The sequence below is a fragment of the Weissella kandleri genome (genome assembly GCF_045504165.1).
Classification (GTDB): Bacteria; Bacillota; Bacilli; order Lactobacillales; family Lactobacillaceae; genus Weissella; species Weissella kandleri_A.
Map to the genome: position 1 here is coordinate 1 of NZ_JBJJNY010000006.1, position 57,671 is coordinate 57,671.

A 57,671-nucleotide genomic window follows, 5' to 3' on the forward strand; every position below is an offset into this window, starting at 1 on the left:
AGCGGTAGTAATAACTGTGATAAGGCAAGAATTGAAGTGCAAGTTGAAGCTGCTTATTCAAGTGGCTGAGATGTCTAGTAGTAGTTACTACGATGCCTGTAAGCGAGCATACAAGGAGTATCCACGCGATCTGATTGATGTCATTACGTCAATTCGTGATGAAAATCCAGACTATGGCTATCGTCGTGTTACTCAGGAGCTTCATAATCGCGGTTTTAATACCAACCATAAGGTTGTATTGAAGATTATGAAGATGAACGGACTGCTCTGCACTGCATTCAACCGTTTAACACGGAAGTACAATTCTTACGTTGGCACTGTGGGTCACATATCACCGAATCGTGTTAACCGTCGGTTCACAACGGACCGACCATATCAGAAGGTTCTTACAGACGTAACAGAAGTTCGTTGGGGCTCAGGCACGATGGCAGAACGTGCCTATTTCACTGCCTATATTGATGCATATAGTGGTGAGATTCTCACTTGGAATATCGATCTTCATCCAACTGTCGAGTTCGTCACTAAGCCATTAGATGAGCTTCTACAAAATAGGCCAGAGTTGAATTATCGAATGACAATTCACTCTGACCAAGGTTTCCAGTATCAAAATTATGAGTATGTATCACGGTTAAAGACAAACCGTGTGTTCCAAAGCATGAATCGCAAAGCGACATGCCTAGATAACGCAATGGCTGAGAGTATCTTCCACATCTTGAAAGTAGGAACGGTACATAACAACNTGTGTTCCAAAGCACGAGTCGCAAAGCGACATGCCTAGATAACGCAATGGCTGAGAGTATCTTCCACATCTTGAAAGTAGAAACGGTACATAACAACCACTATCAAAGTTATAACGAATTAAAATCCGCTATAACTAACTATGTCTATTACTACAACAACAAGCGGATAAAAACAAAACTGGCCGGAAAAAATCCGGTTCAATACCGAAATCTTTCCGATCAGTTATCCGCTTAAACTTCACTCCAATTTTTGGGGTTCAGTTCATGAGTCGTTTGATAGAATTTCTTTTTTCGTTTATATTCATAGCTTTTCTCCTAATAAAATATTATTTACTATGAACATGATAAGTTATAGATTCTGATGATGTGTAGCAATCAATATGTTATATGCCCATGTAGCAGGACTTACGTCATAATTTAAGATATTCGGATGATAATAATTATTATTGAATTCATACTATTGTTGTTGGAGTTCAAAAGTTGTTTTTTGGCAAAAATAAAAAACGACACCACTGCATTGTTTTTCTAATTGACATATCGTAACCGTGAGCAAGTCAAATGAACGCTTTATATAATGTGTATAATAAAAACCATGATGAATATTGCACGGCTTTAGGGACATGCACACTAGCCTGCTGGATTGTTTTGAAAATGTAGCCGAGACTAGGAACCCAAGCTATAGAATTACAGTGAACATTTATGCGGAAGTTACACCAAAAGCGAAGAATGAAATTGCTGAATGGTTTAGTAAAATGTTGGAAAGTTGACCACTCAGTCGGCTACAAAAATCGCTCAAATAACCACAAAAAAGTTTAACGCTTATTATGGATTGGTGCGTATGTGAATGTTGATATAACGGAGCTTTTGAGAGTTTGTTGAGGTTCATTAATATTTTACTGACTAAATCAGGAGAATGGTGTACACTGGTAAAAGCAAATAAATAACATTCCTATCAAGAGTTCAGGGAGGGACTAGACCCGAAGATCTGACGCCAGCGTACCCAAAAGGGCGATGTGGTAACTTCTAGTAGATAGGCGTAATGATCGAATGACATGCGCTTATCGTATGTCATTTTTTTGTATATCGATAAAATACAATACAATGGGGGATTTAAAACATGGAAAAACGTTTATTTACGTCAGAATCAGTTTCAGAAGGGCATCCAGATAAAGTGTCAGATCAGATTTCAGATGCGATTTTGGACGCGATTTTAAAGCAAGATTCAATGGCCCGGACGGCGATTGAAACTTCAGTAACGACGGGATTTGTGAATATTTTTGGTGAAGTTTCAACAAGTGCCTATGTAAATATGAATCAGATTGTCCGTCAAACTTTGAAGCGAATCGGCTATGATGACCCTGAAGCCGGTTTTTTAGCAGATGATGTGCATGTGGCATTGACAATTGATGAACAGTCACCAGATATTGCGCAAGGAGTCGACCAAGCTTTGGAACAGCGTGAAGATGGTGGCGTGGATCCTTACGATCAAATCGGGGCAGGTGATCAAGGATTGATGTTTGGTTATGCGACGAATGAAACGGACCAGTACTTACCACTATCAGTTGTTTTGTCGCATGCCCTAGTGCGGAAGCAGGCGGCGGTGCGGCGTTCAGGTCAGTTAGATTATTTATTACCTGATGCCAAGGCCCAAGTGACGGTGGAATTGGACGAAAATGACCGGGCGCAACGTATTGATGCGGTGGTGCTCTCAACGCAACATCGTGGACGGGTTGAATTGGATCAATTACGCCGCGAAGTTAAAGCACAAATTATTGACCCTATCTTACCGACTGATATGGTGGATGAGAATACACGCTATTATATTAATCCAACGGGTCGCTTTGTAATTGGTGGTCCCAAAGGTGATGCGGGGATGACCGGTCGTAAGATTATTGTCGACACGTATGGTGGATATGCACGACATGGTGGCGGGGCCTTTTCAGGTAAGGACGCGACGAAGGTGGATCGTTCCGCAGCATATGCTACGCGTTACATCGCTAAGAATATTGTGGCTGCACAATTAGCTGATCGTGTGGAGATTCAAGTTGCGTATGCGATTGGGGTGGCAGCACCAGTTTCAATCGACGTGAATACGTTTGGTACGGGAAAAGTGAGTGATGAAGAGTTGGTAAAGGCGATTCGCGATCTCTTTGAATTGCGCCCCGCCGGAATCATCGCTGATTTAGATTTACGTAAGCCGCGTTACGAAGCTACGGCTGCTTATGGCCACTTTGGTCGTCCAGAGCTGGATTTGCCATGGGAGCGGCTAGACAAAGTGGAAGCTTTACAACGTTACTTTAATCTTTAAAAAGTTGTGAAATAACTTAGGCGTCTATTAGCGGCTAAGTTATTTTATTTTGGCTAAAAATCTCTCTAACATATTAATACCTTTTAATGTCATTTATTGTTCAAAAATTGCGCGACGCATAGATAGGATATGGTAGAATTATTTTCAATCATTGTTTAAGGGGTGTGGGAGATGTTATATGGCTTGGGGTTAATTGCAGGAGTGGTGTTAGCCATTCAAAATCCATTTAATGTGAATTTAGGTAATCGCGTTCATTCCGCCTTCTTGTCGGGATTTGTCACCTATGTGATTGCATCATTGTATTTTGTGTTGATTTTAAATGTCTTAGGGGCTCATCCGTTGATCGTCTTAGGTACAGCGTGGCAACAAGGGCGAATTTGGATGGCGGCTGGCTTGTTGAGTGCCGGGTATGTTGGATCGATTATTTTGATTTTTCCTAAAATTGGGGCGGTCAATGCTGTTATTTTTCCCATTATGGGTCAAATTATTTCGGGTGTGTTAATTGATAGTGTTGGTCTTTTAAACGTTAACCCGATGCCCTTTACTTTGATTAAATTTCTCGGAGTTGTGATGATGTTACTGGGGGTGATTTGTAGTGCGTATGTTAAAAATACTGGCGCTCAATCCAAGAAGCCTAATTGGTTGTATTTAATTTGGGGCTTTGTGGCTGGGATCTTATTGACGCTGATGGGGATTTTTAATGGGAATCTGGGCACCATTTTGACCCAAGACCCAAAGCTAGGCTTAACGTCCATGACTGGCTCATTAGGAGCCAGCTTCATTGCATTTTCGATTGGTGCTTTAGCCTTTTTGTGTATGGCCATATTAAAAAAAGAAATCTACTGGTCCAGTCTTAAAACGGGATTTAAGTCGCCTCTAGCTTGGTCTTCAGCGGTGATGGGGGCGTTTTACGTCTTTTGTTTAACCTTATTAAATCCGGCGGTGGGACCTGGGCTAACGATTAGCTTAAATACCGTGGGACTGATTATTGGGACCACTGGAATTGAACATTTTGGTTGGTTTAAAGTGCAACAACATACTGTGACGTGGCTTAAAGCTCTGGGGATCATCTTCTTGATAGTTGGTGTTATTTTAATAAAAGTCATCGGTTAATTGAATTTATGAGATTTATGAAAAGATGCGCTGATGCATCTTTTTTTAAGTGTTAATCATTATGGAAGTTTTAAGAAAATGTTTCGTTAATCAAAATAATTGAAAAAAATAAAAGGGTGTATTAGTATGTGGAAAGAATAGTTTAAATATTAAGGATGTGAAGCAAGTGCGAAAAAGAATTTTAGCTTTTGATATCACCCGGGCGATGACAATTTTTTTGGTGATTGTCGGACATTCAATGAATGGTTGGGATCATCCCCTTTTAAGTAATTTAATTTTTGCGATAAATTTACCGGTGTTCTTCTTTATTTCAGGGTACTTTTATCGGTATAAATCAATATCGCAAACAATCAAAACGGGCTTTAATAATTTAATATTGCCTTATTTTGTGGTCGCTACGTTAATTGTGGGATTAAACTTTTTGAAAGAATCACTCCATCATCAGGCTTGGAATTGGGGCTTGTTAGTCCCTTATTTTTATGGGAATGGAGCCTCAGTTACAACTCCTGGCAATTATGACATTGTGCCGCATATGGGGGCCATTTGGTTTTTGTTAATGATGTTTTTGGCTAACATCATTTTTCAATTATTAATGCGGTTGAAATCACCAGTCAGTCAAGTTATTGGCGTTTTGATTGCGGTGCTTTTAGGGATTTGGGTGGCCAATCGCTTTGCCTTGCCTTGGACCCTACAAAGTGCGCTAGAAGTTCAAATTTATTATTTGGCTGGGTACTGGACTCATCGAATGAATTTAATTGAAACGCATCATTGGCAACGCCCGATTATCGGTTTGTCGGTCATTTTATTGGGCTTGACAACAGTCTTTGGTGGTAAATATACGTTAGTGACCGGTCAAACGGCACATCAAGGATTGAGTATTTTGGCTGGGATTGGTAGCTCATTTTTATTAATTTACTTAGCACAAGCATTGGAAAAGTTGCTTGCTCCAAAGAGTTTAGCGTACTTAGCACAACTGGGGGCAATTTCTATGTTGGTGCTTTGCATTCATGATTTAGATATTATCTTTTTGGATCAGTACCTTGTAAATCATTTCTTAAGTCCTTTACAAGGATGGCTGCAAAGTGGCGCTTACCTAAGCTTAATGATTATACGGGTATGTTATACTTCGGTTCTTGCTTTGATTATTGTTAAAATTCCGTGGGTGCAGCGGATTTTTATTGAACGCGACTATCCACTGGCTTTAACGTAGCTGGATTGTTAATAACTGAAACTAATGATAAGGTTTGGCAGAATTATTTCTGACAAACTTTTTTATTTGGCCATATTGGGATGATTGACCGGTTATTCGGTAAAGTCCACCACTTACTGAAAAATGATTTACGATAATGAGCGATTATGGTGTAATAAATAAGCGAAAGGATAGGGCGATGAAAGTAAAGATTGAAATTAACCCAGAGCTAAAGGACAGTGAAATCATCATAACCGCTCCCGAAGCGACGGCTGAAGTTCAACGGTTGCGACAAATCATTGAGCAACAGAACCAAGGATTAAAAACACTCCCCGCTTATCAGAGGGATACCGAGTATTATGTTGATGTTTCGGATATTTTATTTTTCGAAACCAGTGAGCGCCAAGTTTATGCGCATACCGTTGACCAAATATATATGGTACATCAACGTTTGTATGAACTCGAAGGTGTATTGCCAGGTAATTTTTTACGCATTTCGAAAGCTGGGATAGTGAACATGCAACAAATTTTGGCTTTAACGAAATCGTTGTCGAATTGTTTGGTACAATTTCAAAACACCCATAAAGAAATTTATGCGTCACGACGATATTATAAAACACTACAAGAACAGTTACAGATTTGGAGGTAAGCAGGATGCGAAACAGAGGGCCACGCGGAAATGCGTTTTGGGGTAGTATTTTTATTTTGGCGGCGGTTGTTTTAGTTACAAAGGAATTAGGGTGGTTAGATGGGTTAGGAACCGGTTGGGTGGTTAATCCCTGGAGCATGATTGCTACAATAATGTTAGGGGCGTTGATTATTGCTAGTTTAGCGCATCGATCGTTGATTGGGACGATATTTCCAATTGCCTTTTTGGTAATTTTGTATAGTCGGCCTTTAGGGATTGAGTCCTTGGTACCTTGGACGATTTTAGGAGCAGCCTTATTATTGACGATTGGTTTTTCCATTTTAAGGCCCCATTATGGACACCCTTGGCACTATCACCATCATCATGATCAATATATGGAAGAAGAGACGTTTGTATATAATGAGACGGATCAGACGGATGAAATCATTAATATCTCAACCCAAATGGGGAACACCGTACGTTATTTACAAGCACAAAATATCAAAGTTGTGAATGTATATAATAATATGAGCACGACAAAAATTTATTTTGACCATGCGCAGCTAGCGGAGACGGCGACATTGAACTTAGATAACACGATGGGAACAGTCGAATTATATCTGCCCGCAGAATGGAAAATTGATAATGAACTTAATCTGGTCTTATCAACGATTTCGGAGCGGGGGGGACGCAGTGGACAAACGAGTCAAGTCCTACGCCTGCAAGGTCGTTCGAGTGTAGGAAGTGTAGTTATTATTTATATTTAATAGTTTGATGAAAGATAAGTTTTAGCGTTTGGTTGCTAGAACTTATTTTTGATTGGGGGGGGCATCGAAGGAACAAATTCGTTGGTCTGATAAAAAAGTTTCCGCGTGGTCGTTGGTTCTGTTATAATTTACTAGTTTAAGGTTATTAATGGAACTTAAAATGCTGTCTCAAGTGTCTGCCAGCTTTATTAATAATAAAAAATAACAATTGTAATCAATTGTAGAAAGATGAATGTAGGTTTTTATACGCAAACAAATTGAATTTGGAAGAGGATAATCATGAGTGATAAAACGGAATTGAAACGGACGATGACCTTGCTACCAGCTATTTCTACGGTAGTTGGGACTGTGATTGGAGCGGGGGTATTTTTCAAAGTATCAAGTGTATCGGCTTCAACGGGCTCAACAAGCATGGCGATGTTGGTATGGTTATTGGGAGGGCTGATTAGTCTTGCCGCTGGATTAACGGGGGCTGAATTAGCTGCGGCGCTACCGGAGACGGGGGGCATGCTGGTTTATATTGAACGAGCTTATGGGAAAGTACTCAGTTATTTACTGGGTTGGACACAATCAGTGGTTTATTTCCCTGCCAGTGTGGCGGCCAAGGGCATTATTTTTGGAACCCAAGTCGTCAATTTATTTCATCTTTCAGCAGACGCGGTTATTCCAGCAGGTGTATGTGCGTTGATCTCGGTTTTTCTGATTAACTTGTTAGGATCAAAGATTGCCGGACAATTCCAGTCCTTAACCTTGTTGTTTAAATTAATTCCATTGGCGTTAATTGTGGTCTTTGGATTACTACAACCTGGAGGCGTGGATGTGAGTTTTTTCCCCGTCCAAGCGGGGACCCACACCAGCGGTTTCTTAACTGCGTTAGGTGCTGGATTGTTAGCTACAATGTATGCCTATGATGGATGGATTCATGTGGGTAATATTGCGGGTGAATTAAAAAACCCATCACGTGATTTGCCGCGGGCGATTGCGGGGGGGCTATTAGGTATCATGATTATTTACCTCCTAGTCAACTATGTTTTCTTGCATACTTTACCAATTAGTGCTTTAGCCGGTAATGAGAATGCGGCGATGGATGTGGCAGAGAAAATTTTTGGTGATTTCGGTGGTAAGTTGATCACGATCGGAATTTTAGTTTCAATTTACGGGACGTTAAATGGTTATACGATGACGGGGATGCGCTTGCCATATGCGATGGCTTTAGAAAATAATTTACCTTTTTCTAAGGGACTCTTAAAGTTAAATCGTTTTCAAATCCCTTACGTGTCGGGGCTATTCCAATTGATTTTGTCAATTGCCTTAATGTTTATCGGTGGATTTGATATGTTGACGGATATGTTGGTATTTGTAATTTGGATGTTTTATACCTTGGTCTTTATCGCAGTGATTAAGTTACGACATACTGAACCCGATTTAGTTCGACCTTATAAGGTGCCGTGGTACCCATTCATGCCCATCGTGGCCATCTTGGGCGGAGTCTTCATTTTAGTGATGACTTTGATTTCCAATTTTGGATTAGCCATGATTGGAATCGGGCTAACTTTGATTGGGCTGCCGGTTTATTATGTACATCAAGCTTTGTTAAAACGGAAGTAAACCTTAAGGATAAGTCTTCAACCGAGTTGAAGGCTTTTTTAATTGGTGCTGTTTTTCAAGATTGTTGATGAAGTCTATTTGTGATCTTTATGATAGTTGTTGGAAATTGCGTGAAATGTGAATCAGAATTATTTGGTGCATGCTTTTAATGTTATGGATGAAAAATACGATAATTATTTGCAAGCAAGATTATAATTTTTTACGACTTTTGTAACCGATTTTCGAGCTAAATTCAATTAATCAAGATGACGGATGTATTTTTATCTTGATGAATGATTGATGAATTTATGCATTTGGAAATAGATAAAATAATAAAAAAATGAGAGTTGTTAACAATTGACAATTTTTTTTGGATGCTATGATAGCGCTTTAATAGAATAAAATAACAAATTTATGAGAATTAGTGAATAATTATCGAAATTCATCTAAAAAAATGAATAAAAAGCAGATAAATGTTATATAATAAGTGCATATTAAATTTAAAAAAGCGTGAAAAACCGATGTATAATTATGCACAGATGTGCAAAAGTAATGAGGTAAATATCATGGAATATAATAAGGCTGATTTAAGTGCTTGTACCAGTATCCTAATTGGGAAAAAGGCAACGATTGATGGCTCAACGATTATTGGGCGTAACGAAGACGCTCAGGCATCGTGGCCAAAGCATTTTGTGGTGCACGAGCATCAGGAATTCCTAACAGAGCAAGAATTTATTTCAACCGCGAATAACTTTAAGATGCCCCTGCCTAAGACGCGTTATAAGTACACGGCAACTCCCGAATGGACCACTAAAGAAGGTCTGTTTGAAGAAGATGGGTTCAACGAATATGGCGTGGCGATGAGTGCCACGGAAAGTGCCTACGCGAATGAAACAGTCTTAGGAGCAGATCCATTGGCAGAAGATGGGATTGGTGAAGAGGCCATGATTACCGTTGTCTTGCCATATGTGAAAACTGCACGTGAAGGTGTTGCGCGGTTGGGTGAGATTGTTGAAAAATATGGGACATGTGAGACTAATGGAATTTTGTTCTCGGACGCTGATGAAGTTTGGTATCTTGAAACTGGAACGGGTCATTATTGGGTCGCTCAGCGGATTCCAGATGATAGTTACGCCGTCGTGGCTAATCAATTAGCCATTCAAGAGGTAGATTTTGATGATCCGGATAATTTTATGTTTGCTAAAGACTTACAAGCCTTTGTGACGGATAATCATTTGAATCCTAATCCTGAAACCTTTAATTTCCGTAATATTTTTGGAACGCATACGTTGTCAGATGAACATTACAGTACACCACGTGTTTGGTGGGGTCAGCAACAATTTTCGGGAGCTACCGAAGAGTCACCAATGAGCGAAGATTTAAGCTTTATCAAAAAGGCGAACCGCTTGTTAAGTATTGATGATGCCAAGATGTATTTGAGCTCGCATTATGAGAAGACGGAATATGATCCTTTGAATGAATCAGCACAAAATCATCTTTTTCGGCCCATTAGCTTAGCCAAAACACAAGAATCACACTTGCTTCAGCACCGACCTAATATGGCCCCTGAAGTTGCATGTGTGCAGTGGCTAGCCATGGGTGTGGCCGCCCAAAGTGTCTACGTGCCATTTTATATGGGGATTAATGACACACCGGATGAGTATAAAATTGGGACCCTACCTTACGATGGTGAGTCAGCCTATTGGGCTTATAAGTTAGTAAGCGTTTTGGTGGATGGGCATTACAAGGAATTTGGCAAGCAATTACAAACCACGCAAAAGCAAGTTAATATTACCTTGAATAAGCTGGTCCGGTCGACGGACAAAATCGCTCAGCAAATGGATAATCCGGGGGACTTAGCCCAGTATTTGACTGAAGCGAGTGCCAAAGGGGCTAAAGAAGCTCTGCAAGCTTACCGTCAATTGACGGCTGATATTATTACAGCTTCGACCGATTTCTCACCATTGAACTTTAAAACCGATTTGAATTTATAGTTAGTAGTATATGATAGGAGTAATTTTTTATGAGCGACACAGATAAAGGATCAGCTGGCAAAACGATTACGTTAACCATGCTGATTATGATGATTTTTACAACCATCTTTGGATTTGCGAATACCCCGATTGCCTTTATGCAAATGGGGTATGCTAGTATCATTTGGTATATTCTTGCAGCTGTCTTATTCTTCTTGCCAGTTGGAATTATGATGGCTGAGTATGGTTCAGCCTTTAATGAAGCCAAGGGTGGAATATATTCTTGGATTGAAGGTTCTGTTGGTCCACGCGTTGCCTTTATTGGAACGTTTATGTGGCTGGCTTCTTGGGAAACTTGGCTGGTGGCGACTGGGTCAAAGATTTGGATTCCATTGTCCGTCTTTATTAGTGGTTCCGACCAAACGCAAACGTGGCATTTGGGTGCCCTTGGGTCAAATCAAGTGATTGGAATTTTGGCGGTGCTTTGGATTATCGCGGTGACTTTCTTTGCTACTAAAGGAATTGATTGGATTGCTAAAATTTCATCGTTTGGTGGAACAATGATGGTTGTAATTAATATTTTGTTCTTTATCTTGAGTATTTATGTTTTGATTTCAACCGGCTTTAAGACGGCGGAACCAATTCATGGTTTAAGTACCTTTTTGAAGAGCCCTAACCCAGCATTTGCGAGTTCAATTGCCATGATTAGTTTCATTGTTTATGCAGTTTTTGCATATGCTGGAATGGAATCAATGGGTGGAATTACTGATAGTATGAAGAATCCGAAGCGGGATTTCCCACGAGGAATTTTAATTTCAACATTGATTATTGGGGTTTTGTACGCTTTGTCAATCTTCCTTTGGGGAGTTAGTGCGAACTGGTCTGGTTTGATTGATAAGGGTAATGTTAACTTGGGTAATGTGACTTATATCATGATGGACAATCTTGGGCGTACCTTTGGACATCAAATTGGATTGAGTACAGCAACCGCTGCCACTTTAGGTGAGTGGTTCGCACGGTTTGCTGGATTAGATATGTTTATTGTGTACACTGGTTCTTTCTTTGTCTTGATTTATTCACCATTGAAGGCCTTTGTGATGGGAACGCCAAAAGACTTTTGGCCTGATCATGTTACGCAATTGAATAAAGAAGGAATGCCTGCTAATGCGATGTGGTATCAAGCGGCGTTCGTGGTTGTGTTGATTTTGGCTATTTCATTTGGAGGAGCCACAGCGCAATCCTTCTATAATATTTTGACCTTGATGGGAAATGTTTCGACGGCTTTGCCATATTTGTTCTTGGTTGGAGCATATCCATTCTTTAACCAGAATCAAGCTATTGAAAAGCCATACCTCTTCTTTAAGAATCGGTATTGGATGTGGACGGTTACCACTATCAGTTTCTTAGTCTTAGCTTTGAGTGTTATCTTTACGGGCTTGGAGCCACTCTTAAATCATAACTGGAGCGATGCCTTCTGGACAATTTCTGGTCCCGTAATCTTTACGATTATTGCAGTAGCCTTATATCGGCGTTATGAAAATAAGCATGGACTATTGCGTTAAATTTTAATTGAAGTATAAGTAAAGGTTGGAACTTAGGTTCTGACCTTTTTTATGAGAGCTAAAAGCGCCAAAATGTGTTATTTTATAGAATATGCAATTATGTTAGGAAATTAGGAGTATGGTATGGAAAAAGGGCGACTAAGCTTTAGCAAAACGATTCTATTAGCATCGTTGATTTTTGGGATATTTTTTGGTGCGGGAAATTTAATTTTTCCGATTCATTTAGGACAATTGGCGGGCTCACATTGGTTGTGGGCAGCGGTTGGCTTCATTTTGACGGGGACTTTGGTACCTTATTTAGCGATTTTAGCGGTGTCAGTGACCAAAAGTGATGACTTATATGAATTAGCTAGTCCTGTATCACGTGGCTTTGCGTTATTTATTGTGATTGCCTTTCATTTGGTGATTGGACCATTGTTTGCCACTCCCCGTTTGCCCGCGGTGGCTTTTGAATCTGGGATTGCACCCTTATTACCCGCAGCTTGGCACGGGGTCGGAATGTTGATTTATTCAGCTGTCTTCTTTGGATTAGCTTACTTATTGACGGTGCAAGAAAAAGATATTACCGCGTGGATTGGAAAATATTTAAATCCACTCTTTTTAATTGGGTTAGTTTTGTTGTTCATTGTAGCTTTTGTTTGGCCTATGGGTGATTTACACCCGGTGGCAACCGCAGCCTATCAAAAAGACGCTTTCTCCGCCGGGTTTATGGAAGGCTATAACACCATGGACGGAATTGGTCTGTTAACGGTTGGGGTGACGATTGTTTATGCAGTCCGCGGTTTGGGTGTACTGGAACAACAAACTTCAAAAGAAATTGCGCGGGCGGGCGCTTTAAGTGTACTTGTTGAGGCAATTATTTATTTGATTTTAATTTTGATGGGTGTGATGAGTTTAGGTAAGGTAGCTGGTTCTGATAATGGTGGGGTCGCTTTAGCCCAAATTATTCAATACTATGCTGGAAAGCCTGGCTTGATTTTGACCGTGATTTTAATTACATTGACAGTCTTTACGACGGCGATGGGGGTTTTCCAAGCCTTTGCGCAAGATATGGAAGCTATTTTCCCTCAGTATAGTTATCGCTTTTGGTTACGTGTGATTACAATTGGTTCATTGGTTGTTGCTAATTTAGGGTTAACAACAATTATTGCTTGGTCAGTGCCAGTGATGATGTTGTTGTACCCTTATACCTTAGCACTGATTGGGCTTAGTTTAACGAAACGTTATTTTAACGGTTCAAGCTTAGTGTATCGCTGGACAATGGCTTTGGTCACGATTCCGGCCGTTGGTGATCTAGTAGCAAGCTTGCCATTCTTAGATCAACAGGCGGGGTTGCAGGCGGTTGTAACAGCCTATCACCAAGTAATTCCGTTTAGTACGAACGGGTTTGGGTGGATTTTACCCGGCTTACTTGGTTTTGCATTAGGTTATGGACATTATCGTTGGCGTTTACGGTACGAGGTTTAAATGTTAAAAGGAGGCAGTCATGCCAAGAAATACTTTACCGGTAAAGTTAAATGAAATTAGGACCGGAGTGGTAGTTGATATTTTACATAATGGGATGGGGGTGGTGCTGGTTAATAAGAATTATCCGGTAAAAATCACGAATGCCTTTATGGGTGAAAAAATTCGGTATCGCTTAACTCAAGTTGATCGTCTTTCTGCCTATGGAGAAGTGGTTGAAATCATAGTGGCGCATCCAGAGCGGGTCGATGCCGGCAAAGATTATTTATTAGATGCTGGAGTCGCACCATATATTAATTTAAGCTATGCGGGTCAATTACAGTTAAAACAATGGCAGGTACAGCAAGCGTTTGGAGCGGTTGGGTTAACCCCGACCATTGCGCCAACCATTGGAGCTAATCATCCGACCCACTATCGAAATAAAACGGTAGTGCCCATTCGGCGTCAAGCTGGTGCGGTCATGACGGGCTTTTTTGACCGGAAAGTTAAAACGCAATTGGTACCGATGCAAGATTATTATTTGAATGATTCAGTCATCGATCAGACAGTTGGTATTGTTCGTGAAGTGGCGGATGAACTAAACCTTTCCATTTATGATGACGCCACAAAACAAGGAGCCTTGCAATATGTGATGGTACGCCGTGGTTATTATTCCCATGAGTTAATGGTTGTTTTGGTGAGTTACGAACCTGATTTTTCTGGGGTTGAACAATTAACCCAACGTTTGGTTGAGCGCCTGCCAGGGTTAACGAGTTTAATTTTAAATTACAACCCGCGGACGACTAATCAACAGTTAACTGGTGACAATCAGGTGCTTTGGGGCCATGCGGCGATTCATGATACCTTGTTAGGGCATGATTTTATTATCGGGCCGAATTCGTTTTATCAAGTGAATCCAGAAACGACGGAAACCCTGTATCAATTGGCTGCCCGTCTAGGACAATTACAGTTAACAGATGTGGCTATTGATGCTTATTCTGGAATTGGAACCATTGGGTTATCAATTGCTGATCAAGTTGCAAAGGTTTACGGTGTGGAAGTGGTTGAGCGAGCGGTAGCGGATGCCCAAATTAACATTGAAAATAATCAGATTACCAATGCAGAATATATTGCGGCAGATGCTCCCGAGCAAATGCAGACTTGGCACCAAGTAGGATTGCAGCCGGATGTGGTCTTTGTTGATCCACCACGGCGCGGTTTGACGGAAAAGTTGATGGATGCGGTTGCATATATGGCGCCGAAGCGGCTGGTGTATGTTTCGTGTAATCCGGTGACGATGGCGCGTGATATTAAATATATGTTGAGTTTGGGCTATCGTCTAGAAGGGGCTATCCGACCACTAGATCAGTTCCCACAGACAGCACATGTTGAATGTGTAGCAGCTTTGGTACGGTCGGAAGCTTAATTTGATTTTAAATTATGATAGAAGAAAAAAAGTATTCAACCTCATGACTTTGTTAGGAGGTTGAATACTTTTCTTATACATTAGATGATTAATCATCTGAATAAATTTAGGTAAAAAAATAAGCGTCAAAAATGGCGCTTTTTTTGAACGATATTATTTTTTTCGTTTTTTTATCTTCATTAAATTTTTGAGTTAAGACGATATTATTGGGGTATTTTACAGTAGCAATACGCCATGAAACACCACGTTGTATTAAAAGTGTTGCCCCTAAATAAATAAGAATTGTGACGGCGCTGTCATCCTACAGACGATTGCTGTGATCCAGAGAATTAATGTAACATAGTTTCCTTGTCGCATAATTAAACCGTCGTCATTAATCCAAAAATGGGTGGTATATGCTCTTAAGATTCCAAAAATAATTACAAGGAGAGATGATAATAGTAAGAATAAATAAAAATTGGAATTAATATCTAATGGTTTAATTTTAAAAGTTTCATATAGCCCAAAGATAATCATAACAAAATACAAGTGAGCTTTAAATTCTAAAACACGATGGGTAAGTGGAATGTTTTACTGATATGTGGCATTAATTTAGTAATAAATGGTCTTTTAAGATACTAAAAAGATATTATTCTAGAATAGCGTGGACTTGTTAACCATTTAATCACTAAAGGCGTTGGATCAATAAGGCAGTTTCCATTGATAATGGATCCGTAAAATAACGGACATCGTATGCATCAGCTGGTAGGGTCTGTGCATAGGCTAAGGTTTGCACAATCGCGGGGTCCGCTAAATGACCATCCAAGACGATTAAGCCATGACTTTTTAGATATAGTTGCACACGTTGGATGGTTTGTACGAGCGCCTGTGCGTCTAGGCCTGATTCGGTTTGAAATAAAAAGACGGCCACTGGTTCAGCTGGATTTAAGTATTGGGGAATCATTGAAAAATTTTTTTCAATGAGTTCCACACGGGCGGTTAGGCCGCTGAGGAAAAGGGAGGCAGCTACTTCATCAATTTCCTTTTTATGGGCTGAAAAGGCTAAAACGTGTCCGTCATCCCCCACGCGACTGGCTAAAAAGCGGGTGGCATCCCCGCCGTTGATGGTTGCGTCAACCACAGTGTCACCAACTTTTAAAAATTCATCAATTTGTAATTGAGCTAAATTATGTGTTTTACGCATTTTGAAAGACCTCACGTGTTTTATATTTAAAAATCAATTCTTTGGACATAATCAGGAAAAAGGTAGCGAGAAAGAATCCGGCTAAAACATCGGATAGGTAGTGCACACCAAGGTAAACTCGACTCATGGGGATGGCCATGATTAGGCTAGCAAAGAGCGTTAAGAATGTATATCGAAAATAATCGTTATTGATGTAATAGTGGACTAAGACAATTAAGGATCCGTATAACAAGACGGCATTCATGGCGTGCCCTGACGGAAATGAATAACCGCGTTCAATGACAAGATGTAATAAGGCCGGACGGGGACGATGAATAAAGGCTTTTAACAGAGCCATTACTATTAACCCAAAGCCTCCAACGTTAACTAAAACAAACGCAGCAATGTCGTATTTGCGAAAAATGAGGGCGGCAATAAAAGCTAACCCAGCGACAAAAGCAGTCCAAGTCGGATTTCCAGCGCGGGTAACATTTTTAAAAAACCAAGTTCGTTCGGGGGTCACCGGCTCACGAATGACGTGTTGACCAAATTGATCGAGTTGATGAATGAAAGGTAGGTTCAAGATGACGCCAAGCGCTAAGATGAAGAAACTACCGATGCAAAATAGGGCCAGTCCGATCTGAAAGTAATCAAATTTGCGCATTTGGACAGTTCTCCTTAAATAAAGTTTTTCCTTTTAATCCTAACATATGAATAATTTGAAATGTTTGTTAAATTGAAAAGTTATGAGAAAAGAATTGTTTGTATGAAACGTAAAATAGCATGTTAATTACTCGAGAATTAGTGTACAATTTTTACATATAGCTAGGACTGATAAAGCTTGTTTTAACAATGAAGGCATTAGTCAAAAATGAGTAACGAAGTGAGGATGAAAATATGGCATATCAACATCGAGCGGTGGAGAAAAAATGGCAGCATTTTTGGGATGAAAATCAGACTTTTAAAACAACGAATGATTTTACTAAGCCCAAGTATTATGTGCTAGATATGTTCCCGTTCCCATCCGGTCAAGGATTACATGTTGGGCACCCTGAGGGTTATACGGCAACGGATATTTTAGCACGTATGAAGCGGATGCAAGGTTATAATGTGTTGCATCCGATGGGCTTTGACGCGTTTGGGTTGCCAACCGAAGATTATGCGATTAAAACCGGGGCTAATCCAAAAGATGTGACGAAAACGAATGTGAACAATTTCCGGCGACAGATGCGTTCGTTAGGTTTGTCATATGACTGGTCACGCGAAGTTAACACAACAGATTCTAAGTATTACAAGTGGACCCAATGGATTTTTGAACAATTGTATAAAAAAGGGCTCGCCTATGAAGATGAAGTTATGGTGAACTGGGCGCCAGATTATAATGGTGGAACCGTGGTGGCCAATGAGGAAATTATTAATGGACGAACTGAACGGGGTGATTATCCCGTTTACCGCGTTCCAATGCGGCAATGGGTTTTGAAGATTACCGCTTATGCAGATCGTCTTTTGGATGATTTAGATGATGTCGACTGGCCCGAAGCTATTAAAGAGCAACAACGGCATTGGATTGGACGATCAATCGGTGCGGCTGTTAATTTCCAAGTGGTTGATCAAGCTGATTTGCAAATTGAAGTTTTTACAACTCGTGCGGATACTTTGTTTGGGGCCGAGTACGTGGTTTTGGCGCCTGAGCACGAATTTGTTGACCAAATTGTGACACCGGAACAAAAAGCAGTGGTGGACCAATTTAAGTCTGATTTGGCTTCGAAATCTGATTTGGAGCGGACTGATTTGAACAAAGATAAATCAGGCGTCTTTACCGGGGCGTATGCCATCAATCCAGTCAATGGCGAAAAGCTACCCATTTGGGTCGGTGATTATGTCTTAGCTTCATATGGAACTGGAGCAGTCATGGCTGTGCCAGCGCACGATGAACGTGACTATGTCTTCGCCAAGAAATATGATTTGCCAATGCGTGAAGTCGTTGCTGGTGGTGACATTACCCAGGCCGCTTATACAGGCGATGGGGAACATGTCAATTCTGATTTCTTGAATGGGTTAAAGCAAGCAGAAGCAATTAAGAAGATGATTGCTTGGTTGACTGAACAAGGGGTTGGTAAAAAGCAAGTGAATTACCGGCTACGAGACTGGTTGTTCTCACGACAACGTTACTGGGGTGAACCGATTCCAGTGATTCACTGGGAAGATGGAACGACAACCTTAGTGCCGGAATCTGAATTGCCATTACGGTTACCTGATGCTAAAAACATTATGCCAACCGGAACGGGTGAATCACCTTTGGCTAATATTGATGACTGGGTCAATGTCACAAACGCCGCGGGGTTGCATGGAAAGCGCGAAACGAACACGATGCCACAATGGGCCGGGTCTTCTTGGTACTACTTGCGGTATATGGATCCTCACGATGACAAGTTCTTAGTTAAACCTGAATTAGAGCAATATTGGCAAAATGTCGATTTGTATGTGGGTGGAGCTGAACACGCGGTCTTGCATTTGCTATACGCGCGTTTTTGGCACAAAGTTTTGTATGATCTAGGAGTTGTGACGACCAAAGAACCATTCCAAAAGTTGGCGAACCAAGGAATGATTTTGGGCGCTAACCATGAGAAAATGTCGAAGTCAAAGGGAAACGTAGTTAATCCTGATGACGTCGTAGAAAAGTATGGGGCAGACACTTTGCGCCTATATGAAATGTTTATGGGACCTTTGGAACAATCAATTGCTTGGTCAGAAGATGGTCTGGCTGGGTCAAGGCGTTGGTTAGATCGTGTTTGGCGGTTGTTGATTGATGACGACGATAAATTGCGTGATCATATCACCATGGTCAACGATCATCAGTTGGATAAGGTATATAATGAAACCGTGAAAAAGGTTACTGAAAATTTTGCAGATTTGCGCTTTAATACAGGGATTTCACAGTTAATGATTTTTATTAACGAAGCATATAAAGCAGATAATTTGCCGGTTGAATACGTGGAAGGATTTATTAAGTTGTTGTATCCCGTTGCTCCACATATGGGAGAGGAGCTATGGAGTTATTTCCATGCTAACGAGTCTGTACAAGGAACTGCTTGGCCAACTTATGATGAAAGTAAGCTAGTAGAAGCTACTACGGAAATTGTCTTTCAAGTGAATGGTAAGCTTCGTGGTAAGGCTCAAATGTCAAAAGATAGCACCAAGGATGAAATGATTGCCGCAGCTTTGGCTGATGAGGGAGTTCAACGTCAGCTAAATGGAGCTGAACCAAAGAAGGTAATCGCCGTTCCCGGTAAATTAGTTAGTGTTGTCATGTAAGCAAAAGGGTCTAATGATGATTCGTTAAATTTACCTTATAGACTAACTAGAAAGCTATTTTTAATAGCCGAGTCTAGTTAGTCTTTTACATATAGTTGATTCAAAAATTGATGCCAAAAAAATTGTAACAGCACAGATTGAAGAATGTTGGTGAAAGGAGAATCATTCAATGAAGTTTTGGTGGCGCTTCTTAGGTGGTTTGTTAATCATATTGGGGGTATTCCAGCCGATGGTGCAAGCCGCGGCGGTGGGGACTGATGTAACCGCAAAAGCTGGGATTGTGGTAGATGTAAAAACAGGACAGGTCTTGGCGGCCCATGATGATCGCGAACGTTTGCCAATTGCATCATTATCTAAGTTGATGGTGATTTATTTAACGGAACAAGCCGTTCAAAATGGTAAAATTAAGCATAATCAAGTCGTGCATGTTTCAAAGCAAGTAGCTGATTTTAGTCAAGACAGTCAAGTCGCTAATGTTCCTATGACTGTCGATCAAGGCTATACCGTTGAGCAGTTGGAGAGCGCAGCCTTGATTGCTTCAGCGAATGGGGCAGCGATTGCCTTGGCTGATTTGGTATTTGGGAGTCAAGACGCATATTACCAAGCAGTCAATCAATTGTTAGCAAGTTGGGGAATCCATAACGCCCAGATTGCATCGGCTTCTGGATTGAGTCAGGGTGATATGGGAACTTTTAAATCTGATCATTTGGATGATGTAGTGGAAAATAAGTTATCCGCTCGCGAAATTGCGTTGGTGTCATTGCATTTAGTGCAAGACTATCCGCCGATTTTGAAAATTACGGCACAAAACTCCGCTGATTTTCCGGATAAAAATGGGCAGCCAGCCAAAATGGAAACGACTAATCCACTATTTAAGAGCACCGATTTTAAATTTAAAGGCTTAAAAACGGGACTTACACCGAATGATGGGTTTAATGTGGTTGGTTATACTTGGTTGAAAGGTCGTCCTGTAATCACTGTGATTTTAAACGCAGATAAAAAGAACGTACTTAATGATACGGAAAAGATGCTCAAGCAGGTCGATAATCAGACGAGTCTGAAACAATTAAATCCAACTCAACAAATTTATGTGAAAAATGCGGCCACAAAAGCAAGTGTGGTAACGGTCAAACCGCAAAAGCCGCTGACTGTTTTTGCTCAAAAAGATGAATTGTTGACCCAGCAAACCTTAAAGTTGACAGATAAACATTTAGCAGCACCGGTGGCTAAGGATCAGGTGGTTGCCACACAACAAGTTGAGTTTAAGGATGCACAATTGGATGATTATTTACAGAATCGACCAATTTTGCAATATCAGACGCAGCAGCGGGTGAAGGTGGCTAATCCATTGCAAATCATTTGGGACCAGCTCAAAGAAATTGTTAGGCATTGGTAAAGAAGTTATTTTAGATGACGCGTACTTTTGATAATCGTGTATAATTAGACTGTGCGAGTTATCGACGCTATAGTTCAACTGGATAGAACAAGGACCTCCTAAGTCTTAGATCACAGTTCGAGTCTGTGTAGCGTCATTATTAGAGTAGATATTTTAGAAGGAGACGGCATGGCTGGTGAAACGCATACGAGTAAAAAAATTCGGCGTGAGATGACCTACCGCGAAGTCCGGAATTTATTAGATGGTCAACCGTTAGTAGAGATTAAGGATCATCCAAACGAGCGGACACAAGCGCAATTTGATACCACGAGGCTTAGTGGCAAGCAAGTGGTCCCTAACCAGGTTAAAATTCGCCCGGCTAAACGAAAACAAGTGACGTTTCCGACTGATGAACACGGGTCGCAGGCCGATACATTGGATCATCATATTAAAGTGACGGAAGTTTCCGATACGTATGAGTACCAAAAGATTGGGCGGAAAACGCGGGCCAATTCCAATGACAAGCAAACGCGGTCACAGCCGGCACCAAGTACAGTGCAACATGCGGTGGCCAGTCAGCAACAAAAACCAGTTGAAAAGGTCAAAACGCAAGATATTGGGGATGAGGCGTTAAGAAACCAAAGTAAGATGTTGCGTGGATCACTTTGGATGACCGTCGGGAATTTAGTTTCCCGCTTGTTAGGAGCCCTCTATATCATTCCTTGGTCGATGATGCTGGGGGTTGCGTATACAACGGCAGCAAATGGCTTATATGCGCAAGGTTACCAGATTTATTCGGTGGCATTGTTGATTGCAACAGCTGGCTTGCCAAATGCGTTAGCCCGCTTAGTGGCTGAATTTGCCGCCAAAAAGCAATTTGGCTATGTGAAAGATGTATTACGCCAATCCTTGCTTTTGGGGGGTGTGATGGGGATTATTGCCGGCGCTGCTTTATACGCTTTAGCTGGACCATTATCCCAAGGTAATCCAAATGTGATTCCAGTGATTCGTTCCTTGGCGGCCGGAGTCTTAATTATCCCTGTATTGTCAATGCTAAGAGGATATGTTCAAGGATTGGAAATGATGGGCTTGTCAGCGTTGTCCCAAGTGGTAGAGCAGATTGTACGAGTGGCTTACATGTTAGCTTTGACCGCCTGGATTATGCTCGGTCAACATGGTGACTGGGTGGATGCTACCGTCCAATCAACGCTTGCGGCTTTCTGGGGTGCCCTTGCTGGGGTAGTGGTTTTGCTTCTTGGGATGCTGTCTCGTCGGCATTATTTAAAGGGACGCTTTATTGTTAATGAGAATAGTGGTGATCCCAAGCGTTCATTTATTGGTATGATGGCGCGACAATCGATTCCAGTTATCTACGCAGGTTCGGCTATTTCGTTGGTTCAAGTGATTGATCAATTTACTTTCTTTAAAATTATGCATATGGTTTCAAATGTTAACCAAGATATGCTTGACCAAATGTTTGCTCAATTTGCGTTTAATTCAAATAAACTCGTTATGCTGGTGGTTTCATTAGCAGTTGCGATGTCTGAAACGACATTGCCATTACTGTCACGAGCTCGTGCAATCGGTACGCCCACGACGATTGCGGATCAAATTACGTATATTTTTAAGTTATTAGCGCTTGTGATGGTTCCTGCTTCGCTGGGGATGGCGGCAGTGGCTCGTCCACTGTATATTCTTTTTTATGGGATGTCAGATGTGGATAATGGGGTGCTAATGCTTGAACTTTCTAGCTTTGTGGGACTTACTTTTGGTGTGTATATGGTTGTTTTGGCGATTTATCAAGGTTTGGGGCGGTTACGCTTAACTAGTCATTTGATGACTTTGATTTTGTTGTCAAAATTGATTTTACAATATCCAGCGGTAGCCTTGTTCGGTGGAATGGGACCTTTGATTTCAACTGGAATTGCCTTCTTGATTGGTTTGTCCTGGATTCTATGGCATTTAAAGCGAGAATATCCTTTAAATATGGCTAGTTTTAATTATTCATTAATGGTGATTTTGTTTTGGGGCTTGATTATGTTTGGGGTGATTTCGCCTTTGACTCGTTTATTAGAGCTACAAGTAAGTACCAGTCGTTTAGCGCAACTTGGCGTGTTAGTGATCATGGTGTTCTTAGGCGGTTTGATTTATGGCTGGGCAATTTTAAAAAGCCATGTTGGACCAGAAGTCTTTGGCGATCGGGCCCGTCGGATTCGTCGAAAATTGTCTTGGCGACACTAGGCAGAGCGCATTTAATTAGCAGTCTGGGTGTGGCTTAGACTGCTTTTTATTTTTCAAAATACAGAATTAATCCTAAGCAGATGAGCGGAGGAAAAAGATGATAGATGTAAAAGAATTTGATGATTTTAAGTGGGTTCAGGCCCATCAGGTTAGCCCGGATGACCGGAAGATATTACACCGACAGTACGATATTGCCAATGAGATGATTAATTATGCAATTGACCCATACGAAAGTGCCCGGGTTGAAGTTGATGATAATTATTTATTAATGATTTTTGATATTGTAACTCCTACTTCGGCGATTGCAACGACCGAGCCGGTTGGAATCATGATTGAAAAAACAGGGGCACATTTTATTACTTTCACCCGGGTTGAAACACGGTATATTGAAACGTATATTAATAAAATAAGTAGTCAGTTATCGACCAACGAGCAACATGTCCAGCTGTCAGACCTCCTGATTGATTTACTACGGGTGGTTTCTAGTCGCTTCCAGTCTGTGATTTTGGAAATCAATCGGCGTCGGGCACCGATTCAGCGGGCTTTGCGCGAAACCAAACAGGTACAAACGAAGATTGATGAATTGATGAGTTTGCAGACGGATCTTATCTATTTGCTGAATTCATTGCATAGTGATGAAGAGCTGTTAGTATCTTTGCAAGGACAAAAGTTGATTCCATTGACCGCGTCCCAGATGGAACGGTTGGAAGATGTCCGCGTGGAATTACAACAAGCTATTGATACGGGTGAATTATCGCAACAGGTGACGAATCAAGTGGAAGATTCGTATGCTGCGATTGCTAATAATAATCTAAATTGGACGATGAAGCTGTTGACGGCATTAACAATTATTTTAACGATTCCAACGATGGTGAGTGGATTTTATGGCGAAAATGTGAAGAGTCTCCCTTGGGCCAACTTTGATAGTAGTTGGTTAATTACGGTGGGAACGATGTTATTATTGATGCTTATAACGACCATTATTTTTTGGGTTTCTGGTTTTTTCAAACGTTGAAATTAAAGAAAATTAATAACAATCTGGTGTAGTTATTGACTTTTGTGGATAAATTAGCTATGATTGTACAGTTATCGATAACAAAACGGAGGTAAATATCATGGCTGTTCGGTCACCATATAACTCATGGGCAGGAAAGCGCCCAGTGAGCCACGACGCAAAGAAGAAAGCGCGTCAAGCAGAAACTGTTAATATCCAAGCTTGGGCTAAGGGTAAAGCAGAATTGGAAACAAAGTAATTTGTAATTCCGTGGAATGCACCTATCTGTCGCAGATATGCGAGGATAAGTGCTTTTTGTTTGCGCTGTAAATAGTGTTGAATTAGAAAACGAAGAAGCAATTATTGAATTAGTGAAACAAAATGCAATTATCAGTGTATAATTTAATTGGTAATATATAAATTACTGAATATTTTTTAGGGGGATTATCAAATGGAAAAAGCGAATTTTGGTGTAGCCGGATTAGCTGTTATGGGTCGTAATTTAGCCTTAAACGTTGAATCACGTGGTTATACTGTTGCGGTTTATAATCGTTCAAGCGCTCGGACTGAGGACTTGGTCCAAAAGCACGCAGATAAGAAGTTTGTGCCTAGTTATACAGTTGAAGATTTCGTTAACTCAATCGAATGCCCTCGTCGGATTTTGTTGATGGTTAAAGCGGGAGCTGGAACTGATGCCGTAATCGAAGAAATGCTACCATTCTTGGATAAAGGGGATATCTTGATTGATGGTGGAAACACTTTCTTTGAGGACACGATTCGCCGTTCAAAGCACCTGGAAGAATCGGGAATTAACTTTATCGGTATGGGTGTCTCAGGTGGTGAGTTAGGTGCTTTGCAGGGTCCTTCAATGATGCCTGGTGGACAAAAGGATGCTTACGATTTGGTTGCCCCAATTTTGCAAGAAATTGCAGCTAAGGCCCCTGAAGATGGTAAGCCAACGGTTACCTACATCGGACCAGATGGAGCGGGACACTATGTTAAGATGGTGCATAACGGAATTGAATATGGTGATATGCAATTAATCGCTGAATCATATGACTTATTGAAGCGCGTGGTTGGCTTGAACCAACAACAACTTGCTGATACCTTTAAGAACTGGAATGAAGGTGAACTTGATTCATACTTAATTGAGATTACAGCCGATATTTTGACGCGTAAAGATGACATGGGTAGCGACAAGCCAATGGTTGATATGATTTTGGATCGGGCTGGAAATAAGGGAACTGGTAAGTGGTCTTCACAATCAGCGCTTGCGGTTGGCGCCCCTCAATCATTGATTACTGAGTCGGTTTACGCTCGTTATATTTCAGCAATGAAAGATGACCGAGTAGCTGCGTCAAAGGAATTACATGGACCTGTTGAGAGTTTCAATGGTGATGTTGCTGCAACTGTTGAAGATATCCGTAAGGCTTTGTACTTTGGAAAGATTATGTCTTATGCACAAGGATTTGACCAATTGCGGATGGCTTCTGATTACTACAGCTGGAATTTGCCATTTGGTGAATTGGCACAATTGTGGCGTGCTGGAGCAATTATCCGGGCCCGCTTCTTACAACGGATTACGGATGCTTACGATAAGAATGTTGATTTGCACAACCTTTTGTTGGATGATTACTTCAAGGAAATCGCTGAAAAGTATCAAGATGCAGCTCGGCGTGTCGTTGCCTTGGCTGTGCAAGCTGGAATCCCTGCACCTTCATTATCAGCGGCGGTTGCCTACTACGATTCATATCGTTCAGCAGTTTTGCCTGCAAACTTGATTCAAGCTCAACGTGACTACTTCGGTGCTCACACTTACGAGCGGGTCGACAAGCCAGCCGGTGAAATGTACCATTATAGTTGGTATGACGAGGCTTAAAATTAAAATCAGTTAGATAGGTTAACTAGCTAGCCTAATTGGATTGATACTCTTTTCGGAGTTCAGTCCTTTTTGTTTGGTTAAGATAAGGACTTAACATTTTTGATTACGGGGAAGAAGTGCCACCCAATGAAAATATTTGTAAAGATGAATGGGAAAGCTTGTTTAATTTAGGGCAAGCATGCTATGATTATTAGAGTTTTTTAATTTAAAAGTAAGGGGGAGTGGGTATGCATGAGGGACAAGATAGTGGTTATAAACCGAATTTAGGACTGGTATCAGGGTTATCGCTAGTGGTCGGAACGGTGATTGGGTCAGGAATCTTTTTTAAACAGGCTAGTGTTTTAGAAACGGCTGGGAGCCCGTTTGCTGGTTTAATGGCTTGGATTGTGGGGGGGATTATTACTTTGGCCGCCGGGCTGACGATTGCTGAAGTTGGCGCGCGGGTGCCTAAAGCTGGTGGATTTTATAGTTATTTAGATGATATTTATGGTCATTTGACAGGCTTTTTGACGGGGTGGTCGCAAGTGGTGGTTTATGCTCCGGCCGTGATTGCTTCCATTGGGGGTTATGCGGCGCACTTGACTGCCAATTTTTTAAATTTGAACCTTGGCTTAGTGCGTTGGATTGGCGTTGTCTACATCTTATTTGTCATGGGAATTAATCTATTAGACCACCGTGTGGCCGCCGGGTTTGCAGTTTTAACGACCTCCATTAAGTTGGTGCCAATTGCTATTTTAGTATTATATGGTCTGTTTTTTGGACAAGCTGATGCGATTGGAACAACGGCGCATCAGGTGATTCAAACGACCAGCGGTAGCTTTGGAATGGCGATTTTAGCGACGTTATTTGCTTATGATGGCTGGGTATTAGTTGCCAATATCCGCTCAGAAATGAAAAATCCACGACGTGATTTACCGCTTTCGATTGTCTTTGGGGTTTTAACAATTATTTTGGCGTACGTTGGGGTGACGTATGGAGTCTACCGGGCTTTACCGGCCCACACGATTGTAGCTTTGGGCGATAATGCGGTTTTTGCGGTCGTCCAAGCAGCCTTTGGGGCCATCGGTGGTCGGTTGTTAGCGATTATTATTATTATCTCAATGCTGGGAACTTTGAATGGTAAAATGGTGGCCTTTCCACGGATGGCGCATGCAATGGCTCGCGATGGTTATTTCCCCAAATATCTTGGGCGCTTAACTACACGCACGCATGTCCCAGCCGCAGCCACGATGACGATTGGGTTGGCAGCTATTTTGATTACCACTTGCACTAATTCAGCAGATCGGCTGTCTGATATGGCGATTTTTACGGTCTGGATTTTTTACGTCTTAGCTTTTATTGGGGCATTTATCTTACGACGTCGGCAAAAAAATAGGGGTTATGTTGTTGATTTTAAAACCCCGCTTTATCCGCTCACGCCCTTAGTCGGGGTTGTGGGTGGGAGCTTTGTTATTATCTCAACGTTGCAAAATGACTTTAGTGGAGCCTTCACGTCCTTGATTATGGTGCTTGCAGGGATACCAGTCTACTTATATTATAAAAATAAGAATCAATTATGAATGGATTAAAAAAATGAAAAAAATCGATAAAGGTCGACAATTCCTCAAAAATAATCTGGCTTTATTCAAATGTGGCGTCTGTGACCAACCTTATGTCAAAGTTGAAGACGCCGGCCTAGTCTGTCCTTTGGGGCATCAGGTAGATTTAAATAAAAAAGGGAGCATCGTCTTTTTGAAGCATGCAGTGAATACGGAATACGATGATGCGATGTTAGTCGCCCGTCGCCGTATTTTAACGGCCGGGTTATTTGATGGCATTATTCAAGCGGTTAATCAGAGTTTACCTGACACACCTCAAACAATTTTAGATGTGGGGACCGGTGAAGGAACGCCATTAGCGCGCTTGTTAGCACAGCGTTCAAACCAAACACCAGATATCGCGGTTGGGTTTGATATTAGCAAGGCGGGTATTCAACTGGCGACGCAATTAGATACGGAAGCATTTTTTGCGGTAGCTGACTTAGCCCAACTTCCCTTTAATGACCACGTCTTTGATACCATTATTGAATTCTTTTCACCGAGTGCTTACCACGAATTCCAGCGTGTTTTAAAGCCCCAAGGGACTTTAGTGAAAGTAGTCCCCAATGCTGGTTATTTGCATGAATTACGGGAAAAATTATATTTGCCAGATTCTAAAAATTATACTTATGATAATCAAGCAGTGGTTGAGCGTTTTATGCAACAATATCCGAAGGCAACCAAGCAAGTTCTGCAGTATCAGTGGGCCATTCCGCAAGCTTTATGGGTTGATTTATTACATATGACGCCACTACATTGGGGTGCTCGGGCTGAGATGCAAGCTGCCGCAGAACAGCAACCGCTCCCAGTCGTGACGGTGGATGTGACTCTTTTGCAGGTTTAATAACTAGCAATCTGTTAAATTTAGTGGTAAAATTAGATGATTTTCGTTAAAAATTAATTTATTTTGATCGAAATTATGAGCTTACAAAAGGAGGAATGAAAATCACATGTTTCCAGAACGATTACGTGAATTACGTAAAAGCCGTAATATCACGCTTGAAACGTTGGCAGAAGCGCTTAATCAACAGCTTGATCCAGGACAAAAACCTAATACTGCCGCACAAATCGGGAATTGGGAACGTGGCGATCGTTCGCCCTCATATGTAGAAGTTCGAAAATTGGCGGATTTTTTCGATGTGACCATGGACTTTTTGGTTGGACGAGTTAGTGTTGAAAAAACTGATTTGTCCCTCTTGTTTTTGTCAGGGAAAGAGATTGATTACAATGGGAAGCCGTTGACCGATCAAGAACGTTTTGATATTTTTCAGATTATCAACCGCCATTTCGTAGAGAAGAATAGTATATTTAATGCTGATCAAGGCACCGATAATGGGGACCATACTCAGCAAGGAGATTTATTTTAATGATGTTAAATCAACTGATTAAAGTTGATGAACGCCAGCTCACTGAGTCCTCTGTACTTAGTGAGCTGTTTATTTATCAACATAAATTTGAGCAAATTACGACCATCCAAACGTTGTTAAAGCAGATACAGCAAGTTATAGAAGCTTTGCATGCTGGTTTATTGCCACCTGCTTTACCATGGTTGGAAGTTGATGATGCAATGGTGGGTGAAGTTCAGCAGAATATTTTAAAGCGCTATCCTACGCAACCGACTTTAGGGAATCAGACCTGGCAAAGGGCCCTAGATGATTTAGAAACATTAGATCAGTGGCTGCATAATTTTCGGGATTGTTTAATTAATAACTATCAAATGTACGGGTATGTTTCAACGCCTTGGTTACGCGCGTTACAGGTTTATCTTGGACAGCGTCCAACTTTGGAATTGATGGCGGGGCGTGGTTATTTAACCGCTGGCTTGCGGGTCTTAACCCCAAATGTCAAGCATCAAGCAGTTGATAATCTGAGCTGGCAAAGGCAACCGGATGTGCATATTATGCCAGCCGTCACAGAGGTGGAAGATGCAGATGCTTTGCAGGCGTTAGCCATTTATGCGCAACACAGCGAGGTGCTTTTAATGAGCTGGGCACCTGATAACGCAACATTAGATGTTGAAATTTTAAAATGGGTACGGGCGCATTATGAAGGTGAATTTTTGGTCATTGGTGAGGTGAATGGCGCGACTAATTCGGCGGAATTTTGGCAAACCGCGCATTTGAAGCCGTTAAAAGCTATTAATCGAAAATTTTCTAGTTTTGATTTAATTGATGAAAAAATTTATCGAGTATATTGAGAAATTTATTTGCTTATCAGGGTTTAATTGGGTATTATTAGATAATTATGTGATGATTAAGTCTGAATTAGAGGTGTAGGTTATGAAAGTTTGGGAACTAATGACGCAAAAAGAGCAGGCTAGTAATTATGAAGATAAAGATGCTCAATTGCAACGGGTTTTGGGGGTCAAAGATTTCTTGGCACTGGGCGTTGGAACAATTGTGTCGGCATCCATTTTCACATTACCAGGAGTGATTGCAGCACAACATGCCGGTCCGGCTGTGGTAATTTCATTTTTGCTGGCGGCTTTAGTAGCGGGTCTAATTGCTTTTGCGTATGCTGAAATGGCAGCTACCATGCCTTTTGCTGGCTCGGCTTACTCATGGATTAACGTTTTATTTGGTGAATTTTTAGGCTGGCTGGTTGGCTGGGCGTTATTGGCCGAATATTTTATTGCCTTAGCGTTTGTCGGGGCTGGACTATCTGCCAATTTGCGAGGTCTCTTAGCTGAATTTGGCATCCATTTACCACGGGTATTGACGGTACCAATGAGCGCCGGTGGTTTTGGAGATATTATATCGATTTTGGCCATTTTATTGGTGACCTGGCTATTGGGACGGGGCGTTAAAAATGCGACCCGTGTGGAATTATTGCTGGTTTTGGCGAAAGTCTTTGCAATCGTTTTGTTTTTAATTGTTGGTTTAACCGCTTTTCATCCCGCTAATTTACATCCGTTTGTACCGGCCTATGACCCAGCCGTTAAACCTGGTCCTTATGGAGGCTGGCAAGGAATTTGGGCAGGAGTATCTGGTATTTTCCTTTCATACATTGGATTTGATGCCATCGCCGCTAATTCCGCAGAAGCCAAGGAACCTAGTAAAACTATGCCTCGTGGAATTTTGGGTTCATTATTAATTGCCGTAGTTTTATTTTCCGCTGTATCGTTAGTGTTGGTTGGGATGTTTAAGTCAAATGTCTATGCTGGCAATGCAGAACCGGTTGCGTGGGCACTTCGGGCGACGCACCATCCATTGATTTCGGCAATTGTCGCTTCGATTGCCGTGGTCGGAATGTTTAGTGCTTTAATTGGAATGAGCATGGCGGGGTCACGTTTAATTTATGCCTTTGGTCGGGATGGATTGTTGCCCCAATCATTAGGCAAATTAGATGCTAAAGGGACACCGCAAGTAGGTTTGTGGACGATGGCCTTGGTGGCAATTATCATTACGGCTTGCTTTGAGTTTGCGCAGTTAGCTCAATTGATTTCAGCAGGGACTTTAGTCGCCTTTGTTTTTGTTTCTTTGGGAATTTATAAATTACGTCCACGAGAAGGAAAAGACTTAGCGCAGCCGGCCTTTCAGATGCCATGGTATCCCGTGCTACCGGCGGTGGGACCTTTAGCCGCCTTATTTGTATTGTTGGGTCTTGGGGCGGATGCTAAATTGATGATGTTGATTTGGTTTGTTCTTGGAATTGCAGTATACTTTTTGTATGGAATAAAACATAAAATTCGGGATAAATAGTTTGAAGAACTTTAACGATGGTCGATAACATTGAGATCAGCCATTGTAATACATAAAATTAGGCTGGGGGTTGTGAAGATGTATCAATTAAATTGGAATTTGGATTCAATTTATCAAGGTGGTGTAAATGGTGCGGATTTTCAACAGCATTTAGCTGAATTTAAGAAAATGTTGCAACAATTTACGCAAACCATGCAAACTTTAGCTGATCGGGCATTAGATGAAAAGATTTTTCCGACCTTAACGCAGGCATTAGATGTATATCAAACGTTGTTATCGCGGCAATTGACATTGGATTTATTTGTGAATGCATGGGCAGCTGATAATTATGGTAATCCTACTTATCGGCCCATCCAAGTTCAATTGGAGCAGTTGGCTACCCAAGTGATTGAACCTGAGCAAATTCTGCAACGTTTATTAGGGGTGATGCCAGAACCAGTTTTTCAAAAATTTGTGGCACAACCGACAATTGGGCAGATTAAATTTTCGGTGCAAGAGATGCGATCGACGGCGCAACGGTTGTTAGCACCGGCGACCGAAAAATTATTAAAGCAAATGCAGTTAGATGGATTATCAGCATGGTCTAGCCATTACGAGACTTTGGTGGGTGGTCTAACAGTGAAGTACGTTGATGAGCATAATCAAGAACAGACAATTTCGGCGGGACAAGCTTTAAATGAAATTGATGGTTACCCAGATGCAAAAGTGCGGGCGCGCATCATGCAAGCATATGAACAGATGTGGACGCAGGTAGAAGATTTAGCGGCCGATACTTTGAATCATCTGGCTGGAGCGCGTTTGACGGAACAACGTGCCCGCCATGAAACGGATTTTTTGGCTGAACCTTTACGCTTAAATCGGATGTCTCAAGCTACGTTGGAGATGATGTGGCAGGTGGTGGAAGCGCACCAAGTTATGTTTAAGCCTTATTTCAAGCGGCGTGCTGAATTGTTAGGGGTGACGGAATTAGGCTGGCAAGATCAAACGGCACCTTTAGGAACGTTAGGTAATTATCAACCGCAAAAAATGAGTTATGATGAAACGGCACAATTGATTATTGAAAATTTTGCTAAATATTCACCTAAGATGGCCCAATTTGCACAAAATGCGTTTGAAAAGCAATGGATTGAAGCAGAAAACCGGCCTGGTAAGCAACCAGGGGGCTGGATGGAGAGTGTGCCTGATTCGCAAGAATCACGTATTTTTTTGACCTTTACGGGTTCACCTAATGATGCGGCGACGATTGCGCATGAATTAGGGCATGGTTTCCATACAGAAGTTTTAAAAAATTTGCCGTATTTGCGGAATGATTACGCAATGAACGTTGCTGAGACGGCTTCAACTTTTGCCGAGCTAGTGGTTAATGATGCCAATGTAAAAAAGGCGCAGAGTGATGCTGAACGGGTAGCCTTATTAGATGCTAAATTAGCTAATCCGATTGCTATGTTTATGAACATCAACGCCCGTTATCGCTTTGAGCAGCAGTTCTATCAAGAGCGGAAGGTCGGATATGTACCAGCCAGTCGGTTAAATGAAATGATGGAAGCGGCCCAAAAAGCCGCTTTCCAAGGTACCTTGACGACCTGGCATCCTCATTTCTGGGCCTCAAAGCTCCACTTTTATGCGGATGATGTGCCGTTCTATAACTTCCCATACACCTTTGGCTACTTGTTTAGCCTAGGTATTTATACATGGGCTAAAAAGCAACCGGATTTTGAAGCAGCCTATATTGCCTTGTTGCAAGACACGGCTGCGATGACGACTGAAGAATTGGCACAGAAGCATCTACATGTGGATTTGACACAACCTGATTTTTGGGAGCAAGGTGTTAAAGCCATCCAAGCTGATTTGGATGAATATTTGACATTATCAGCACAATTTGTAAAATAAACTAAATTATATAAAAATACGAGGCATGCGATATGACGATGAAAAGTAGCTTTGCCAAAATGGTTGGGAAGTCGACTTATTTTGTGTTAACCAAAGTATTCCATCGGGGTGGGACCTCCCTTCCCGGTAAATTGGCTATGAAAATTGATCCGAATGTATTACAAACGATGGCTGATCAATATAATGTTATTTTAGTTACGGGAACGAATGGTAAAACATTGACGACCACTTTAATTACCCGCGTCTTGCGCGAAAAGTATGCGGACGTGATTACCAATCCTTCTGGTTCAAATATGCTTCAAGGAATTACTGGAACAATGTTGTCGGCCAAGGTTAAAGATCGGACGCAAAAACCATTAGTGGTCTTAGAGGTTGATGAAGCCAATGTTGAGGAAGTTAGCCGCCAGTTAAAGCCAAAAGCGTTTGTCTTGACTAATATTTTTCGTGATCAGCTGGATCGTTATGGTGAAATATATACCACCTATGAGAAAATTTTGCGGGGAATTCGTTTGGCGCCGGAAGCCACCGTGTTTATGAATGCTGATTCGCCAATCTTTATGCGAGGCGGGTTACCAAATCCACGCGTTAATTTTGGTTTTAATCATGTTCCAGCTACGGGCGATGAACGGGCGCCCCATAATACAGATGGGATTTTATCACCTACGGATAACAGTATTTTGTCATACCATTTCCGGACGTTTGCGAACCAAGGTGATTATTTCTCAAAGACGGATGATTTTAAGCGACCTACCTTAGATTATGCGGTGACTAAGTTGAACCAGCTAACACCTAAATTCTCTAATTTTGATCTTGATGGTGAAACTTATCAAATTGAAATTGGGGGGATGTACAATATTTATAATGCTTTGGCTGCTTATACAGTTGGTCGGACTTTAGGTGTTTCCAAGACCCAAATTCACCATGCGTTTGAATCGAATGAACAAATTTTTGGTCGGCAAGAACAGATTCAAGTCAAAGACAAAGCTATTACGATTGTATTGATTAAAAATCCTGTGGGCGCCAACCAAGTCTTGGAAATGATAAAGACAGACCCGGAGCCAAAGTCAGTGATGATTTTGTTGAATGCAAACTATGCTGATGGGATTGATACGAGTTGGATTTGGGACGCTGAATTTGAAGATTTGAAAGATATGGACGTGCAAGCCTTAGCCACGGGTGGTGAACGGTATAAGGACGTTTATGTACGCTTGAAGATGTCAGGCTTTGGGGATCACCCGTTCTATCCAAGTATGAAGCAGGTGGTTGGTGCGATTGAAAAGATGCCAACGAAAAATGTATATGTCATGGCGACCTATACGGCAATGTTGCAATTACGAGAACAATTAGCCCAGCGTGGTTATCTTAAAAATCATCAGATGGGGGAATAAGCATGGCTAAATATCAGATTAACGCCGCACATTTATATGCTGATTTGATGAATACGTATGGCGATTATGGAAACTTAGTGGCTTTACGCTATTATGCACAGCAAATTGGAGTGGACTTTAACGTGGATGTAGTCTCAATTGGGGATGAATTCCATGACCAAAAGTATGATTTCGTGCTGTTTGGTGGTGGTCAGGACTATGAAGAGCAAGTGGTCGCTGATGATTTGCCTACGAAGTCAGCAGCCATCAAGCGCTATATTGAGGCTGATGGACCTTTCTTAGGGGTCTGTGGTGGATTTCAGTTGCTAGGCGAATATTTCTTGTTGGCTGATGGGACACGTGTGGAAGGAATTTCAGCAATGCACCATTACACGTTAAACCAACCGCATCATCGTTTTACTGGTAATATTCGCATCCAAAGTGAAGAAACGGGACAAATTTATGTAGGTTTTGAAAATCACCAAGGCCGGACCTTTATTGCAGATAATGAACGTCCCCTTGGGAATGTTTTGTCCGGGAATGGAAATAATGGTGAGGATCATGGCGAAGGTTTAATCTATAAAAATGTGTTTGGTACTTATTTCCACGGACCAATTTTAACGCGGAATGGTAACTTAGCTTTACGGATTTTGGCAATTATTTTAAAACGGAAATATCCAGAAATTGATTGGAAAGCGAAGTTGGCGCAAATTGAACCAGAATCGTTTTAGCCAGTTTGGCAAAATTAAGTGCATTCTCGTTGCTTGAGGGTGCCTTTTTTATTGATAAGACTGGTTCAAGCGCATTGGGTTAGCCTTGGAAATTTTAAGGAGGAAAGACATGGATAATTCATCGAGCGGCAATGATTTTCGTGTATAATGATTAAGATAGATTAAAAAGGGGTGGTAGATTATGGCACAGTTATTCTTTCGTTATGGCGCAATGGCCAGTGGTAAGAGTATTGAGATTTTAAAAGTTGCACACAATTATGAAAGTCAGGGCCGGAAAGTTTTACTATTAACGAGTGCTTTTGATAATCGGACCGAAATTGGAGCAATTGCTTCACGAATTGGGTTGCAGCGGGCTGCTCGGGCAATTGCGCCGGATGACGATTTGGCGACGATTATTCGACCAGTCGCTGATGATATTTCAGCGGTGCTCATTGACGAAGCCCAATTTTTAACAAAAGCGCAAGTTCTACAACTAACCCAAATTGTTGATGATTTAAATATCCCAGTCTTAGCTTTTGGATTGAAGCAGGATGCATTTAACCAATTATTCGTCGGTTCAGAGGCCTTATTAATCTATGCTGATAAAATTGAAGAAATGAAAACATTGTGCTCATTTTGTACGCGTAAAGCAACTATGAATTTACGAATTGCAGATGGGAAACCCGTTTATAGTGGTACGCAAATCCAAATTGGGGGCGATGAGGCTTACATGCCTGTTTGTCGACGGCATTATCAGCACCCCGATTTAGCTATGATTGAACAACATATCCAAAGTTTAGAAAAGGAATAATGATAATGGACGAAATTTTTGAAAAGGTGCAGGCACTAGTTGACCGCTATGATGAAGTGAGTGAAATGCTGAGTGACCCGGACGTTATTGGTGATACTAAACGGTTTATGGAACTTTCAAAAGAAGAAGGCTCACTTCGCGAGACGGTGGAAACCTTTAAACATTACCAAGGCGTCTCGGCTGATTTAGCTGGTGATAAAGAGCTTTTACAAGAAAAGCTTGACCCAGAAATGGAAGAAATTACCAAAGAAGAAATTAAGGATTTAACGGCAGAAAAGGCGAGCTTAGAAGATCAACTGAAGGTTATGTTGTTACCCAAAGACCCAAATGATGATAAAAACATTATTATGGAAATTCACGGGGCCGCTGGTGGGGATGAAGCAGCGCTGTTTGCAGGTAATTTGTATGAAATGTACTCCCGCTATGCTGAAAAGCAAGGCTGGACGATTCAAGTGATTGATGAAAACCGCACTGAAATTGGTGGTTATAAAGAATTAGTTTTGATGATCCAAGGGGATAATGTTTATTCTAAGTTGAAGTTTGAGAATGGTGCTCACCGTGTTCAACGGGTGCCCGAAACTGAATCAGCTGGTCGCGTACATACTTCAACGGCAACAGTTGGGGTGATGCCAGAATATGAAGATGTGGATATTGAGATTGAAGATAAAGACTTGCGAGTCGATGTATATCGGTCTTCTGGGGCTGGAGGACAGCATATTAACAAAACTTCATCAGCCGTGCGGATGACCCATATTCCCACGGGGGTGGTGGTTGCGATGCAGGATCAACGTTCACAGCAACAAAATCGGGCTAAGGCATTAGAAATTTTGAAGGCGCGCGTTTATAACTACTACGCCTCACAAAATGAAGCGGAATATTCAGAAATGCGGAAGACGGCGGTTGGAACGGGAGATCGTTCGGAGCGGATTCGGACGTACAATTATCCGCAAAACCGGGTTACTGATCATCGGATTGGTTTGTCATTGAACAAGTTAGACCGTATTATGAATGGTGAATTAGAAGATATTATCGATGCTTTGGTGATCGCTGATCAAGCCGCCAAGCTTGAGGAATTGAAGAAATAGCTTATGTTGGAAGAAGAATGGACTTTTGAAGCTTTACGGCAATGGGGTGATTGGCAATTAGAACCGTATATTCAAGATCAAACCGAGCGTGCAAATCAATTAGACTATTTATTAACAGGTATGATGGACTGGGATTATAGCCAATTGCATAATAATTTAAATACGGTAATTGAAGATCCCAAGCGGGTCCGCTTTATGGTTGCGGTTCGCGCCCTCAAAGGTGGAGAACCTGTGCAATATGCTTTGGGACATGCGCCATTTTATGGTCGCGAATTTCAAGTGGATCGGCGGGTGTTGATTCCACGTCCAGAGACCGAAGAGTTAGTTGATTGGATTTTAAAAGATCACCCTAAAACCACCCAGCGCGTTTTAGACGTGGGCACTGGTTCAGGGGTGATTGCGATTACTTTGCAGGTTGAACGTCCGGACTGGCAAGTGTTAGGTAGTGATATCTCAACCGATGCTTTGGCTGTGGCAAAAGTCAATGGTGAAAAATATGCGCCGGCCGTTACGTGGCAACAGAGTGATTTATTTGACCAAATTGAAGGAAAGTTTGATGTGATTGTTTCTAATCCGCCTTATATTGCGGAAAATGAAAAAACAGTGATGGACGATTCCGTTCTTTTATATGAACCGGAATTAGCTTTGTTTGCGGACAATCAAGGGTTGGCTTTATACAAGCGTATGGCTCAGCATCTACTAGATTATCTAGCGCCACAGGGGACAGCCTACTTTGAAATTGGCTATCTGCAAGGTCCAGCTTTAGTGGAGTTATTTAAAACTTTACCTGAGGTTCAAGTTGAATTACGGCAAGACTTTAGCGGTCACGATCGAATGCTGCAAGTTAAGCGGATGAATTAAGATGTAAATTATGTATTAAAAAAGAGTAAGAAGGCAAATATGGAAACAAAAATATGGCAAGCAACCGATTTGAGCGCAGCTGTTAAAGCCTTACAACGGGGACGTTTAGTAGCCTTTCCGACTGAGACCGTCTATGGATTAGGGGCAGATGCGTTTAATGAAAAAGCAGTTGGTAAAGTGTATGCAGCAAAGGGACGTCCCTCTGATAATCCGTTGATTGTTCACGTTGCTACGCCCAGCCAAGTGCGTGATTATGCTCAGGTAAGCGAGCAAGCCCAGCAATTAATGGATGCTTTTTGGCCAGGTCCATTGACCATTATCTTGCCAGTGGTACCAGGTAAATTATCGAAATTAGTGACGGGTGGTTTGCAGACGGTGGCTTCACGGCTCCCTGATAATGCAGTTACGCGGCAGTTAATTAGTGCGGTGGATTCACCCTTAGTGGGGCCATCAGCGAATACGTCTGGGAAGCCTAGCCCAACCATTGCTGAGCATGTTTACCATGATTTACATGGCAAGATTGCCGGGGTGGTTGATGATGGTGCCACTAAAATTGGCGTTGAATCGACAGTGATCGATTTATCAACGGATCATCCTGCGATTTTACGACCAGGTAAAATTACCGGTCCTGAAATTGAAGCTGTTTTAGGAGTGCCGGTTGATTCTTCTGAACGTCACGTGGCGGCGGATGAGGCGCCCAAAGCCCCAGGGATGAAATATCGACATTATGCGCCAGACAAAGATGTCTATATGGTCAAAGAAGCTGATTGGACTAAAGCCATCATCTGGGCGCAAGGACAATTGGCCCCCGTCGGTTTGATGCTTCCTGATCGCTTGGTTGAAAAACATCAATTGGCAGGGATGGACTTTGTTTGGCCGTTGGGTGAAAATGATGCCAGTGCGGCGGCGAAATTATTTGCCGGGTTACGTAATTTTGATGACCAGCCCATGGTACAAACGATTTTGGTGGCTCGGTTAGCTGAAACGCCAGCTAATGCAGCTTATAATAATCGTTTGAATAAAGCAGCCGGTGGTCAATATTTTGATGTGGCAGAATTTATGTAATTTTAATTTATTGCTACATAAGTAAAAGATAATGGTTTAAACATGATAAAATGGTCGAAACAAGACTATATTATGTGTATTTAAGTAAAAAAGGAGCGTGTTAAATGAATTATCGTGAATTTGATCCTGAGTTATGGTCGGCGGTTGAGCGTGAAGCAAAACGGCAGGAACATAATGTAGAATTGATTGCTTCAGAAAATATTGTTTCTGCAGGGGTTCGGGCCGCACAAGGTAGTATTTTGACAAATAAGTATGCTGAAGGTTATCCAGGTAAACGCTATTACGGTGGAACAGAGTATATTGACCAAATTGAACAATTAGCCATTGATCGTGCCAAGGAATTATTTGGCGCTGAATATGCCAATGTACAGCCTCACTCTGGCTCACAAGCTAATGCCGCCGTTTATGCCGCTTTATTAGCGCCCGGTGATAATGTTTTAGGTTTGGGATTAAACGAGGGTGGTCATTTAACACATGGTTCACCAGTAAACTTTTCTGGAAAAATGTACCAGTTCCATTCTTACGGATTAGATGATGATGAATTGATTAACTATGATGAAGTGGAGGCTTTGGCCCGACAATATCAGCCAAAATTGATTGTGACGGGAGCCTCAGCTTATTCACGCTTTATTGATTTTGACCGTTTCCGTGCGATTGCTGACGAAGTTGGTGCTTACTTGATGGTTGATATGGCCCATATTGCCGGGTTAGTCGCCGCCGGTGTTCACCCATCGCCAGTTGGAATCGCTGATGTTGTAACCACGACGACACACAAAACTTTGCGCGGACCTCGTGGGGGGATGATTTTAGCTAAGGCCGAACTAGGTCAAAAGTTAAATTCAGCGATTTTCCCGGGAACGCAAGGTGGCCCATTAGAGCAGGTTATCGCGGGGAAAGCAGCGGCCTTTTATGAAGATTTGCAACCTAGCTTTAAAGAATATGGGCAACAAATAGTCGCGAATGCTAAGGCCATGGTTGAAGTCTTTAAGGATTCCCCAGTGGTCCGTGTAATTTCAGGTGGGACCGATAATCATCTCTTCAACCTAGATTTAACGAAAACGGGCTTGAGCGGAAAAGATGCGCAAATATTATTAGATTCAGTCGCGATTACGGTCAATAAAGAGGCAATTCCAAATGAACCACGGAGTCCCTTTGTAACGTCTGGAATCCGAATCGGAACGCCAGCGATTACCACCCGAGGCTTTAAAGAGGCCGAGGCGAAGAAGGTTGCTGAATTAGTGTTGCAAGCTTTGACGTATCCTGAGGACGAGCAAGTTTTGGCGGAAGTCGCACAAAATGTGCGGGAGTTAACTGATAATTACCCATTATCAGAAATCGAGCATGCTAATTAGCCGGTAAAAACCTTGTAACGGACTGGACGATGGACGGTAGCTTCTGCTATAATGATTAACAGCAAATTTTACATAATTCATCCAAACATTAGATTTTGAAAACGAAGGGAACCGCGTTATGAGTAAAGTAACTGTTATTGATCACCCCCTAATCCAACACAAATTAACCATTATCCGGGATAAAAATATTGGGACAAAAGAGTTCCGCGAAGTTGTGGACGAAATTGCTTCATTGATGGCATATGAAGTCACGCGGGATTTGCCAACGAAGGATATTGAAGTGGAGACGCCCGTTGCTAAAACGACGCAAAAGACATTGGCTGGAAAGAAGCTGGCAATTGTGCCAATCTTGCGAGCCGGTTTGGGAATGGTTGATGGAATCATGAAATTGATTCCAGCTGCGCGGATTGGGCACATTGGAATGTATCGTGACGAGGAATCTTTGGAACCCGTTGAATACTTTGTTAAATTGCCTGAAGATATTGACCAGCGAGAAGTTTTGGTGGTTGATCCGATGCTTGCAACTGGTGGTTCAGCAGTCATGGCGATTGATGCTTTGAAGAAGCGGGGGGCAAAGACAATTAAGCTAATTACCTTGGTTTCAGCGCCCGTTGGAATTGAGATGGTTCAAAAAATGCATCCTGATGTCGATATTTATACGGCTGGATTGGATGAAGGCTTAGATGAACATGGTTACATTGTGCCTGGTTTGGGTGATGCCGGTGACCGTTTGTTTGGAACGCATTAATAGCGGTATTTAAATCTAAATTAAAGCGAGCTCAAGGAACAATTATTTGTTTTTTGGGCTTTTTTATTGTGTCAATGAAACTAGATTGAAGGCAATTAGTAAATTTTCTTCTTATATAAATGTAAAAAATGCTGTATTAAAAATTTTACAGCGAGGTAATTTGTTTTAAGCTAATTTCTTAACTAATTTTGGTTTAGTGAATCAAAAAATTTAATTTTAAATTAAGGTAAAAAAGAATGAAAACGGAACCAAAAAATGATAGTAAATACTGTTAAATTGAGACTTAGTTACTTTTTGAAAGCAACAGGATAATCTCGATTTCTTTCCCGGATTTATCGTTGAAAAAAGAATTTAATAGAGTAAAATGAAGTAGTAAATATTAAAACGGTATTGCTCCCCAGCATTTACCGAAAAAATTATGAAAGGAAAGAGGTGAGTTTTTTGGATGAGAAGTCTGCCACATTCCAGTTATTAGGTTTGACATTTGATTGGCCGATTGTTATTTCAACGGTCGTCGCCGCATTAATTGTCTTCTTTTTGGTCTTTTTCTTGTCGCGTAGTTTGACAATGAAACCAGGAAAGAAGCAAAATGTTTTAGAAGCGATTGTTGACTTTACTGACGGAATTGTGGATAGTTCGTTACCCAGTTCGATTGGAAATGAATTGAAATTAACGGCGTTTACGCTGTTCTTATTTATTTTCGTTTCTAATGAGATGGGATTAGCTGTTCAGGTAGCCTTTGGTGACGTAACTTATGTGAAATCACCAACGACTAATCCGGTGGTAACCATGGGGCTAGCGTTGCTAGTTGTTGGTTTAGCTAACTTTGTCGGAGTTAGCAAGCTCGGATTTAAGGGCTATTTCAAGACGACTTTCATGAGCCCGATGGCGTTCTTACTACCAATTAATATTTTTGAGCAATTTACTAATTACTTGACTTTGGCATTGCGTTTGTATGGAAACATCATGGCTGGTGAAATGCTTTTGACATTGATTACCAATTGGGGTAATCCGTCACATTTGGGACTCACTATAGTTCCCGCATTTTTCTTGTCAATGCTTTGGCAAGCATTCTCGTTATTCATCGGTGCTATTCAGGCCTTCATCTTTGTCACTTTGATGTCAATTTATACGTCTGAACACGCTGTCGCTGAATAACAATCGTTATTTGTTTTATTTTTTATAATTCGGAGGAATTAATATTATGACTGGTCATATCGCTACTATTGGTTCAGGTATTGCCGTTGCTGGTGCCGCTATTGGTACCGGAATTGGTAATGGACGTGTTATTGCTGCCATGATTGAGGGGACTTCACGTCAACCTGAATTAGAAGGTAAGCTACGTACAAACATGTTCGTTGGAGTTGCCTTGATTGAGGCCGTTCCTATCTTGGCCTTCGTTATCTCATTGATGTTGCTTTCAAAGTAATTTATAGCGGCAAAAAGAGAGAGGAGCCAACAACATGTTAAATGGAATTTTACTGGTTAATGCCGGTGAGCAGTTGGCTTTGGGTAATATGCTCTTTGTTTTGTTGACTTTCGTCGTCTTACTATTCTTTATTGGAAAGTTTGCATGGAAGCCTATTACAAAGATGATGCAAGACCGAGCAGATAAGATTGCTAATGACTTAGATTCAGCAGAAAGCAGTAAAGACGAAGCTGCAAAGCTCGTTTCAAAGCGCAATGCTGAATTACAAGCAACACAAGCTGAGGCAACGACGATTATTAACAATGCTAACAACACTGCTTCAAAGCGCAGTGACGACATTATTGCACAAGCGCGTGATAATGCTTCATCAATGAAGATGAAGGCTAACGCTGAAATCGCTCAAGAGCGTTCAGAAGCAATGGCAGATGTTAAGAATGAAGTTGCTGATTTGTCTGTTTCAATTGCACAAAAGATTATCCAAAAAGAACTGAAATTAGATGATCAAAAAGCATTGATTGATGCTTACATCGGAGAGTTAGAGGCAAAGTAATGGCATTAGATAACGCAATTATTGCGCAACGCTATGCACGTGCTTTGTTCGAATTATCTCATGATCAAAAAAGTGATACAGAAACTTTAAATGAATTGTTAGAGTTGCAAACTGTATTACAAGACAATCCAGAATTAGCGCAAATCATTACGGCAAATCAAATTAGTGATGATCAAAAGCAAGCGATTTTGAAGCCACTTTTGGCAGACGCTTCACCTTTGGTTCATAACTTAATTCAGATGACGTATGATTATCGTCGCTTTGATTTGCTTCCAATGATTATTGAAACTTATCAACGGACCGTTAATCACGCAATTGGTCATATGACTGCTGAAGTCAAGACTGTTGTGGAATTAGACGCTAAGCAAATCGAACGCTTGAAGCAAGTCATTGCTAAGCGTTTTGACGCTAAATCAGTTGATTTGAAGCAAACGATTGATCCAAGCTTGCTTGGTGGGGTCGTGATTACGGCTAATAATCAAATTGTGGATGGATCATTGGCAACTAAATTAGCTGCTATTCGACAAAGCATTGTCCATTAGCAACCAGTATTAAGTAGCAGTGTTAATAACACTAAAGTAAGAAAGAGGAACTGTTCAAATGAGCATTAAAGCTGAAGAAATCAGTTCACTCATCAAAAAGCAGCTTGCAAATTATGAATCAGAATTGACGGTTCAAGAAACAGGAACAGTTACATATGTTGGTGACGGGGTCGCTCGTGTAACTGGTCTTGATAACGCAATGGCCGGAGAATTGGTTGAATTTGCAAACGGTGTATATGGAATGGCACAAAACTTGGAATCAAATGATGTTGGTATCATTATTCTAGGTCAATTTGATGGTATCCGTGAAGGTGACATTGTCAAGCGTACGGGTAAGATCATGGAAGTTCCGGTTGGTGAGGAATTGATTGGACGTGTAGTTAATGCGTTGGGTCAACCAGTTGATGGAATGGGCCCAATCAAGTCAACTAAGACACGCCCTGTTGAAGTTAAAGCACCTGGAGTTATGCAACGTAAGTCAGTCTTTGAACCTTTGCAAACTGGTTTAAAGTCAATTGACTCTTTGGTTCCAATCGGTCGTGGTCAACGAGAGTTAATCATCGGAGATCGTAAGACTGGGAAGACTTCAATTGCCATGGACACGATTTTGAATCAAAAAGATCAAGATATGATTGTTGTTTATGTCGCAATTGGGCAAAAGGATTCAACGGTCCGTACCCAAGTGGAAACTTTGCGCGCAATGGGCGCTTTGGATTACACGATTGTTGTTACGGCTGGTCCTTCTGAACCGGCACCCTTGTTGTATCTAGCACCTTATGCTGGAGCTGCTATGGGTGAAGAGTTCATGTATAATGGAAAGCATGTTTTGATTATCTATGATGATTTGTCAAAGCAAGCGACCGCTTACCGTGAGCTCTCGTTAATTCTACGGCGTCCGCCTGGACGTGAAGCCTACCCAGGAGACGTCTTCTATTTGCACTCTCGTTTGCTAGAACGAGCTGCTAAATTGAGTGACGAACTGGGAGGAGGGTCGATGACAGCTTTGCCAGTCATTGAGACTCAAGCTGGAGATGTTTCAGCCTATATTCCAACGAACGTTATTTCAATTACCGATGGGCAAATTTTCTTGGATTCAGACCAATTCTATTCAGGAAATCGTCCCGCTGTTGATGCCGGAACTTCAGTTTCGCGTGTTGGTGGTGATGCTCAGATTAAAGCGATGAAGAAGGTTGCCGGAACTTTGCGTTTGGATCTTTCTTCATATAAGGAATTGGAAGCATTCGCCCAATTCGGTTCTGATTTGGATGCCTCAACGCAAGCCAAGTTGGCGCGTGGTCGTCGGACGGTTGAATTGTTGAAGCAGCCTTTGCATCAACCAATGCCAGTTGAAGAACAAGTTTTGTCATTATACGCCCTTGCCCATGGTTACATGGATGATGTTGCTGTTGATGATATTAATCGTTTTGAAACTGAATTGATTCAAGCGGTACGCTCAGCGCATAATGAATTGTTGCAGACAATTGTTGATACCAAGAATTTGCCTGATACTGATGCGATGAACGCAGCAATTGAAGAATTCAAGGCAACTTTTAGTGCCAGCGATTCTGCAGCGAAATAAGTAGAGGAGGGGCGAAATGGTAGCTTCTTTGGAAGATATTCAACGCCGAGTTGCCTCAACGAAAAAGACGCGTCAAATTACGGCAGCCATGCAAATGGTTTCGACCTCAAAGTTAAGCCAAATCCAACGGCAAGGCGGTTCATATTATGATTATGCCGACCGTTTACATGATATGGTGGCCCACATTGCGGAAGCAAATATTGCTAATCCGGCGGGAACTTTGTTGGAACAACGTGAAGTTAAGAAAGTTGGTTTCTTAGTTATTACGTCTGATCGTGGTTTGGTGGGCGGTTATAATTCAACAGTTCTTAAAGGATTGATGTCAATTATCCATGAACGTAAACTAAAGCCCGAGCAAATCGAGCTATTAGTAATTGGTGGAAACGGGGCGGATTTCCTAAAAAAGCGGGGCTATGATTTAGCTTATGAATATCGAGAGGTTTCTGATGTTCCCACGTTTAACGATGTGCGCGAAATTGTTAAGACCGTTACAGAAATGTACGATAATGCGGTCTTTGATGAACTAACAGTTGTTTATAATCACTTTGTGTCACGGATTTCAAATGAATTCCGGGCTGAAAAAATGTTGCCAGTTACGACGGATGATATGGTTGATCCTAATGGTGAGACCACAGTTCATGCCGAGTATGATGTTGAACCATCCGCAGAAGCAATTTTGCAGGTGATTTTGCCACAGTATGCGCAAAGTTTAATCTATGGAGCAATCCTAGATGCTAAAACGGCGGAACATGCGGCCTCATCAGCAGCAATGTCATCAGCCACTGATAATGCCAAGGAAATTATTGATCGACTTGATCTACAATATAACCGGGCGCGTCAGAGTGCAATCACGACTGAAATTACTGAAATTACTGGTGGAATGGCAGCTCTTGAATAGAGCTTGTTGCAACACCATTGAATTTGTTTAGAAAAAGGAAGGATAACGACAATGAGTACCGGACGAGTTGTACAAGTCATTGGACCAGTCGTTGACGTTCAATTCCCACTAGATGGTCAAATTCCTGACATCAATAATGCTTTAATCATTGATCGTGGTGATGAAGCAAAATCATTGACTGTCGAAGTTACTTTGGCCTTAGGTGACGGAGTTGTACGAACGATTGCCATGGACTCAACTGACGGCTTGCAACGTGGTATGGCTGTAGAGGACACTGAAGGACCTATTTCAGTACCTGTTGGCGAAGTTACGTTGGGTCGTGTCTTTAATGTTTTGGGTGAAACCATTGATGGAGGCGAAGAAATTGGAGCTGATGTTCAGCACGATCCAATTCACCGTTCAGCACCTGCTTATGATCAATTGAAAACATCAACTGAAATTCTAGAAACTGGAATTAAGGTTATTGATTTACTTGCTCCATATGTACGTGGAGGAAAGATTGGTTTATTCGGTGGAGCTGGAGTTGGTAAGACCGTTTTGATTCAAGAGTTGATTCACAACATTGCGCAAGGACACAATGGTATTTCTGTCTTTACTGGAGTTGGGGAACGTACCCGTGAAGGTAATGACATGTACCACGAAATGATGGATTCTGGTGTGTTAAAGCAAACCGCCATGGTCTATGGACAAATGAATGAGCCTCCTGGAGCACGTATGCGGGTGGCATTGACTGGTTTGACAATTGCGGAGCACTTCCGTGATGTTAACGGTCAAGATGTGCTATTGTTTATTGATAATATTTACCGTTTCACACAAGCTGGTTCTGAGGTTTCTGCCCTATTGGGACGGATTCCATCAGCCGTTGGATATCAACCAACCTTGGCGACTGAAATGGGACAATTACAAGAACGAATCACGTCAACCCAAAAGGGATCAGTTACGTCAATTCAGGCGGTTTATGTGCCAGCCGATGACTATACCGATCCTGCACCTGCCACGACTTTCGCCCATTTGGATGCGACGACTAACTTGGAGCGTTCATTGACGCAACAAGGTATTTATCCAGCGGTTGACCCATTGGCTTCAACGTCAACGGCTTTGACTCCTGATATTGTTGGTCAAGAGCACTATGAAGTGGCAACGCAAGTTCAACAGACTTTGCAACGTTATCGTGAACTCCAAGACATCATTGCTATTTTGGGAATGGATGAGCTTTCAGATGAGGAAAAGACCACCGTTAACCGCGCTCGTCGGATTCAATTCTTCTTGTCACAACCATTCTCAGTGGCGGAGACGTTTACTGGGTTAGATGGACAATATGTACCGATTGCAGAGACAGTGCGGAGCTTTAAGGAAATTTTGGATGGTAAGTATGATGACCTACCAGAAGAAGCTTTCCGAAATGTTGGGGCGATTGAAATGGCCGTTGAAAAAGCCAAGACTTTGGCTTAGTGAGGTATTGCCATGAATGAACACAGCTTTAAGGTATCCATTGTGACACCAGACGGCGTGGTCTTTGAATATGATACTGCCACGCTTGTTGTGTTGCACACAACGGGTGGTGAGTTAGGTATCATGGCAAATCACGTGCCGGTCGTTACTTCACTTGAAATTAGTGAAGTACGGGTAGTTGACGGACAATCAGATACGAAAGAACGCCTAGCAGTTAATGGCGGATTTGCGGAATTCTCAAGAAACATTTTGACGATTGTTGCAGATTCAGCCGAGCGCTCAGGTGATATTGATGTGACTCGGGCGGAAAGTGCCCGGGCACGGGCCGAGCGCGCTTTGCGTGAGGCCCAAGAAGCACATGATGAACACGAAGTTCGTCGGGCACAATTCGCTTTGCGGCGGGCTGTTACTCGAATTCATGCAGCATCAACGAAATAAACTTAAATTGCAGTGGGATTTTTTGACCACTGCTTTTTTTGTCGCCAAAAGTTCAGATTTTTGTTAAGATTAAGATTATAGAAAAGGTTCTAATGAGGTTAGAAAATTACCCAGGTAATTAGACAAAAACGAGAGTCGTTTCTAACCAAGAGTCAGAAAAGTAAGGATGAGCAGTTTTATGATTGTATTATCAGGAACTATTGGAGCAGGGAAAACTAGCCTTGCCACGTTTTTAGCAGAACACCTGGGCTCAGAAGCCTATTATGAGTCAGTTGATGACAATCCGATTTTGCCATTGTTCTATGAAAATCCGAAAAAATATGGTTTTTTGTTGCAAAACTATTTTTTAAATAAGCGTTTGGAAAATATCAAAGATGCCCAAGGTTCACATTTAGATGTGATTGACCGTTCTATTTTTGAAGACCAATTGTTGTTCCAATTGAATGCTGACTTAGACCGCGCGACGCAAACGGAAGCCGAAATCTATAGCGATTTATTACATAATATGATGGAACAAGTGGATTATTCTGCGAATGCGACGATTAAGACCCCCGATTTGTTAATTTACGTGAACGTTTCATTTGAGACGATGCTTAAGCGAATTGAAAAGCGTGGTCGCTCGTATGAACAAGTCAATCAAGATCCAAGCTTATATAATTATTATCAAGAATTGACCCGCCGATATGTGGCTTGGTTTGATCAATATGATGCTTCTCCTAAGCTAAAGATTGATGGTGATCAGTTAGATTTTGTTGAAAATGAAGATGATTTGGCAACAGTATTCAATTTAATTGACCAAAAAATTAAAGAATTGCGAATCGAGGGATAATTAATGTTAGATATTAAGTATTTAAGAAATAATCCAGATGAAGCGAAGGAACGTTTAGCCGGACGTGGTGTTACGGCGGAAATGGTTGATAATTACTTAGCTTTGGATGTCAAGCGGCGTGAGATTTTAGTGCATGTTGAAGAGCTAAAGGCGCAGCGAAATGTTGTTTCTGATCAAATTGGGCAAAAAAAGCGAGCAAAAGAAGACGCTAGTGCGGTGATTGCAGAAATGCAGCAAATGGCCCAGAAGATTAAAGCCTTAGATGAACAAGTGGAACAGATTGATGCTGATTTGAAGCAACAAGCTTTGCGTTTTCCTAATTTACCGAATCCAAGCATTCCGGTTGGAGCTGATGAAGCGGCTAATCGTGAAGAATTAAAATGGGGAAACATTCCTACCTTTGATTTCACCCCCAAGGCGCACTATGAAATTGGTGAAGCTTTGGGAATTTTAGATTGGGAACGCGGAGCGAAGGTATCGGGAGCCCGCTTCGTTTATTACATTGGACAAGGGGCCCGCTTAGAACGCGCCGTATATAACTTTATGTTAGATGAACACCGTAAAGAAGGATATACCGAGGTATTACCACCTTATTTGGTTAAAGATGCTGCGATGTTTGGAACTGGTCAGTATCCCAAGTTTATGGATGATGCATATCGGGTTGGGACAGATGCCGAAATGACCTTAATTCCAACGGCGGAAGTACCATTGACGAATTATTATCGTGAAGAGATTTTAGATGGTACTGATTTGCCAATTTCATTAACAGCTTTGGCACCCTCTTTCCGGCAAGAAGCTGGATCAGCTGGGCGCGATACACGCGGATTAATCCGGATGCACCAGTTTAATAAGGTCGAGATGGTTAAGTTTACGACCGAAGCTGACTCTTATCGTGCCTTAGCTCAGATGACAAAGGATGCAGAGAATATCTTGCAAAAGTTAGAGTTACCATATCATGTTATTACGCTTTCGACGGGAGATATGGGCTTCTCAGCCGCTGAAACCCATGATTTAGAAGTTTGGATGCCTGAGCAAAATCTTTACCGTGAAATTTCTTCCGTTTCAAATACAGAAGCCTTTCAAGCGCGGCGAGCTAAGATTCAGTATCGAGATGCGAATGGACAATTACATTTCGCACATACGTTGAATGGTTCAGGATTGGCTGTAGGGCGGACCGTAGCGGCAATTTTGGAAAATTATCAAAATGCCGATGGTACGGTGACAGTTCCGGAAGTATTGCGACCTTATTTTGGAGCTAATCAAATTATTGCTGAACGCGATTTACATTAATTTAAAATTGATGTTCTGACAGCTAAACTGGTAACAGTTTGGCTGTTTTTTAATAACTGAGTGGTGATAAATTGACGAGATACATTTAAAATAATTCCAACGATGAAAAAATGAAATATGTGGGGGTAAGTCTAAAATTCTGTTAAAATAATAGTAGTGGAGTGGATTGAAAGGAGCAAACAATGATGAAGATTATTGCGTTTGGAATACGAGAAGATGAGCAAGTAGCAGTTGATGCGTGGGTGGCTAAGCATCCGGGTGTACAAGTTGACACGACTAATGAGCTTTTAACGTCAGAGACCGCGCCGATGGCAGCTGGCTACGATGTGGTTAATATTTTGCAAGCGGGTGTCCCCGTGGGTGAAGCAACTTTGAAGCCGTTGGCAGACTTAGGTATTCATATTTTAACTTTACGGAATGTAGGAACTGACGATTTAGACTTTGAAATGTTGAAAAAGTATAATTTCCACGTTTCAAATGTCCCCCGCTATTCACCAAATGCGATTGCGGAGCATGCAATGATTCAAATGGCGCGTTTATTCCGGCATATGAAACAGATGGATATTAAAGTTTATCGGCATGATTTAGCCTGGGCCCCAACGATTGGTCGGGAAGTTCGGAAACAAACGATTGGAATCGTTGGAACGGGAAATATTGGTCGCGTAGCAATTCAAATTGCAAAAGGATTTGGCGCCAAAGTGATTGCTTATGATAAATATCAAAATCCAGAATTGGCCGCCCAAGGGGTGTATGTTGATACTTTGGATGAGCTATTAGCACAAGCCGATGGAATTTCATTGCATGTGCCGGGTATCCCGGAAAATCACTATCTAATTAATCCTGATTCGATTGTAAAGATGAAAGATCATGCCGTGATTGTGAATGCGGGGCGCGGAAATTTGGTCGATACTGATGCCGTGATCGCTGCTTTAGATAGCGGAAAATTAGATGGCTTTGCGATGGATACCTATGAAGATGAAGGTGGTCTCTTTAACGTTGATTGGGCTGGGCAAGACTTCCCAGATCCACGGGTTGCTGACTTAATCACGCGAGATAACGTACTTGTTTCACCACATACGGCCTTTTATACTTGGACGGCGTCTGAAGAAATGGTTGAACAATCATTGGATGCAGGATTAGCTTTTGTTAATGGTGAGATTCCCGAACAAGTCGTTAAATTTTAATGCTGCAAAAAAATTTACACGTGTGAAAGCATTGGTGTAAATTTTTTTCTATTTTTACCGTTTTAATTTGAAAAAAACACTAAAATGCGGTAGAATTTAATTGTAGACGAGTGTATGAATTTTCACATATAGTTGTTATTTATTTTCACAATACGCTGAGTATTAGATTAAAGGGGATATATTATTATGGCAAAGATTTTTGCATATGGTATTCGAGACGATGAAATTCCATCATTGAACGGATGGAAAGAAGAACATCCAGAAGTAACAGTGGATTATACTCAGGAATTATTGGATCCTGAGACTGCTAAGTTAGCTGAAGGATACGATGCAGTCAACGTTTATCAACAATTAGACTATACGCGTGAGACTTTGACAGCTTTGCATGAAGTAGGAATCAACAAGATGTCATTGCGTAATGTTGGAACTGACAACATTGATATGGATGCAGCACGCGAATTTGGATTCCAAATTTCAAACGTACCAGTTTATTCACCAAATGCGATTGCTGAGCACTCAATGATTCAAATGTCACGTTTGCTTCGTCGGACTAAGGCTTTGGATGCAAAGATTGCTCGTCACGATTTGCGTTGGGCTCCAACAATCGGTCGTGAGATGCGGATGCAAACAATCGGAATTATCGGAACGGGTCACATTGGTCGGGTTGCGATGAAGATTGCTCAAGGCTTCGGAGCAAAGATTGTTGCTTATGACCTTTACAAGAACGACGAAGTTGAAGCTCAAGGTTTGTATGTTGATACTTTGGATGAGTTGTATGCTCAAGCTGATGTTATCTCATTGTACGTTCCAGGAGTTCCTGCTAACGATCACATGATTAATGCTGACTCAATCGCTAAGATGAAAGACGGCGTAGTAATCGTGAACTGCTCACGTGGAAACTTAGTCGACACTGACGCAGTTATTGCTGGTTTGGACTCAGGAAAGATTTCTGACTTTGCCATGGACGTTTATGAAGATGAAGTTGGATTGTTCAATGAAGACTGGGAAGGTAAAGAATTCCCCGACGCACGGATCGCCGATTTGATTTCACGCGAAAATGTTTTGGTAACACCTCACACTGCTTTCTATACAACTAAGGCAGTTTATGAGATGGTTACGCAATCAATGTCAGCTAGCTTGGACTTTATCAATGGTGTTACACCAAGTATTGCCGTTGAATATTAAAATTAGTGATTAATAAGTGAGTTAAGTCAAGGTCCTGTCTTAGTTGATTGATGTTTTGGAAAAAGAATTCTGCAACTAAAGCGGGCCTTTTAATTATGGAGATGATATTATGGATTATTTTGACGGGAGTTACCAGTTAAAGGCCAAAGACTTCTTCTTTAAAATCTTGAGTGGGTCAGCCCAAGGAATTTTGATTGGTGTTTTGCCTTCAGCGGTGTTGAAGTATTTATTGAAGCTTTTCATTACGCCTGGGGTGGTTAATTGGGCTTCAGATTTGAATGCGATTTTAGTTTTGTTCCAAACGTTTATCCCAGTCTTAATTGGGGTATGTATCGCTTTGCAGTTTAAGATGAAACCTTTGGATGTTGGAACCTTGGGAATTGCGGTGGCTGCTGCATCTGGTTCAATCAAGTGGGGAACGGCGCCAGCTGGCTTCATGAACCCAATCACGCATGTGAAGTCAGCCACGGCTGCTCCGATTTATGTCGCTTCAGGAGCCGGGGATGTGATTAATGCCATGATTGTGGCCGCGATTGGAGCCTTAGCAATTTGGTTGATTGCTAAGTACTTAGGCGGATTTGGTTCTGTCGCAATTATCCTTACACCAATTGTTGTTGGTGGGGGCGTTGGTTTGATTGGTAAAGAAATCGCTCCTTATGTTGGTTCAGTTACAACTTGGATTGGACAAATGGTTGAGACCTTTACACGACTCCAACCCGTGCCGATGGCTATGTTGATTGCGATGACCTTTGCGATTATCATTATTACCCCAGTTTCAACGGTTGGAATTGCCTTGGCGATTTCTTTGGCCGGTGTTGGTTCAGCGGCAGCTGGAGTAGGTGTGATTGCTACGACCGTTATTTTGTTGATTAACTCAATTAAGGTTAATAAAAAGGGAACTTCAATTGCGATTTTCTTGGGAGCTATGAAGGGAATGATGCCTTCTGTTTTCGCTAAGCCGGTGACGATGATTTCATTCTTAATCACAGCTGCTATCTCAGGAATTCCAGTTGCGTTGATGAACGTTCAAGGAACGCCAACTTCAGCTGGATTTGGTTGGATTGGATTGGTTACACCAATTCAAGCCGTCGCAAAGGATGCTGCTGACGCACAATGGATTAACAACTATGTTAATCCGTTGGTTTCAATTATTGTCTTCTTCGTAGTGCCAATTGTGGCAGGATTTATTGTTGATTACGTCTTAACTAAGATTGTTAAGTTGTATAAGCCAATGGATTTCCAACAAGAAATTTAATTGATAATTTAAAAGGACACTTCATGCGAGGTGTCCTTTTGTGTTGCTTGTAAAAAGGGTTAGAAGCAGTTAGAATAAAACTCGAAGTAGTAGGCTCATTTAGTAAAAAAAATTATTGAAAAAATATGGAGAAAGCAAGATGAATGAAATTATTCCAAATGGTCAAGGCACGTTAATGTCGATTTTATGGCCTTTAATTATTATGTTAATTGGGGCGGCGTTGGTCGCTGGAATAATTGCTGGCGGGCGAAAAATCTTTAAAAAATCGGCCGCTTATGGCCGTTGGATGGGCTTGATGACGGTGATTGGGAGTGTTATATTAATTGGGTATTATACCAATTTTATGGGGATGCAAGCTTGGGTGATGGATGTTTATAATCAGCAAGCAACCAAGCAAATTCAGCGGAAAGCTAAACAGCCGATTAGTCGAAAGCAGGTTGCACAGATGGTGATGCGTGATCAAAATCCTGATGATCGCTTTAATAAGCAAGGTTTTGTCGCCATCCCGAGTCGGGCAATTTTACTGCCAATTTATGATGATGCCTATTCAAACCAAGGTTTGAATCTAGGAGCGGATTTTGCTAACCGTACGCATGAAGATCCAAACGGTACCCAAGTTCCAGTGATGGGGCAGGGTAATTATGGTTTGGCAGCCCATAATTTTAATGATGGGCAAACCGGATTTAGTGCTTTGCAAGAGCGCTTGAATCAAAATCAGCCATATCTTCAAAATGGGCGTTTGAATGGTTCAAGTTGGTTAAATGGGAATAAAATTTACCTAGCGAATGCTGATGGCATTTATGAGTATGTTATTCGTGGTCAAAAAACGGTGCAAAAAGATGACGTCGGCGTTTTGGATTCGAGTCAAAATGCACAATTAACCATTATTAGTTGTCTATTTCCTAGTACTGAATATCGAATTGTGACATCGTCTGATTTAGTGCATAATTACAGTTGGGAAGCAGCGCCGAAACAAGTTATCGGCTACTTTAACTTAAAAGTTCAAAATACACATGCTCGCGCTGACTGGTATAATCCTGGAACTGAAGAAGGTGCCAATGGTGATGCTGGTGGGACAAAGTAGATTGATTTAAATATGGCAACGCTATTGGAAAAAATTATTAATAAATCTAATTAGATATTTTTGAAAGTAGAAGGGTGTGATTTGCTATTTTTTAATAAAATCTATTGATTTAAAGCAGGAAAAGGTAGGAAAGAAAATTGAAAACAATTGCGTTTGATGCATCGAATCAACCGTTAACAATTGCATTATTTGATAATCAAGAGCTAGTTAGTCAGTTTGAAACGAATCAAGTCAAAAATCATTCTGAACAACTACTACCTGGCATTGACCAGTTGATGCAAAACGCAAGGTGGCGTCCACAAGATTTAGATCGGGTGATTGTGAGTCAAGGTCCAGGTTCGTACACCGGGTTACGTCTGGCAGTTACTACAGCTAAGACGCTTGCTTTTACTTTGGGCTTAGAGCTCGTTGGCGTATCAAGTTTAGCGCTATTGGCCGCTAATGTATCGTCAACTGATGCGAAAGGTGCTTTAATAATTCCTTTAATGGACGCCCGAAATCAAAATGTTTATGCTGGTCAATATCAGTGGCAAGATGGACATTTAGTAAATATCGTTAGCGATCAGCATACGCCATTAAAAGCCATGCCTAGCCAAATTGAGCCACAGCAAGCAGTGATTTATGTGGGGGCTACTCCCGCGATGCAAGCAGAAATATTGAAACAGGTTCCTAGGGCCCAATTTGCGGCGGATAATTTACCACATGCTGCTAATTTGGCGCGGTTGGCAATCACAGAGCCGATTATCACGGCAGTGCATGCGATTCATCAGTTTAACCCACGCTATTTGCGGTTAACGCAAGCGGAAGTAAATTGGCAACAACAACATCCTGAGATAAAACGACAAGATTATGTGGAAAAAGTTAAATAAATGGTGGCAGCGTTCGCAACAACCGCTGGCGCCAGAAATCCAAAAATTTGAACAAACGATTGTTATTAATCAACAACATTATTTAATTGCCGTTGCAAAACAAGGGGATGTGGCGGATATTTTCGCAGTAGAAGAGGCTGCGTATTATGGCGTTACACCTTGGCCGCTTGAAGTCTTTGCGGATGAAATTGCACGGACGCACGAACGGTTATACTTGATTTTACGTACGGCTACGACTAATGAAATGGTTGCGTACGCGGGGGCTGTCTTTGCCGCCGGGGCGAAAGATGCTCACGTGACGAATGTGGCGGTGCTACCAGCTTGGCAACGGCAAGGGTTAGCTCAGGCGTTGTTGACGTATACAATGTCTTTGGCCGTGCAACATCATTATCAATCAATGACCCTAGAAGTGCAGGTCGATAATTGCAAAGCGCGCCGACTCTATCAAAAGATTGGCTTTACTGATTTGCGGTTACGCCGTGATTATTATGGTCCAGGGGTTGACGCGCAGGAAATGCGCGTTAGTTTAGGTGGTGAATTACAATGAACTATCAATTTACGACCCAAGTTATGGTAGCGGACTTAACGCGGATTACTGAACAGGCATATCAGTATGACGGTTGGACGTCCCAATTGTATGCACAAGATTTAAACCAAGCGACGAGTCGGTATTTAGCTATTAAGATTAATGATGAAATCATTGCTTTTTTAGGAGCTAGCTTAGTATTAGATGAATTTTCGGTGACAAATCTCGCGGTTTTACCAGCATGGCAAGGGCATCGTTTGGGCGAGATTTTGTTGAAAGAAGCGATGCGGCACTTACCGCAAGGAACGCGCTTATTATTAGAGGTGCGTCCATCGAATCAAAAAGCCGTGGCTTTATATGAAAGGATTGGATTTCAAACATATTTTATGCGGCCAAAATATTATCGTGATCCCATTGAAGACGCATATTTAATGGATTATACGATTAAGTAAGATGAATGAAAGGAAGATGGGAATGTCAGATCAAATCATTTTAGCATTTGAATCCAGTGCGGATGAAACGAGTGTCGCAATTGTGCAAAATGGCCAGAAAATTCTAAGTTTAGAGATTGCAACACAGATTAAAAGCCACCAACGGTTTGGAGGGATTGTTCCTGAAGTAGCTAGTCGGCATCACATTGAACAAATTACCGTATTGGTGGATGCAGCATTGACGGATGCTAATTTGACATATGATGATTTGACAGCTGTGGCAGTGACGTATGGTCCTGGTTTGGTGGGGGCGCTCTTAGTCGGCGTTACGGCGGCCAAGACTATTGCGTGGGCGCATCAACTTCCGCTAGTTCCAGTGATACATATGGCGGGACATATTAGTGCAGCTCAATTTGTTGAGCCAATTGTGTATCCTGCGTTAGCCTTAATGGTTTCTGGAGGGCACACTGAATTTGTGTATATGTCTGATGAATATCAATATCAAGTAGTTGGTGATACTCGGGATGATGCAGTCGGTGAATCTTATGATAAGGTGGGCCGGACCATGGGCCTAAATTATCCAGCGGGGAAAATATTAGATGAAATGGCGCATCGGGGGCAGGCGCGGTATGATTTACCGCGGGCATTAATGCATGATAATCGGTTAGATTTTAGTTTTTCAGGTTTGAAAAGTGCAGTGATTAATTTAAAACATAATGCAGAGCAACGTGGTGAGCAATTGAATGTTGATGATTTAGCAGCGAGTTTTCAAGCCGCCGTCTTAGATGTTTTATTGACGAAAACTCAACAAGCATTGCAACAGTACCCAGCTAAGACATTTATTTTAGCGGGGGGAGTGGCAGCCAATCAAGGCTTGCGTGACGGGTTAACCCAATTACTGCAAGACTTCCCGACGACGAATTTTGTACCAGTTCCGCGCGCACTGGCAGGAGATAATGCCGCTATGGTAGGGGCGGCTGGTGATATTGCTTATCGTCATGGTAAGCGAGCCGACTGGGACTTAAACGCCCGTCCCGGTGAGGAGTTTGAGTATTTGGATGCGGAGATGGAATTTAAAGTACCAGGGGTTGAAAATAATCGTCCATAATTAAAGTTAAAGGTTGAGCTAGAATGGTTCAGCCTTTTTAATTGCCTTTAGGGTTAATCAATTCATACTTTGAGTGGTAAATCATTCATAAAGATGTGAAGTATGATTAGGTTTTTGAAATTCCAACAAATAATGTAAGAGTAAAATGGT

Annotated in this window: 52 protein-coding genes and 1 tRNA gene; 51 read left to right on the top strand and 2 right to left on the bottom strand. The window is 41.6% G+C overall.

Annotated features, from left to right (window positions below; genetic code table 11):
• The first annotated feature begins 16 nt into the window (after positions 1-16).
• From ACJQWY_RS04000 to rlmD, 12 genes are all read left to right on the top strand, one after another.
• Complete coding sequence (locus ACJQWY_RS04000; RefSeq protein WP_407076559.1) at positions 17-778, top strand: IS3 family transposase; 762 nt, start codon at positions 17-19, stop codon at positions 776-778.
• Positions 779-786: 8 nt separating this feature from the next.
• Positions 787-975, top strand: coding sequence for an IS3 family transposase (locus ACJQWY_RS04005; RefSeq protein ID WP_407076471.1), 189 nt, complete (start codon positions 787-789; stop codon positions 973-975).
• 882 nt (positions 976-1,857) lie between these two features.
• A complete protein-coding gene (gene metK, locus ACJQWY_RS04010; RefSeq protein WP_407076472.1) occupies positions 1,858-3,048 on the top strand; it encodes a methionine adenosyltransferase in 1,191 nt (396 codons plus the stop codon).
• 171 nt (positions 3,049-3,219) lie between these two features.
• On the top strand, positions 3,220-4,161 hold the full coding sequence (locus ACJQWY_RS04015; protein ID WP_407076473.1) for a DMT family transporter: 942 nt from the start codon (positions 3,220-3,222) through the stop codon (positions 4,159-4,161).
• A gap of 166 nt (positions 4,162-4,327) precedes the next feature.
• Entirely contained in the window at positions 4,328-5,371 is a 1,044-nt protein-coding gene (locus ACJQWY_RS04020; RefSeq protein ID WP_407076474.1) for an acyltransferase family protein, read from the top strand.
• 178 nt (positions 5,372-5,549) lie between these two features.
• Positions 5,550-5,999, top strand: coding sequence for a LytTR family DNA-binding domain-containing protein (locus ACJQWY_RS04025; RefSeq protein ID WP_407076475.1), 450 nt, complete (start codon positions 5,550-5,552; stop codon positions 5,997-5,999).
• Positions 6,000-6,004: 5 nt separating this feature from the next.
• On the top strand, positions 6,005-6,745 hold the full coding sequence (locus tag ACJQWY_RS04030) for a LiaF transmembrane domain-containing protein (RefSeq protein ID WP_407076476.1): 741 nt from the start codon (positions 6,005-6,007) through the stop codon (positions 6,743-6,745).
• 279 nt (positions 6,746-7,024) lie between these two features.
• Positions 7,025-8,353 (top strand): APC family permease, encoded by a 1,329-nt coding sequence (locus ACJQWY_RS04035; protein ID WP_407076477.1) that lies wholly within the window; start codon positions 7,025-7,027, stop codon positions 8,351-8,353.
• Positions 8,354-8,898: 545 nt separating this feature from the next.
• A complete protein-coding gene (locus ACJQWY_RS04040) occupies positions 8,899-10,326 on the top strand; it encodes a C69 family dipeptidase (protein ID WP_407076478.1) in 1,428 nt (475 codons plus the stop codon).
• Between the two features lie 29 nt (positions 10,327-10,355).
• The gene (gene yjeM, locus ACJQWY_RS04045; RefSeq protein WP_407076479.1) at positions 10,356-11,867 is read left to right on the top strand and encodes a glutamate/gamma-aminobutyrate family transporter YjeM; all 1,512 of its coding nucleotides are present in this window, start codon (positions 10,356-10,358) and stop codon (positions 11,865-11,867) included.
• A 123-nt stretch (positions 11,868-11,990) separates the two neighbouring features.
• On the top strand, positions 11,991-13,334 hold the full coding sequence (brnQ, locus tag ACJQWY_RS04050) for a branched-chain amino acid transport system II carrier protein (RefSeq protein ID WP_407076480.1): 1,344 nt from the start codon (positions 11,991-11,993) through the stop codon (positions 13,332-13,334).
• A 19-nt stretch (positions 13,335-13,353) separates the two neighbouring features.
• Complete coding sequence (gene rlmD, locus ACJQWY_RS04055) at positions 13,354-14,736, top strand: 23S rRNA (uracil(1939)-C(5))-methyltransferase RlmD (protein WP_407076481.1); 1,383 nt, start codon at positions 13,354-13,356, stop codon at positions 14,734-14,736.
• Positions 14,737-15,403: 667 nt separating this feature from the next.
• Here rlmD and ACJQWY_RS04060 read toward each other — a convergent pair.
• Both ACJQWY_RS04060 and ACJQWY_RS04065 read right to left on the bottom strand, forming a co-directional pair.
• Positions 15,404-15,919, bottom strand: a complete 516-nt coding sequence (locus ACJQWY_RS04060) for a hypothetical protein (RefSeq protein ID WP_407076482.1) — start codon at positions 15,917-15,919, stop codon at positions 15,404-15,406.
• Positions 15,912-16,562 (bottom strand): phosphatase PAP2 family protein, encoded by a 651-nt coding sequence (locus ACJQWY_RS04065; protein WP_407076483.1) that lies wholly within the window; start codon positions 16,560-16,562, stop codon positions 15,912-15,914. The genes ACJQWY_RS04060 and ACJQWY_RS04065 overlap by 8 nt, the downstream gene beginning before the upstream one ends.
• 233 nt (positions 16,563-16,795) lie before the next feature.
• Here ACJQWY_RS04065 and leuS point away from each other — a divergent pair, with 233 nt between their 5' ends.
• The 39 genes from leuS (at position 16,796) to tsaD (ending at position 57,521) form a co-directional block, all read left to right on the top strand.
• Positions 16,796-19,213 carry a leucine--tRNA ligase gene (gene leuS / locus ACJQWY_RS04070; RefSeq protein WP_407076484.1) on the top strand — a complete coding sequence of 806 codons (2,418 nt, stop codon included), beginning with the start codon at positions 16,796-16,798 and terminating at the stop codon, positions 19,211-19,213.
• Between the two features lie 169 nt (positions 19,214-19,382).
• On the top strand, positions 19,383-20,609 hold the full coding sequence (locus tag ACJQWY_RS04075) for a D-alanyl-D-alanine carboxypeptidase family protein (protein ID WP_407076485.1): 1,227 nt from the start codon (positions 19,383-19,385) through the stop codon (positions 20,607-20,609).
• Positions 20,610-20,672: 63 nt separating this feature from the next.
• A tRNA-Arg gene (locus ACJQWY_RS04080) sits at positions 20,673-20,745 on the top strand.
• A gap of 32 nt (positions 20,746-20,777) precedes the next feature.
• The gene (locus ACJQWY_RS04085) at positions 20,778-22,829 is read left to right on the top strand and encodes a putative polysaccharide biosynthesis protein (protein WP_407076486.1); all 2,052 of its coding nucleotides are present in this window, start codon (positions 20,778-20,780) and stop codon (positions 22,827-22,829) included.
• Positions 22,830-22,926: 97 nt separating this feature from the next.
• Positions 22,927-23,844 carry a magnesium transporter CorA family protein gene (locus tag ACJQWY_RS04090; RefSeq protein WP_407076487.1) on the top strand — a complete coding sequence of 306 codons (918 nt, stop codon included), beginning with the start codon at positions 22,927-22,929 and terminating at the stop codon, positions 23,842-23,844.
• Positions 23,845-23,944: 100 nt separating this feature from the next.
• The gene (locus ACJQWY_RS04095; RefSeq protein WP_407076488.1) at positions 23,945-24,082 is read left to right on the top strand and encodes a hypothetical protein; all 138 of its coding nucleotides are present in this window, start codon (positions 23,945-23,947) and stop codon (positions 24,080-24,082) included.
• A 192-nt stretch (positions 24,083-24,274) separates the two neighbouring features.
• Positions 24,275-25,702 (top strand): NADP-dependent phosphogluconate dehydrogenase, encoded by a 1,428-nt coding sequence (gene gndA, locus ACJQWY_RS04100; RefSeq protein ID WP_407076489.1) that lies wholly within the window; start codon positions 24,275-24,277, stop codon positions 25,700-25,702.
• A gap of 230 nt (positions 25,703-25,932) precedes the next feature.
• Entirely contained in the window at positions 25,933-27,264 is a 1,332-nt protein-coding gene (locus tag ACJQWY_RS04105) for an APC family permease (RefSeq protein WP_407076490.1), read from the top strand.
• 13 nt (positions 27,265-27,277) lie between these two features.
• Positions 27,278-28,126, top strand: coding sequence for a methyltransferase domain-containing protein (locus tag ACJQWY_RS04110; protein WP_407076491.1), 849 nt, complete (start codon positions 27,278-27,280; stop codon positions 28,124-28,126).
• A 106-nt stretch (positions 28,127-28,232) separates the two neighbouring features.
• Entirely contained in the window at positions 28,233-28,649 is a 417-nt protein-coding gene (locus ACJQWY_RS04115) for a helix-turn-helix domain-containing protein (RefSeq protein WP_407076492.1), read from the top strand.
• Positions 28,649-29,479, top strand: a complete 831-nt coding sequence (locus ACJQWY_RS04120; protein WP_407076493.1) for a hypothetical protein — start codon at positions 28,649-28,651, stop codon at positions 29,477-29,479. The genes ACJQWY_RS04115 and ACJQWY_RS04120 overlap by 1 nt, the downstream gene beginning before the upstream one ends.
• A gap of 82 nt (positions 29,480-29,561) precedes the next feature.
• A complete protein-coding gene (locus tag ACJQWY_RS04125; RefSeq protein WP_407076494.1) occupies positions 29,562-30,983 on the top strand; it encodes an APC family permease in 1,422 nt (473 codons plus the stop codon).
• Between the two features lie 78 nt (positions 30,984-31,061).
• Positions 31,062-32,873 (top strand): M3 family oligoendopeptidase, encoded by a 1,812-nt coding sequence (locus ACJQWY_RS04130; protein WP_407076495.1) that lies wholly within the window; start codon positions 31,062-31,064, stop codon positions 32,871-32,873.
• 32 nt (positions 32,874-32,905) lie between these two features.
• Positions 32,906-34,261, top strand: a complete 1,356-nt coding sequence (locus tag ACJQWY_RS04135; RefSeq protein WP_407076496.1) for a Mur ligase family protein — start codon at positions 32,906-32,908, stop codon at positions 34,259-34,261.
• A gap of 2 nt (positions 34,262-34,263) precedes the next feature.
• Positions 34,264-34,971 (top strand): type 1 glutamine amidotransferase, encoded by a 708-nt coding sequence (locus ACJQWY_RS04140; RefSeq protein ID WP_407076497.1) that lies wholly within the window; start codon positions 34,264-34,266, stop codon positions 34,969-34,971.
• Between the two features lie 181 nt (positions 34,972-35,152).
• Positions 35,153-35,761, top strand: a complete 609-nt coding sequence (locus ACJQWY_RS04145) for a thymidine kinase (RefSeq protein ID WP_407076498.1) — start codon at positions 35,153-35,155, stop codon at positions 35,759-35,761.
• A 5-nt stretch (positions 35,762-35,766) separates the two neighbouring features.
• Complete coding sequence (gene prfA / locus ACJQWY_RS04150; RefSeq protein ID WP_407076499.1) at positions 35,767-36,846, top strand: peptide chain release factor 1; 1,080 nt, start codon at positions 35,767-35,769, stop codon at positions 36,844-36,846.
• A gap of 3 nt (positions 36,847-36,849) precedes the next feature.
• A complete protein-coding gene (prmC, locus tag ACJQWY_RS04155; protein WP_407076500.1) occupies positions 36,850-37,707 on the top strand; it encodes a peptide chain release factor N(5)-glutamine methyltransferase in 858 nt (285 codons plus the stop codon).
• A gap of 39 nt (positions 37,708-37,746) precedes the next feature.
• Positions 37,747-38,772, top strand: a complete 1,026-nt coding sequence (locus ACJQWY_RS04160) for an L-threonylcarbamoyladenylate synthase (RefSeq protein ID WP_407076501.1) — start codon at positions 37,747-37,749, stop codon at positions 38,770-38,772.
• 104 nt (positions 38,773-38,876) lie between these two features.
• The gene (gene glyA / locus ACJQWY_RS04165; protein ID WP_407076502.1) at positions 38,877-40,124 is read left to right on the top strand and encodes a serine hydroxymethyltransferase; all 1,248 of its coding nucleotides are present in this window, start codon (positions 38,877-38,879) and stop codon (positions 40,122-40,124) included.
• A gap of 118 nt (positions 40,125-40,242) precedes the next feature.
• A complete protein-coding gene (gene upp / locus ACJQWY_RS04170) occupies positions 40,243-40,872 on the top strand; it encodes a uracil phosphoribosyltransferase (RefSeq protein WP_407076503.1) in 630 nt (209 codons plus the stop codon).
• Between the two features lie 441 nt (positions 40,873-41,313).
• Positions 41,314-42,030 (top strand): F0F1 ATP synthase subunit A, encoded by a 717-nt coding sequence (atpB, locus tag ACJQWY_RS04175; protein WP_407076504.1) that lies wholly within the window; start codon positions 41,314-41,316, stop codon positions 42,028-42,030.
• Positions 42,031-42,088: 58 nt separating this feature from the next.
• On the top strand, positions 42,089-42,301 hold the full coding sequence (atpE, locus tag ACJQWY_RS04180) for a F0F1 ATP synthase subunit C (RefSeq protein ID WP_201781074.1): 213 nt from the start codon (positions 42,089-42,091) through the stop codon (positions 42,299-42,301).
• A gap of 34 nt (positions 42,302-42,335) precedes the next feature.
• Positions 42,336-42,851: a F0F1 ATP synthase subunit B gene (atpF, locus tag ACJQWY_RS04185; protein WP_407076505.1), complete on the top strand. Its 516-nt coding sequence runs from the start codon at positions 42,336-42,338 to the stop codon at positions 42,849-42,851.
• Positions 42,851-43,393, top strand: a complete 543-nt coding sequence (atpH, locus tag ACJQWY_RS04190) for an ATP synthase F1 subunit delta (protein WP_407076506.1) — start codon at positions 42,851-42,853, stop codon at positions 43,391-43,393. Before atpF ends, atpH begins: the two co-directional genes overlap by 1 nt.
• A gap of 58 nt (positions 43,394-43,451) precedes the next feature.
• Complete coding sequence (atpA, locus tag ACJQWY_RS04195) at positions 43,452-44,972, top strand: F0F1 ATP synthase subunit alpha (RefSeq protein WP_407076507.1); 1,521 nt, start codon at positions 43,452-43,454, stop codon at positions 44,970-44,972.
• A gap of 16 nt (positions 44,973-44,988) precedes the next feature.
• The gene (locus tag ACJQWY_RS04200) at positions 44,989-45,870 is read left to right on the top strand and encodes a F0F1 ATP synthase subunit gamma (protein WP_407076508.1); all 882 of its coding nucleotides are present in this window, start codon (positions 44,989-44,991) and stop codon (positions 45,868-45,870) included.
• Between the two features lie 51 nt (positions 45,871-45,921).
• Positions 45,922-47,322, top strand: coding sequence for a F0F1 ATP synthase subunit beta (gene atpD / locus ACJQWY_RS04205; protein WP_407076509.1), 1,401 nt, complete (start codon positions 45,922-45,924; stop codon positions 47,320-47,322).
• Positions 47,323-47,334: 12 nt separating this feature from the next.
• Entirely contained in the window at positions 47,335-47,760 is a 426-nt protein-coding gene (locus tag ACJQWY_RS04210; protein ID WP_407076510.1) for a F0F1 ATP synthase subunit epsilon, read from the top strand.
• Between the two features lie 178 nt (positions 47,761-47,938).
• Complete coding sequence (locus ACJQWY_RS04215; protein ID WP_407076511.1) at positions 47,939-48,589, top strand: deoxynucleoside kinase; 651 nt, start codon at positions 47,939-47,941, stop codon at positions 48,587-48,589.
• 3 nt (positions 48,590-48,592) lie between these two features.
• Complete coding sequence (gene serS / locus ACJQWY_RS04220) at positions 48,593-49,879, top strand: serine--tRNA ligase (protein ID WP_407076512.1); 1,287 nt, start codon at positions 48,593-48,595, stop codon at positions 49,877-49,879.
• Positions 49,880-50,064: 185 nt separating this feature from the next.
• Entirely contained in the window at positions 50,065-51,063 is a 999-nt protein-coding gene (locus ACJQWY_RS04225; protein WP_407076560.1) for a D-2-hydroxyacid dehydrogenase, read from the top strand.
• 186 nt (positions 51,064-51,249) lie between these two features.
• Positions 51,250-52,248: a D-2-hydroxyacid dehydrogenase gene (locus ACJQWY_RS04230; RefSeq protein ID WP_407076513.1), complete on the top strand. Its 999-nt coding sequence runs from the start codon at positions 51,250-51,252 to the stop codon at positions 52,246-52,248.
• A gap of 109 nt (positions 52,249-52,357) precedes the next feature.
• On the top strand, positions 52,358-53,503 hold the full coding sequence (locus ACJQWY_RS04235) for a PTS sugar transporter subunit IIC (RefSeq protein WP_407076514.1): 1,146 nt from the start codon (positions 52,358-52,360) through the stop codon (positions 53,501-53,503).
• A 139-nt stretch (positions 53,504-53,642) separates the two neighbouring features.
• A complete protein-coding gene (locus ACJQWY_RS04240) occupies positions 53,643-54,587 on the top strand; it encodes a class A sortase (protein WP_407076515.1) in 945 nt (314 codons plus the stop codon).
• A 137-nt stretch (positions 54,588-54,724) separates the two neighbouring features.
• Entirely contained in the window at positions 54,725-55,456 is a 732-nt protein-coding gene (tsaB, locus tag ACJQWY_RS04245) for a tRNA (adenosine(37)-N6)-threonylcarbamoyltransferase complex dimerization subunit type 1 TsaB (RefSeq protein WP_407076516.1), read from the top strand.
• A complete protein-coding gene (gene rimI / locus ACJQWY_RS04250) occupies positions 55,437-56,003 on the top strand; it encodes a ribosomal protein S18-alanine N-acetyltransferase (RefSeq protein WP_407076517.1) in 567 nt (188 codons plus the stop codon). The genes tsaB and rimI (ACJQWY_RS04250) overlap by 20 nt, the downstream gene beginning before the upstream one ends.
• Positions 56,000-56,434, top strand: coding sequence for a ribosomal protein S18-alanine N-acetyltransferase (rimI, locus tag ACJQWY_RS04255; RefSeq protein WP_407076518.1), 435 nt, complete (start codon positions 56,000-56,002; stop codon positions 56,432-56,434). The genes rimI (ACJQWY_RS04250) and rimI (ACJQWY_RS04255) overlap by 4 nt, the downstream gene beginning before the upstream one ends.
• 22 nt (positions 56,435-56,456) lie before the next feature.
• Positions 56,457-57,521: a tRNA (adenosine(37)-N6)-threonylcarbamoyltransferase complex transferase subunit TsaD gene (gene tsaD / locus ACJQWY_RS04260; protein WP_407076519.1), complete on the top strand. Its 1,065-nt coding sequence runs from the start codon at positions 56,457-56,459 to the stop codon at positions 57,519-57,521.
• The last annotated feature ends 150 nt before the right edge of the window (positions 57,522-57,671 follow it).

Excerpts from the sequence above, each read along its gene's own strand:
- ACJQWY_RS04005 (WP_407076471.1), top strand. The coding sequence starts at position 787 with ATGGCTGAGAGTATCTTCCACATCTTGAAAGTAGAAACGGTACATAAC.
- metK (WP_407076472.1), top strand. The coding sequence starts at position 1,858 with ATGGAAAAACGTTTATTTACGTCAGAATCAGTTTCAGAAGGGCATCCA.
- ACJQWY_RS04015 (WP_407076473.1), top strand. The coding sequence starts at position 3,220 with ATGTTATATGGCTTGGGGTTAATTGCAGGAGTGGTGTTAGCCATTCAA.
- ACJQWY_RS04025 (WP_407076475.1), top strand. The coding sequence starts at position 5,550 with ATGAAAGTAAAGATTGAAATTAACCCAGAGCTAAAGGACAGTGAAATC.
- ACJQWY_RS04030 (WP_407076476.1), top strand. The coding sequence starts at position 6,005 with ATGCGAAACAGAGGGCCACGCGGAAATGCGTTTTGGGGTAGTATTTTT.
- ACJQWY_RS04035 (WP_407076477.1), top strand. The coding sequence starts at position 7,025 with ATGAGTGATAAAACGGAATTGAAACGGACGATGACCTTGCTACCAGCT.
- ACJQWY_RS04040 (WP_407076478.1), top strand. The coding sequence starts at position 8,899 with ATGGAATATAATAAGGCTGATTTAAGTGCTTGTACCAGTATCCTAATT.
- yjeM (WP_407076479.1), top strand. The coding sequence starts at position 10,356 with ATGAGCGACACAGATAAAGGATCAGCTGGCAAAACGATTACGTTAACC.
- brnQ (WP_407076480.1), top strand. The coding sequence starts at position 11,991 with ATGGAAAAAGGGCGACTAAGCTTTAGCAAAACGATTCTATTAGCATCG.
- rlmD (WP_407076481.1), top strand. The coding sequence starts at position 13,354 with ATGCCAAGAAATACTTTACCGGTAAAGTTAAATGAAATTAGGACCGGA.
- ACJQWY_RS04060 (WP_407076482.1), bottom strand. The coding sequence starts at position 15,919 with ATGCGTAAAACACATAATTTAGCTCAATTACAAATTGATGAATTTTTA.
- ACJQWY_RS04065 (WP_407076483.1), bottom strand. The coding sequence starts at position 16,562 with ATGCGCAAATTTGATTACTTTCAGATCGGACTGGCCCTATTTTGCATC.
- leuS (WP_407076484.1), top strand. The coding sequence starts at position 16,796 with ATGGCATATCAACATCGAGCGGTGGAGAAAAAATGGCAGCATTTTTGG.
- ACJQWY_RS04075 (WP_407076485.1), top strand. The coding sequence starts at position 19,383 with ATGAAGTTTTGGTGGCGCTTCTTAGGTGGTTTGTTAATCATATTGGGG.
- ACJQWY_RS04085 (WP_407076486.1), top strand. The coding sequence starts at position 20,778 with ATGGCTGGTGAAACGCATACGAGTAAAAAAATTCGGCGTGAGATGACC.
- ACJQWY_RS04090 (WP_407076487.1), top strand. The coding sequence starts at position 22,927 with ATGATAGATGTAAAAGAATTTGATGATTTTAAGTGGGTTCAGGCCCAT.
- ACJQWY_RS04095 (WP_407076488.1), top strand. The coding sequence starts at position 23,945 with ATGGCTGTTCGGTCACCATATAACTCATGGGCAGGAAAGCGCCCAGTG.
- gndA (WP_407076489.1), top strand. The coding sequence starts at position 24,275 with ATGGAAAAAGCGAATTTTGGTGTAGCCGGATTAGCTGTTATGGGTCGT.
- ACJQWY_RS04105 (WP_407076490.1), top strand. The coding sequence starts at position 25,933 with ATGCATGAGGGACAAGATAGTGGTTATAAACCGAATTTAGGACTGGTA.
- ACJQWY_RS04110 (WP_407076491.1), top strand. The coding sequence starts at position 27,278 with ATGAAAAAAATCGATAAAGGTCGACAATTCCTCAAAAATAATCTGGCT.
- ACJQWY_RS04115 (WP_407076492.1), top strand. The coding sequence starts at position 28,233 with ATGTTTCCAGAACGATTACGTGAATTACGTAAAAGCCGTAATATCACG.
- ACJQWY_RS04120 (WP_407076493.1), top strand. The coding sequence starts at position 28,649 with ATGATGTTAAATCAACTGATTAAAGTTGATGAACGCCAGCTCACTGAG.
- ACJQWY_RS04125 (WP_407076494.1), top strand. The coding sequence starts at position 29,562 with ATGAAAGTTTGGGAACTAATGACGCAAAAAGAGCAGGCTAGTAATTAT.
- ACJQWY_RS04130 (WP_407076495.1), top strand. The coding sequence starts at position 31,062 with ATGTATCAATTAAATTGGAATTTGGATTCAATTTATCAAGGTGGTGTA.
- ACJQWY_RS04135 (WP_407076496.1), top strand. The coding sequence starts at position 32,906 with ATGACGATGAAAAGTAGCTTTGCCAAAATGGTTGGGAAGTCGACTTAT.
- ACJQWY_RS04140 (WP_407076497.1), top strand. The coding sequence starts at position 34,264 with ATGGCTAAATATCAGATTAACGCCGCACATTTATATGCTGATTTGATG.
- ACJQWY_RS04145 (WP_407076498.1), top strand. The coding sequence starts at position 35,153 with ATGGCACAGTTATTCTTTCGTTATGGCGCAATGGCCAGTGGTAAGAGT.
- prfA (WP_407076499.1), top strand. The coding sequence starts at position 35,767 with ATGGACGAAATTTTTGAAAAGGTGCAGGCACTAGTTGACCGCTATGAT.
- prmC (WP_407076500.1), top strand. The coding sequence starts at position 36,850 with ATGTTGGAAGAAGAATGGACTTTTGAAGCTTTACGGCAATGGGGTGAT.
- ACJQWY_RS04160 (WP_407076501.1), top strand. The coding sequence starts at position 37,747 with ATGGAAACAAAAATATGGCAAGCAACCGATTTGAGCGCAGCTGTTAAA.
- glyA (WP_407076502.1), top strand. The coding sequence starts at position 38,877 with ATGAATTATCGTGAATTTGATCCTGAGTTATGGTCGGCGGTTGAGCGT.
- upp (WP_407076503.1), top strand. The coding sequence starts at position 40,243 with ATGAGTAAAGTAACTGTTATTGATCACCCCCTAATCCAACACAAATTA.
- atpF (WP_407076505.1), top strand. The coding sequence starts at position 42,336 with ATGTTAAATGGAATTTTACTGGTTAATGCCGGTGAGCAGTTGGCTTTG.
- atpH (WP_407076506.1), top strand. The coding sequence starts at position 42,851 with ATGGCATTAGATAACGCAATTATTGCGCAACGCTATGCACGTGCTTTG.
- atpA (WP_407076507.1), top strand. The coding sequence starts at position 43,452 with ATGAGCATTAAAGCTGAAGAAATCAGTTCACTCATCAAAAAGCAGCTT.
- ACJQWY_RS04200 (WP_407076508.1), top strand. The coding sequence starts at position 44,989 with ATGGTAGCTTCTTTGGAAGATATTCAACGCCGAGTTGCCTCAACGAAA.
- atpD (WP_407076509.1), top strand. The coding sequence starts at position 45,922 with ATGAGTACCGGACGAGTTGTACAAGTCATTGGACCAGTCGTTGACGTT.
- ACJQWY_RS04210 (WP_407076510.1), top strand. The coding sequence starts at position 47,335 with ATGAATGAACACAGCTTTAAGGTATCCATTGTGACACCAGACGGCGTG.
- ACJQWY_RS04215 (WP_407076511.1), top strand. The coding sequence starts at position 47,939 with ATGATTGTATTATCAGGAACTATTGGAGCAGGGAAAACTAGCCTTGCC.
- serS (WP_407076512.1), top strand. The coding sequence starts at position 48,593 with ATGTTAGATATTAAGTATTTAAGAAATAATCCAGATGAAGCGAAGGAA.
- ACJQWY_RS04225 (WP_407076560.1), top strand. The coding sequence starts at position 50,065 with ATGAAGATTATTGCGTTTGGAATACGAGAAGATGAGCAAGTAGCAGTT.
- ACJQWY_RS04230 (WP_407076513.1), top strand. The coding sequence starts at position 51,250 with ATGGCAAAGATTTTTGCATATGGTATTCGAGACGATGAAATTCCATCA.
- ACJQWY_RS04235 (WP_407076514.1), top strand. The coding sequence starts at position 52,358 with ATGGATTATTTTGACGGGAGTTACCAGTTAAAGGCCAAAGACTTCTTC.
- ACJQWY_RS04240 (WP_407076515.1), top strand. The coding sequence starts at position 53,643 with ATGAATGAAATTATTCCAAATGGTCAAGGCACGTTAATGTCGATTTTA.
- rimI (WP_407076517.1), top strand. The coding sequence starts at position 55,437 with ATGTGGAAAAAGTTAAATAAATGGTGGCAGCGTTCGCAACAACCGCTG.
- rimI (WP_407076518.1), top strand. The coding sequence starts at position 56,000 with ATGAACTATCAATTTACGACCCAAGTTATGGTAGCGGACTTAACGCGG.
- tsaD (WP_407076519.1), top strand. The coding sequence starts at position 56,457 with ATGTCAGATCAAATCATTTTAGCATTTGAATCCAGTGCGGATGAAACG.